The organism is Modestobacter marinus, assembly GCF_019799945.1.
Lineage (GTDB): Bacteria > Actinomycetota > Actinomycetes > Mycobacteriales > Geodermatophilaceae > Modestobacter > Modestobacter marinus_B.
On sequence record NZ_JABGCH010000015.1, the window covers coordinates 57,672 to 114,857 of the forward strand.

52 protein-coding genes and 2 pseudogenes (1 of these 54 cut by a window edge) are annotated in these 57,186 nt (G+C 73.9%); 27 read left to right on the forward strand and 27 right to left on the reverse strand.

Annotation, left to right across the window (positions count from 1 at the left end; all coding sequences use genetic code 11):
- Together HK417_RS13645 and HK417_RS13650 are read left to right on the forward strand one after the other, a co-directional pair.
- Positions 1-63, forward strand: the 3' portion of a protein-coding gene (locus HK417_RS13645; protein WP_222267321.1) for a methyltransferase domain-containing protein. It extends 579 nt beyond the left edge of the window; 63 of the gene's 642 nt are visible here — the last part of the coding sequence; the start codon falls outside the window, past its left edge; it ends in the stop codon at positions 61-63.
- Between the two features lie 149 nt (positions 64-212).
- Positions 213-509, forward strand: a pseudogene (locus HK417_RS13650) (class I SAM-dependent methyltransferase); the annotation flags it as partial.
- A 174-nt stretch (positions 510-683) separates the two neighbouring features.
- Here HK417_RS13650 and ald read toward each other — a convergent pair.
- The 3 genes from ald to HK417_RS13665 form a co-directional block, all read right to left on the reverse strand.
- Positions 684-1,814 (reverse strand): alanine dehydrogenase, encoded by a 1,131-nt coding sequence (gene ald / locus HK417_RS13655; RefSeq protein WP_222267323.1) that lies wholly within the window; start codon positions 1,812-1,814, stop codon positions 684-686.
- A 103-nt stretch (positions 1,815-1,917) separates the two neighbouring features.
- Positions 1,918-3,312, reverse strand: coding sequence for an aspartate aminotransferase family protein (locus HK417_RS13660; protein ID WP_222267325.1), 1,395 nt, complete (start codon positions 3,310-3,312; stop codon positions 1,918-1,920).
- A gap of 10 nt (positions 3,313-3,322) precedes the next feature.
- Positions 3,323-3,808 (reverse strand): aldehyde dehydrogenase family protein, encoded by a 486-nt coding sequence (locus HK417_RS13665; RefSeq protein ID WP_222267326.1) that lies wholly within the window; start codon positions 3,806-3,808, stop codon positions 3,323-3,325.
- 7 nt (positions 3,809-3,815) lie between these two features.
- Between HK417_RS13665 and HK417_RS25420 the strand changes: the two are divergent.
- Both HK417_RS25420 and HK417_RS25425 read left to right on the forward strand, forming a co-directional pair.
- A pseudogene (locus HK417_RS25420) lies at positions 3,816-4,004 on the forward strand (hypothetical protein); the annotation flags it as partial.
- 64 nt (positions 4,005-4,068) lie between these two features.
- Entirely contained in the window at positions 4,069-4,275 is a 207-nt protein-coding gene (locus tag HK417_RS25425; RefSeq protein ID WP_261326677.1) for a hypothetical protein, read from the forward strand.
- A 599-nt stretch (positions 4,276-4,874) separates the two neighbouring features.
- Here the strand turns inward: HK417_RS25425 and HK417_RS13675 are convergent.
- Positions 4,875-6,401, reverse strand: a complete 1,527-nt coding sequence (locus HK417_RS13675) for an amino acid permease (RefSeq protein WP_222267328.1) — start codon at positions 6,399-6,401, stop codon at positions 4,875-4,877.
- A 1,568-nt stretch (positions 6,402-7,969) separates the two neighbouring features.
- Here HK417_RS13675 and gabT point away from each other — a divergent pair.
- The 10 genes from gabT to HK417_RS13725 all read left to right on the forward strand — a co-directional run bounded on the left by gabT (position 7,970) and on the right by HK417_RS13725 (position 18,555).
- Complete coding sequence (gene gabT / locus HK417_RS13680) at positions 7,970-9,340, forward strand: 4-aminobutyrate--2-oxoglutarate transaminase (RefSeq protein ID WP_222267330.1); 1,371 nt, start codon at positions 7,970-7,972, stop codon at positions 9,338-9,340.
- 107 nt (positions 9,341-9,447) lie between these two features.
- Entirely contained in the window at positions 9,448-10,104 is a 657-nt protein-coding gene (locus tag HK417_RS13685) for a hypothetical protein (protein WP_222267332.1), read from the forward strand.
- A gap of 124 nt (positions 10,105-10,228) precedes the next feature.
- Positions 10,229-10,723, forward strand: coding sequence for a Chromate resistance protein ChrB (locus tag HK417_RS13690; protein ID WP_308123571.1), 495 nt, complete (start codon positions 10,229-10,231; stop codon positions 10,721-10,723).
- The gene (locus HK417_RS13695; protein ID WP_222267334.1) at positions 10,720-11,151 is read left to right on the forward strand and encodes a chromate resistance protein ChrB domain-containing protein; all 432 of its coding nucleotides are present in this window, start codon (positions 10,720-10,722) and stop codon (positions 11,149-11,151) included. The genes HK417_RS13690 and HK417_RS13695 overlap by 4 nt, the downstream gene beginning before the upstream one ends.
- Before the next feature lie 237 nt (positions 11,152-11,388).
- On the forward strand, positions 11,389-12,858 hold the full coding sequence (gene chrA, locus HK417_RS13700) for a chromate efflux transporter (protein WP_222267336.1): 1,470 nt from the start codon (positions 11,389-11,391) through the stop codon (positions 12,856-12,858).
- Between the two features lie 27 nt (positions 12,859-12,885).
- Positions 12,886-13,854, forward strand: a complete 969-nt coding sequence (locus HK417_RS13705; RefSeq protein WP_222267338.1) for a phosphotransferase family protein — start codon at positions 12,886-12,888, stop codon at positions 13,852-13,854.
- Positions 13,855-13,881: 27 nt separating this feature from the next.
- On the forward strand, positions 13,882-15,822 hold the full coding sequence (locus tag HK417_RS13710; protein WP_222267340.1) for an ABC transporter ATP-binding protein: 1,941 nt from the start codon (positions 13,882-13,884) through the stop codon (positions 15,820-15,822).
- Entirely contained in the window at positions 15,819-17,723 is a 1,905-nt protein-coding gene (locus tag HK417_RS13715; protein WP_222267341.1) for an ABC transporter ATP-binding protein, read from the forward strand. The genes HK417_RS13710 and HK417_RS13715 overlap by 4 nt, the downstream gene beginning before the upstream one ends.
- Positions 17,724-17,756: 33 nt before the next feature.
- Positions 17,757-17,969, forward strand: a complete 213-nt coding sequence (locus HK417_RS13720; protein ID WP_222267343.1) for a hypothetical protein — start codon at positions 17,757-17,759, stop codon at positions 17,967-17,969.
- A gap of 25 nt (positions 17,970-17,994) precedes the next feature.
- The gene (locus HK417_RS13725; protein WP_222267345.1) at positions 17,995-18,555 is read left to right on the forward strand and encodes a dihydrofolate reductase family protein; all 561 of its coding nucleotides are present in this window, start codon (positions 17,995-17,997) and stop codon (positions 18,553-18,555) included.
- Positions 18,556-18,623: 68 nt separating this feature from the next.
- On the opposite strand, the gene HK417_RS13730 is transcribed toward HK417_RS13725, so the two are convergent.
- The 6 genes from HK417_RS13730 to HK417_RS13755 all read right to left on the reverse strand — a co-directional run bounded on the left by HK417_RS13730 (position 18,624) and on the right by HK417_RS13755 (position 24,598).
- Positions 18,624-19,778, reverse strand: coding sequence for an acyl-CoA dehydrogenase family protein (locus HK417_RS13730; protein ID WP_222267347.1), 1,155 nt, complete (start codon positions 19,776-19,778; stop codon positions 18,624-18,626).
- Between the two features lie 62 nt (positions 19,779-19,840).
- Entirely contained in the window at positions 19,841-20,356 is a 516-nt protein-coding gene (gene purE / locus HK417_RS13735) for a 5-(carboxyamino)imidazole ribonucleotide mutase (protein ID WP_308123572.1), read from the reverse strand.
- 11 nt (positions 20,357-20,367) lie between these two features.
- A complete protein-coding gene (locus HK417_RS13740; RefSeq protein ID WP_222267349.1) occupies positions 20,368-21,573 on the reverse strand; it encodes a 5-(carboxyamino)imidazole ribonucleotide synthase in 1,206 nt (401 codons plus the stop codon).
- Between the two features lie 44 nt (positions 21,574-21,617).
- Positions 21,618-22,340, reverse strand: coding sequence for an SGNH/GDSL hydrolase family protein (locus tag HK417_RS13745; protein ID WP_222267351.1), 723 nt, complete (start codon positions 22,338-22,340; stop codon positions 21,618-21,620).
- Positions 22,341-22,379: 39 nt separating this feature from the next.
- Positions 22,380-23,822 (reverse strand): hypothetical protein, encoded by a 1,443-nt coding sequence (locus tag HK417_RS13750; RefSeq protein WP_222267353.1) that lies wholly within the window; start codon positions 23,820-23,822, stop codon positions 22,380-22,382.
- Entirely contained in the window at positions 23,819-24,598 is a 780-nt protein-coding gene (locus HK417_RS13755; RefSeq protein WP_222267355.1) for a polyprenol monophosphomannose synthase, read from the reverse strand. Before HK417_RS13755 ends, HK417_RS13750 begins: the two co-directional genes overlap by 4 nt.
- A 172-nt stretch (positions 24,599-24,770) precedes the next feature.
- Between HK417_RS13755 and HK417_RS13760 the strand changes: the two genes are divergently transcribed.
- Positions 24,771-25,295: a GtrA family protein gene (locus tag HK417_RS13760; protein WP_308123573.1), complete on the forward strand. Its 525-nt coding sequence runs from the start codon at positions 24,771-24,773 to the stop codon at positions 25,293-25,295.
- Positions 25,296-25,393: 98 nt separating this feature from the next.
- On the opposite strand, the gene HK417_RS13765 is transcribed toward HK417_RS13760, so the two are convergent.
- From HK417_RS13765 to HK417_RS13785, 5 genes are all read right to left on the reverse strand, one after another.
- Positions 25,394-28,354: an AAA family ATPase gene (locus tag HK417_RS13765; RefSeq protein ID WP_222267357.1), complete on the reverse strand. Its 2,961-nt coding sequence runs from the start codon at positions 28,352-28,354 to the stop codon at positions 25,394-25,396.
- Positions 28,351-29,499, reverse strand: a complete 1,149-nt coding sequence (locus tag HK417_RS13770) for an exonuclease SbcCD subunit D (protein WP_222267359.1) — start codon at positions 29,497-29,499, stop codon at positions 28,351-28,353. The genes HK417_RS13765 and HK417_RS13770 overlap by 4 nt, the downstream gene beginning before the upstream one ends.
- 77 nt (positions 29,500-29,576) lie before the next feature.
- Positions 29,577-30,146, reverse strand: coding sequence for a PH domain-containing protein (locus HK417_RS25430; RefSeq protein WP_222267361.1), 570 nt, complete (start codon positions 30,144-30,146; stop codon positions 29,577-29,579).
- Positions 30,147-30,177: 31 nt separating this feature from the next.
- Positions 30,178-31,557 carry an acyltransferase family protein gene (locus HK417_RS13780; RefSeq protein WP_222267363.1) on the reverse strand — a complete coding sequence of 460 codons (1,380 nt, stop codon included), beginning with the start codon at positions 31,555-31,557 and terminating at the stop codon, positions 30,178-30,180.
- A gap of 88 nt (positions 31,558-31,645) precedes the next feature.
- Positions 31,646-32,497 carry a biotin--[acetyl-CoA-carboxylase] ligase gene (locus HK417_RS13785; protein ID WP_222267365.1) on the reverse strand — a complete coding sequence of 284 codons (852 nt, stop codon included), beginning with the start codon at positions 32,495-32,497 and terminating at the stop codon, positions 31,646-31,648.
- A 169-nt stretch (positions 32,498-32,666) separates the two neighbouring features.
- Here HK417_RS13785 and HK417_RS13790 point away from each other — a divergent pair, with 169 nt between their 5' ends.
- The 5 genes from HK417_RS13790 (at position 32,667) to HK417_RS13810 (ending at position 37,897) form a co-directional block, all read left to right on the forward strand.
- Positions 32,667-34,289 (forward strand): acyl-CoA carboxylase subunit beta, encoded by a 1,623-nt coding sequence (locus HK417_RS13790; protein WP_222267367.1) that lies wholly within the window; start codon positions 32,667-32,669, stop codon positions 34,287-34,289.
- Positions 34,289-34,510, forward strand: coding sequence for an acyl-CoA carboxylase subunit epsilon (locus tag HK417_RS13795; RefSeq protein WP_222267369.1), 222 nt, complete (start codon positions 34,289-34,291; stop codon positions 34,508-34,510). The genes HK417_RS13790 and HK417_RS13795 overlap by 1 nt, the downstream gene beginning before the upstream one ends.
- On the forward strand, positions 34,507-35,115 hold the full coding sequence (locus HK417_RS13800; protein ID WP_222267371.1) for a Maf family protein: 609 nt from the start codon (positions 34,507-34,509) through the stop codon (positions 35,113-35,115). The genes HK417_RS13795 and HK417_RS13800 overlap by 4 nt, the downstream gene beginning before the upstream one ends.
- 76 nt (positions 35,116-35,191) lie before the next feature.
- Positions 35,192-36,070 carry an FkbM family methyltransferase gene (locus tag HK417_RS13805; protein ID WP_222267373.1) on the forward strand — a complete coding sequence of 293 codons (879 nt, stop codon included), beginning with the start codon at positions 35,192-35,194 and terminating at the stop codon, positions 36,068-36,070.
- Between the two features lie 57 nt (positions 36,071-36,127).
- A complete protein-coding gene (locus HK417_RS13810) occupies positions 36,128-37,897 on the forward strand; it encodes an acetyl/propionyl/methylcrotonyl-CoA carboxylase subunit alpha (RefSeq protein WP_222267375.1) in 1,770 nt (589 codons plus the stop codon).
- A 1-nt stretch (position 37,898) separates the two neighbouring features.
- Here the strand turns inward: HK417_RS13810 and HK417_RS13815 are convergent, their stop codons facing one another.
- The 6 genes from HK417_RS13815 to HK417_RS13840 form a co-directional block, all read right to left on the reverse strand.
- Positions 37,899-39,308, reverse strand: coding sequence for an NAD(P)H-quinone dehydrogenase (locus tag HK417_RS13815; RefSeq protein WP_222267377.1), 1,410 nt, complete (start codon positions 39,306-39,308; stop codon positions 37,899-37,901).
- Positions 39,309-39,559: 251 nt separating this feature from the next.
- Positions 39,560-40,579 (reverse strand): methylmalonyl Co-A mutase-associated GTPase MeaB, encoded by a 1,020-nt coding sequence (meaB, locus tag HK417_RS13820; RefSeq protein ID WP_308123574.1) that lies wholly within the window; start codon positions 40,577-40,579, stop codon positions 39,560-39,562.
- A gap of 7 nt (positions 40,580-40,586) precedes the next feature.
- Positions 40,587-42,794 carry a methylmalonyl-CoA mutase gene (scpA, locus tag HK417_RS13825; RefSeq protein ID WP_222267378.1) on the reverse strand — a complete coding sequence of 736 codons (2,208 nt, stop codon included), beginning with the start codon at positions 42,792-42,794 and terminating at the stop codon, positions 40,587-40,589.
- Entirely contained in the window at positions 42,791-44,683 is a 1,893-nt protein-coding gene (locus tag HK417_RS13830; protein WP_222267380.1) for a methylmalonyl-CoA mutase subunit beta, read from the reverse strand. Before HK417_RS13830 ends, scpA begins: the two co-directional genes overlap by 4 nt.
- 47 nt (positions 44,684-44,730) lie before the next feature.
- Entirely contained in the window at positions 44,731-45,981 is a 1,251-nt protein-coding gene (locus HK417_RS13835) for an amidohydrolase (RefSeq protein ID WP_222267382.1), read from the reverse strand.
- 20 nt (positions 45,982-46,001) lie between these two features.
- Positions 46,002-47,144 (reverse strand): glutamate--cysteine ligase, encoded by a 1,143-nt coding sequence (locus HK417_RS13840; protein WP_222267384.1) that lies wholly within the window; start codon positions 47,142-47,144, stop codon positions 46,002-46,004.
- 122 nt (positions 47,145-47,266) lie between these two features.
- On the opposite strand from HK417_RS13840, the gene HK417_RS13845 reads away from it, so the two are divergent.
- The 3 genes from HK417_RS13845 to HK417_RS13855 all read left to right on the forward strand — a co-directional run bounded on the left by HK417_RS13845 (position 47,267) and on the right by HK417_RS13855 (position 50,671).
- Positions 47,267-48,115: a purine-nucleoside phosphorylase gene (locus HK417_RS13845; protein WP_308123575.1), complete on the forward strand. Its 849-nt coding sequence runs from the start codon at positions 47,267-47,269 to the stop codon at positions 48,113-48,115.
- 76 nt (positions 48,116-48,191) lie between these two features.
- Positions 48,192-49,034, forward strand: coding sequence for an NAD-dependent epimerase/dehydratase family protein (locus HK417_RS13850; RefSeq protein ID WP_222267388.1), 843 nt, complete (start codon positions 48,192-48,194; stop codon positions 49,032-49,034).
- Positions 49,031-50,671 (forward strand): phospho-sugar mutase, encoded by a 1,641-nt coding sequence (locus tag HK417_RS13855; RefSeq protein ID WP_222267390.1) that lies wholly within the window; start codon positions 49,031-49,033, stop codon positions 50,669-50,671. The genes HK417_RS13850 and HK417_RS13855 overlap by 4 nt, the downstream gene beginning before the upstream one ends.
- Before the next feature lie 45 nt (positions 50,672-50,716).
- Here HK417_RS13855 and HK417_RS13860 read toward each other — a convergent pair whose 3' ends face one another.
- The 5 genes from HK417_RS13860 to HK417_RS13880 form a co-directional block, all read right to left on the reverse strand.
- Complete coding sequence (locus HK417_RS13860) at positions 50,717-51,142, reverse strand: DUF805 domain-containing protein (protein ID WP_222267392.1); 426 nt, start codon at positions 51,140-51,142, stop codon at positions 50,717-50,719.
- Between the two features lie 120 nt (positions 51,143-51,262).
- Entirely contained in the window at positions 51,263-51,685 is a 423-nt protein-coding gene (locus HK417_RS13865) for a DUF805 domain-containing protein (protein ID WP_222267394.1), read from the reverse strand.
- A 112-nt stretch (positions 51,686-51,797) separates the two neighbouring features.
- Positions 51,798-52,688, reverse strand: a complete 891-nt coding sequence (locus HK417_RS13870) for a Gfo/Idh/MocA family protein (protein WP_222267396.1) — start codon at positions 52,686-52,688, stop codon at positions 51,798-51,800.
- Positions 52,688-53,311: a uracil phosphoribosyltransferase gene (upp, locus tag HK417_RS13875; RefSeq protein WP_222267398.1), complete on the reverse strand. Its 624-nt coding sequence runs from the start codon at positions 53,309-53,311 to the stop codon at positions 52,688-52,690. Before upp ends, HK417_RS13870 begins: the two co-directional genes overlap by 1 nt.
- Before the next feature lie 67 nt (positions 53,312-53,378).
- On the reverse strand, positions 53,379-53,789 hold the full coding sequence (locus HK417_RS13880) for a rhodanese-like domain-containing protein (RefSeq protein ID WP_222267401.1): 411 nt from the start codon (positions 53,787-53,789) through the stop codon (positions 53,379-53,381).
- 36 nt (positions 53,790-53,825) lie between these two features.
- Here HK417_RS13880 and HK417_RS13885 point away from each other — a divergent pair, with 36 nt between their 5' ends.
- On the forward strand, positions 53,826-54,209 hold the full coding sequence (locus HK417_RS13885; RefSeq protein ID WP_222267403.1) for a VOC family protein: 384 nt from the start codon (positions 53,826-53,828) through the stop codon (positions 54,207-54,209).
- Between the two features lie 350 nt (positions 54,210-54,559).
- Here the strand turns inward: HK417_RS13885 and HK417_RS13890 are convergent, their stop codons facing one another.
- Positions 54,560-54,700, reverse strand: a complete 141-nt coding sequence (locus HK417_RS13890) for a hypothetical protein (protein WP_222267441.1) — start codon at positions 54,698-54,700, stop codon at positions 54,560-54,562.
- A 104-nt stretch (positions 54,701-54,804) separates the two neighbouring features.
- Here HK417_RS13890 and HK417_RS13895 point away from each other — a divergent pair, with 104 nt between their 5' ends.
- The 3 genes from HK417_RS13895 (at position 54,805) to HK417_RS13905 (ending at position 57,112) form a co-directional block, all read left to right on the forward strand.
- Positions 54,805-56,187, forward strand: a complete 1,383-nt coding sequence (locus HK417_RS13895) for a recombinase family protein (RefSeq protein ID WP_222267405.1) — start codon at positions 54,805-54,807, stop codon at positions 56,185-56,187.
- A gap of 308 nt (positions 56,188-56,495) precedes the next feature.
- Positions 56,496-56,888, forward strand: coding sequence for a hypothetical protein (locus HK417_RS13900; protein WP_222267407.1), 393 nt, complete (start codon positions 56,496-56,498; stop codon positions 56,886-56,888).
- Positions 56,888-57,112, forward strand: coding sequence for a hypothetical protein (locus HK417_RS13905; protein ID WP_222267409.1), 225 nt, complete (start codon positions 56,888-56,890; stop codon positions 57,110-57,112). The genes HK417_RS13900 and HK417_RS13905 overlap by 1 nt, the downstream gene beginning before the upstream one ends.
- Positions 57,113-57,186: the final 74 nt, after the last annotated feature.

The window sequence follows — 57,186 nt, forward strand, 5'->3', positions numbered from 1 at the left end:
GGACTGCACCCCACACTCGCCCACCGCGGCCGGGTCTGGCAGATCGCCACGGCCACCCGCTGACCGGTCGCGCCGCATCATGACCTCGCCCCAGCAACCCGCGGCCGACCGGCCACGGCCGGTGTTCAGCCGCTTCTACGCCGCGATCAGCAACCGGACGGACGACGAGGGCCTGGGCGCGTTGCGCAGCGAGCTACTCCCGAACCCCGGCTGCGAGCCCTCGCGCGGCGGCGGCCGCAGCCGCCGCGGTGCCGGTGACCGTCGTGCCCGGCACCGCCGAGGCGCTGCCGCTGATCGATGCCAGCTGCGACGCAGCGGTGCTGTGCCTGGTGATGTGCTCGCTTCCCGACCGCACCCCCGCGCTGGCCGAGGTCGCCCGGGTGCCCTGCCCCGGCGGGGTGCTCGCCTTCCTCGAGCACACCCGCGCCCGGACGCCGGCGCGGCCTGGGGCAACACCGCTGGCGCCGCCGTCGCCACCACCGTCTTCCCCTTCATCCTGCGTGCCGTGAACCTGCTGGGCGTCGACTCGGTCCAGCCATGCTCTCGGTGAGGGGCCGAGCGCACCCGTGGCTCCGACCAGGAGGATCTTCATGATATCCTCCTTCACCTCTCGACCACGATGACGACGTCGGCTCCTGCGATGTGCGTGATCCCGCCGGGTGCACCGGCCACCAGCACCGACCTCACCGCGCCGCGAGCAGCTCCGCGGGGTCGGTGAAGGGCAGTCCGTGTGCCTCGGCGACCGGCTGGGTGACCAGGTGGCCGTCCAGCGTGCTCAGGCCGAACCGGAGGGCGGGGTCGGCTGCGGCGGCGGCGACGACGCCGTGCCGGGCGACCCGGACGAGGTAGGGCAGCGTGGCCGAGGTCAGGGCCAACGTCGAGGTACGGGCCACCGCTCCGGGGATGTTCGCCACGCAGTAGTGGGTGACGCCCTCCTCGACGTAGGTGGGGTCGGAGTGGGTCGTCGCCCGACTGGTCTCGAAGCACCCGCCCTGGTCGATGGCGATGTCCACGACCACACTGCCCGGCCGCATCGCCGCGATCATCTCCCGGCTGACCAGCTTGGGAGCCTTCGCCCCGGGCACCAGGACCGCGCCGATCACCACGTCGGCCTCGGCGACGTACGCGGCGGTCCGGGCACGGTTGGGCGTCACCAGATCCAGCCGCCCGCCGAAGATGTCGGACAGGTAGGCCAGCCGGCTCGGGTTGGTGTCGAGAACCCGGACGATGGCGCGCATCCCGAGCGCGATCTTCGCCGCCTCGGTGCCGGCCACCCCGCCGCCGATGATCAGGACCTTCGCCGCCGGGGTGCCGGGGACGCCGCCGAGCAGGATGCCGGCTCCCCCGGCGGGACTCTCCAGGTGGTGCGCGGCGGCCTGCACGGCCATCCGCCCGGCGACCTCGCTCATCGGGGTGAGCAGCGGGAGCTTGCGGTCGGCGGTCTGCACGGTCTCGTAGGCGATCGAGTCGATCCGGCGCTCGAGCAGGAACTCGGTCAGACCGCGGTCCGCGGCCAGGTGCAGGTAGGTGAACAGCTGCTGGCCCGGGCGGAACCGCTCGTACTCCGCGGGTACCGGCTCCTTGACCTTGACGATCAGATCGGCTGAGGCGAACACCTCATCCGCCGTCGGCAGGATCTCGGCGCCGACGGCGGCGTAGTCGTCGTCGGCGAACCGGGAACCGACACCGGCACCGGCCTGCACGACGACCTGATGACCGTTGTGCACCAGCTCCACCACGCCGTCCGGGGTGAGCGCCACCCGCCTCTCGTTGTCCTTGATCTCGCTCGGTACTCCGACGACGAGCGCGCTCATGGCGGGTTCCCTCCGGTCGAGGCCCGGCGCGGTCGCACCGGAGCGGTTGTCGGAGCCATGCCGCCGGTGCGGTCACGGCTCGATGAACGGGCTGATCCCCGCGTCAGAGCAGCTCCTGGGCCTCGGTCAAAGTGTGCCGCAGGATCTGCTCCATCTCGTCGAACTCCGCCTGGCCGCAGATCAGCGGCGGTGCCACCTGGACGACCACGTCACCGCGGTCGTCGGGCCGGCAGTACAGGCCGTTGTCGAACAGCGCGCCGGGCAGGAAGCCGCGGACGAGCCGCTCCCGCTCGGCGGCGTCGAAGGTCTGCCGGGTCGCCTTGTCCTTGACCAGCTCGACGGCCCAGAAGTAGCCGTCGCCGCGGACGTCGCCGACGATCGGCAGGTCCAGCAGCTTGCTCAGGGTCGCGCCCAACGCCGCCTCGTTGTCCAGCACGCGCTGGTTGAGCCCCTCGTTCTCCAAGATGTCGAGGTTGGCCAGCGACACCGCCGCCGCCACCGGGTGGCCGCCGAACGTGTAGCCGTGCGGGAACGCCACGCCTGGGCGAAGGAACGGCTCCATGACCTTCTCCGAGGCGATCATCGCGCCGATCGGGCCGTAGCCGGAGCTCATCCCCTTGGCGCAGGTGATCAGGTCAGGGGTGTAGCCGAACTTCACACACGCGAACGTCGCGCCGTGCCGGCCGAACGCGCAGATCACCTCGTCCGAGACCAGCAGCACGTCGTGCCGGTCGCAGATCTCGCGGACCCGCTCGAAGTAGCCCGGGGGCGGGGTGAGGCAGCCACCGGAGTTCTGCACCGGCTCCAGGAAGACCGCGGCGACGGTGTCCGCGCCCTCGAACAGGATCGCCTCCTCGATCCGGTCGGCGGCCCAGCGACCGAAGGCCTTGGGGTCATCGGCGAACTCGGGATGCCGGTAGAGATTGGTGTTGGGCACCCGGAACCCGCCGGGAGCCAGCGGCTCGAAGTCCTTCTTCATGGCGGGCAGACCGGTGATCGCCAGGGCGCCGTGCGGGGTGCCGTGATAGGCAACCGCACGGCTGATCACCTTGTGCTTCTGCGGCTTGCCGATCAGCTTGAAGTACTGCTTCGCGGCCTTCCACGCCGACTCCACCGCCTCACCACCGCCGGTGGTGAAGAAGACGCGGTTCAGGTCGCCCGGCGCGAGCCCGGCGACCCGCTCGGCCAGCTCGGCCTGAACCGGGGTGGTGTAGCCCCACACCGGGAAGTACGCCAGCTCGGCCGCCTGCTTCCCTGCCACCTCCGCCAGCTCCCGCCGACCGTGCCCGACCTGGACCACGAAGAGCCCGGACAGGCCGTCGAGGATCTTCCGGCCGCGGTTGTCCCAGATGTAGGCGCCCTCCCCACGCGTGACGACCGGGATGGGCCTCTCCGGGTGGAGGCCCTGGCGGGCGAAGTGCATCCAGAGGTGATCCGCCGCGCGGGCCGCCGTCGCGTCGGGTACGCCGGCCGGAGGGTGCTCGATCGAGGTGGTCATCCCAGGCTCCTCATGACTTCGGTTGGGAAGGGCGTCCGACATTCTGGGGATGTTGTGGACGTCGCCGAACAGCGAGCCCGGGCACTCGCCGAACGAGCTGAAGACGTCGGTACAGGCCGGGGGTGGTGGCCAGTTCGATCACGCTGCCCTCGACCTCGACCTCGACCTGAGCGGTTGAGGACGCCGCCGTCGTGATGGGGTCGGCGAGTTCGGCGGCCCGGGCGTCGAGCGGCTCGCGGAGCCGGAACACCACCTCCGTGCGCCTCCCGAGAGACCTGTCCCGCCAGCGGGGAAACGCCGCCTCTGCGACGGTGACGGCTGCATCGACATCCGCCGCAGACACGAGCGCCAGACGAGCCGCGACCTCCCCCGTCTCGGGATTCGCCACGCTGGAGAAGCGGTCACCCGAGCCCTTGTGATGGGCACCTGCCACCCAGTGATGCAGGGTGCGAGCGCCGGAGTTGGCCGAGACGTTCGCGGCGGTGGTCGTCGGCACAACTCGAGTGTGCGCACGCCTCCGGCGGGCAGTCACGACACACTTTGTACCGCCCTCGCTCGGCGCAGTCATCGACCAGCGGTCCTTCGACCGGCTGTGCGGTGTCCTGGAGCGGGTCCGGGGCGGGTCCGGCGTGGAGATCCTCGCGGGCGGCACCGCCCATGACAGCGAGGGCTTCTTCATCCGTCCCACCGTGGTGCAGGCCGACAACCCGGCCCACGAGATCTTCAGCACCGAGTACTTCGGGCCGTTCCTAGGAGGTGCTGCGGTTCTCGGCCGGCAACTTCTACATCAACGACAAACCCACCGGGGCCGTCGTCGGCCAGCAGCCCTTCGGGGAGGCCCGGGCCAGCGGCACCAACGACAAGGCCGGGTCGATCCTCAACCTGCTGCGCTGGGTGTCCCCACGGTCGATCAAGGAGAGCTTCGTGCCGCCCACCGACTACCGCTACCGGCACATGGGATGACGTGCAGGCACCATAGCCGGACTTCCTCGTGATGCTTCGGCAGGGCAGCCCGCACGGCGGCCGTTCCGCCTGTCGCTCCTGCGAGACCCACACACAGGGCTGGATCTGCGAGCGAGCCGGCGGGGCCCGATACCCGATCTCCTGTCGGACCTGGTCTGAGCCGGCTGGGGGTCGAGCACGACGCCGCCTCCGTCGACAAGACGGGCGTGGCCCTCCACAACGGCGGCATGAGAGCGTCGCTCCGCGATCTGGGCCGCTTCGGACGGGTACTGCTCGGCGAAGGCATGTCGCCGACCGGCGAGCGCGTACTCCCGGCGGAATGGATCCGGGACACCTTCGTCGGGGACGCGGGCTCACGGAAGGCCTTCGCCGTCAGCCCCACGGATACCCGCATGACCGGGCGGGATGCATCGCACCACTTCAGACGATCTACGTGGACCCGCTGGCCAAGGTCGTCGGCGTCAAGCCCTCGCGCTGGCCCGTGCCACAGTCCCCGGCCATGCTGGCTGCCCCTCTGCGACTGTTCGACGCATGCGCGGCCACCTGGCGCCGGACGCCGCCCGGTGGTGGGCGCCCGGCGCGTCGGCGATCCGGTCTTCTCACGGAGCCTCGTTGGGATACCCCTCCTCGGCCATCCGCTTGACGTAGGCGGGGTCGAGCGGCCCCTCGCCGACGGCGGCGTCGACCTCGACGGCTGTGGCGGCGCCGTGCTCGTGCATCCACTTGTCCGCGCGGGACTCCGCGCCGACTCCCTCTTCGGTCAGGTGGGCGTCACCGATCGCCTTCCGCTGTGCGAAGTAGGCGACGAGCACGAGAGCCCAGGCCAGCAGGCTCAGCAGGAGCTGCGACCGGGTCCCCTCGCGGACGAACATCTGCACGAGGACACCGACGATGGCGAGGGCCGTGAGGATCGTCAGCACGGGGTAGAACCACATCTTCACCTTGAGCCGCTCCGGCGGGATCGTCGGCCGCATCCGAAGCTGCGACAGACAGATCAGCAGGTAGACGAAGAGGATGATCGCGCCGGAGGAGTTCAGCAGGAAGAGGAAGACCTGGTCCGGGGATATGTAGGCGGCGATCACGCAGAGGAAGCCGATCACGCTGGACGCCAGGATCGCCCACATGGGGACGCCACGCTTGCTGATGGACAGCATCCGGGCGGGCGCTTCCCGCCGGGCGGCCAGCACGAACAGCATGCGGGACGCCGTGTAGAGGCCGGAGTTCAGGCAGGACAGCACCGCGGTCAGCACGACGAAGTTCATGATGTCGGCGGCTGCGGGGATGCCCATCTCCTCCATCGCCGCCACGTAGGGCGACCCACCGAGCTCGGTGGAGTTCCAGGGCAGGATCGTGGCCAGCAGGAAGATGGATCCGACGAAGAAGATCGAGATCCGGAAGACCACGGAGTTCGTCGCCTTGACGATCCCCCGCTCGGGCTCCGCCGATTCAGCCGCGGCGATGGTGGCGATCTCCGCCCCGACCATCGAGAAGATCACGATGACGATGCCCGAGAAGAGCGCCCCGACCCCGTTGGGGAACAGGCCACCGTGCTCGGTGAGGTTCGAGAAGTCGAGGTCCCGGCCCGGCCACAGCCCCAGTACGAAGAACGCACCGAGCGCGATGAAGACCATGATGGTCACGACCTTGACCCCGGCGAACCAGTACTCGAACTCACCGTAGGAGGACACCGAGAACAGGTTCGTTGCGGTCATCAGCACCATGAGGACCAAAGCCATGATCCACAACGGGATGTCGGGGAGCCAGCGTTGCAGGATTCCCGCCCCTGCCACGGCCTCGAAGCCGACGACGATGACCCAGAAGTACCAGTACAACCAGCCGACGCTGAATCCCGCCCAGCCGCCGAGCGACTGTCGGGCATAGTCCGCGAACGACCCGGTCGACGGGTTGGCGACCGCCATCTCCCCGAGCATCCGCATGACCATGACGATGAGGACGCCGGTGATGGCGTACGTCAGGAACGCCGCCGGACCCACTTCGCCGATGATCGCGGCCGAGCCGACGAACAGACCGGCGCCGATCACACCCCCGATCGCGATCATCGTGAGGTGACGCTGCTTCAGACCCTTCTGCAGGTCTCCGGACTCACCAGCGGGACCGTGTGCCATGTCCGCTCCCCTCATGGGGTACGCGATGGTCAGAATCAGGTTGAGCGCACAAAGGATCCTGCGGCCATGCCGGGCCCGCCAGCCCAAAGGGCCGATTCGTTCCGTTCCGGTACAGATCCGATCGCAGTCCCGCCGCTCAACGTCCAGGTCAGGGGCGGAATCTTCTGCCGGTTGAGCTGGTCGCCCTCTCGAAAATGTGAGACGGGACAGGCGACGCGCCGGTGCTGATGCAGGGTCTCCCGCCGCCTCCGTACCAGCGCGTTCACGCTGGAGAACTGGCAGTTGACCCCCTACGACAGCTGGTCCTTCCACCGCGTGCGCGAGGTCGTGCCGACGGCCCGGGTGACCCGGGGGGCTGGCCCGCCGCACGTTCCCCTGACCGCCGTGAGGACGTCACTCTCCTGCCGGTCACCAGGGCCGACGGCTTCTCCACGACGGTGGGAGCGATCATGGCGTCCACGTCCACGGACGGGTGGATGGCCCTGCGCAACGGCCACGTGGTGGCCGAGGACCCCGGGGGAATGCCGCCTGACTCCATGCCGCCTGACTCCACGCACCCGGCGTCACTGCGACCGGGATGACTCGCGCGCGATCCGCGTGCGCCGGTCGAGTTGCTGTGAAACGGCGCAGCGGCACCCACGTCGTGGCCACCCCGGAGCCGACCCCGGGACGGCGTGAGCGCGGCCCCCTGACCCGGGGCTCCTTGCCCGCCGGCCATCTGGTCCGGGGCGACGCAGGGGCTCTTCCGCGTGATCACCCTCGGCAGGCCGGCAGCAGCGCGCGGGGGGAGCGACCACCGGCAGGTCGCAAGTGACTGCGCATGCCGCTGGTCAGACCTGCCAGGGCGTCGTCTCGTCAAGGGCCAGCAGGGCAGCGGCCTGGGGGCCGGTGATGGCGCCGGAGCGGGTCCACTCGGCTCGCACGTAGCTCCGTGTGGCGGGCAGTGAACTCAGGCGGTAGCTGGACTCGGACCAGGAATCGAGGAGCACCAGGCTGTGCATCAGGCGCCGGGGCCAGGTTCGTGCGGCTGGGGTCTGGGATGTCCGAGCCGACGCCGGTACAGCTCCGTCCTGCCCTGCGCCGAAGGCGGTGTCACTGGTCATGTCGGAGTCTTCGGGTTCGCGCGACACGGTCGTTCGTCCGCTTTCTTGTCGATCTCAGCGGGCGCCGAACGCAGATCGGCGCCCCGCACGTCATTTCCACCGTACGACCATGCTGGCGCTCCGGTCGCACCTCAGGGGTGACGGTCCGCACGCTCCCATCGACGGTGCCCCGCGTGTCTCGACGCGTCCGGCGTCCGCAGCGGTCACGTCAGTCGGGGCCATCGATGTCGTCGCTACGCAGAGGTCGAGCGACGAATCGGAGAGAAGCGAGGCGATGGTGACGGACACGTGTGCCCCCGGAGCGGCGTCAGGAACCGCCCAGTCCGGTGCCCGACCTGCCGGACTCAACACCCGGCCCGACGCGAAGCGCCACTCCGGACATCCCCGTCGATGGAGCTGCGGCTCACACTGGCGGTCGAGCCCCGAAGGGGGAGTCCGACCCACGTTCTGCCCGAGGAGTCCTCCGTGACCGATCTGCTCGCCTCGACCCCGTCCCTGGTGCAGGAGCGCCGCCTGGTCACCGAGATCCCCGGGCCACGCTCCCGTGAGCTCATGGAGCGGCGCGCAGCCACCGTCTCGAGCGGTGTCGGCACGACTCTGCCGGTGTTCGTGGAGCGGGCTGGTGGCGGTGTCATCCGCGACGTCGACGGCAACTCACTGATCGACCTGGGCGCCGGGATTGCGGTGGTGAACGTCGGCAACTCCGCGCCGAAGGTGGTTCGCGCCGTGCAGGAGCAGGTTGCGACCTTCACGCACACCTGCTTCATGGTCACGCCGTACGAGGGCTACGTCGCCGTCTGCGAGGAACTGGCCCGGGTGACCCCTGGCGACCACGAGAAGCGCACGGCGCTGTTCAACTCGGGGTCCGAAGCAGTCGAGAATGCGGTGAAGATCGCCCGCCACGCAACCGGACGCCAGGCCATCGTCGTCTTCGACCACGCCTACCACGGCCGCACGAACCTGACGATGGCGTTGACGGCGAAGAACATGCCCTACAAGCACCGCTTCGGACCGTTCGCTTCCGAGGTCTACCGCGTACCGATGTCCTATCCCTTCCGCGATGCACCGGGCATGTCCGGCGCCGAAGCGGCCGACCGGGCGATCCGGCAGATCGAGACCCAGATCGGTGCCGCGAACGTCGCCGCGGTCCTCATCGAGCCGATCCAGGGCGAGGGTGGTTTCGTCGTCCCGGCGACGGGTTTCCTCCCGGCCGTGGCGCAGTGGTGTCGGGAAGCGGGTGCCGTCTTCATCGCCGATGAGGTGCAGACGGGTTTCTGCCGCACCGGCGACTGGTTCGCCTCCGACGCCGAGGACGTCGTTCCCGACCTGATGACCCTGGCCAAGGGCATGGCCGGCGGCCTGCCGCTGGCCGCCGTGACCGGTCGCGCGGCCCTGATGGACGCAGTGCACACCGGCGGGCTGGGCGGGACGTACGGAGGGAACCCGGTCGCGTGCGCGGCAGCCCTCGCCTCGATCGAGACGATGCGAGAGCAGGACCTCGCCGGCGCCGCGCGAGCCATCGAGGACACCATGGTCCCGCGGCTCCACGCGCTAGGGGAACACACGCCGGCGATCGGCGACGTGCGAGGCCGCGGCGCCATGATCGCGGTCGAGATCGTGCGACAGGGGACGACGGAGCCGGACGCGGCGCTGACAGCCCAGGTCGCCCGGCTGTGCCACGCGGAGGGCGTCGTCGTGCTCACCGCCGGCACCTACGGCAACGTGCTGCGATTCCTCCCGCCGCTGGTCATCGGTCAGGATCTGCTCAACGAGGCGCTCGACGTCCTGGAGGCCGCCTTTGCCGCGGCGACCACGCCCGTCCAGTCAGCCGGGTGACCGCCGATCCGGGCCACCGGACAGTGCGACGGGCAGCGATCTGCCCGGTGGGTCCGGCCGAAGGGACGCGTACCACCGCTGTGGCGGAGTGACCGGGGCACCGACCGATGCTGGCCGACGCCGCACCCGTCGTCGAGCGGCTCGGTGTCCGAGTCGCCGACACGGTCTCGCTGCCGGGCAGCGGGCCGGGCCCTCCAACTCTGCACCGCCGCCACGACCCGGTCGGCGGCACCGCCTGCGACGGGGTCACCCGGACGCAGTGGTGGCAGGACGGACCGGGCCGGGCCGGTGACAGTGCCGGCCTGTTCGCCACCCTGGGCCTGCTGGACACGGTGGGGCTGGTGGCCGTGCTGTACGTCGTCGCGACGGCGCTGTCCGGGCGGATCTCCGGCACCACGGGCGGCCCCGCCCGGTACGCCCACTCGCTGATCCCGATCGCCGCCGGCTACGCCGTCGCCCACTACTTCTCGCTGCTCCTCCTGGACGGGCAGCGGACCTGGAGGCTCGCGAGCGACCCGTTCCAGACCGGGCTCGATCTGTTCGGCACCGCCGGCGACCTGATCGACTACACCGCTGTCTCGCCCCGCATGATCAGCCTCGTCCAGGTCGGCGCGATCGTGCTCGGCCACGTGCTCGGCGTCGTGCTCGCACACGACCGGGCCGTCCGGGTGGCAGCTCCCCGCCGAGCCCTCGTCGCGCAGTACCCCCTGCTCCTGGTGATGGTCGCCTTCACCGTCGGCGGGCTCGGACTCCTGCTCGGGTGATGGCCTCGGCCTGGACCAACAGCATGCCGCCCGACTGACGGCCCGGGGCACGCCCCGGACATGGCTGACGGGGTGCGCCACCCAGCTCTGGACGTCGGGACGCAACCGTGGTTGCATCATCGCTGTGAGCGGTGCGTCGCCTGGCGAGTGGGTGCTGCTGTGCTACCGGCTGCCCCGGGAGCCGTCCGGCCCCCGGACCACGCTGTGGCGACGGCTCAAGCGGCTGGGTGTAGCCCAGCTGGCCGACGGACTCGTGGCGCTGCCCGCCGACGCGCGGACCCGGGAGTCGCTGGAGTGGCTGGCTGACGACGTCGTCGCCGCCAGCGGGACGGCGGGGCTGTGGGTGGCCCGGCCGACGACCGTGGCGCAGGAGCGCGAGCTGGCCGCCGGGATGGCCACCGCGCGAGCCGAGGAGTACCGCTCGCTGGCCGGGCAGTGCCAGGAGGCCCTTGGAGCGGACCCCGCGGAGCGGAGCCGTGCGCTGCGCCGCCTGCGGGGCGAGTGGCGGGCCGTGAACCGGCGCGACTTCTTCCCCCCGGCGGAGCGCGAGCGGGCCGCCGCGGCGCTGCGGGAGCTGGCCGCGGCCGTCGACCGGGACGCCACGGGGGCCCCGGTATGAAGTGGGCGACCCGGGCCGGAGTGCACATCGACCGGGCGGCCTGCGCCTGGCTGATCCGCCGGTTCCTCGATCCGGCGGCGGAGTTCGTCTTCGTCGCCGACCCGGCCGAGGTGCCCGCGGACGCCACCCCGTTCGACATGCGCGGCGTCGAGCTGGGCCACTCCGGCGGGGACTGCACGTTCGAGACCGTGCTGCGCCGGTACGAGCTCACCGATCCGGTGCTGTGGCGGATCGCCGAGATCGTGCACGAGGCCGACCTGGACGACGAGCGGTTCGACGCCCCCGAGGCGCCGGGGCTGGACGTCGTGCTGCGCGGCCTGTCGATGACCGGGACCGACGAGCAGACCCTGGCGGTCTCCGCCGCGGTCTTCGACGGCCTCTACGAGTTCCACCGCCGCCGGCTGCTGCTCGGCCGCGAACCGGCCTGATCCCTTCGCCCGGAGGTCCGCCATGCCCCCCGACCGACCCTGGTTCCTCGGTCACGCTCTGTCTGGGCCCACTGCTGCCCGAGGACCCCGACGCTCCGGCAGACCCACAGGAGCGCAGCTGTCCACTCCGCCGCTGAGCCCCCGGCGTACCCGCACTGCGCGCAACGGTGCCTCCGCGCGCATGCCGGGCGTCTGAGCCCATTCCCCTTCCCCGCAGACCCAGACCACGAGGACGCCATGACCCGCGAGACCCCATCTGAGCAGGACACCGCACCGCTCACCCCGGGACTGGCCCCGGACCCTGACCCCGTCCCCAGCCAGGCACCCGTCCCGACGTCGATCCGGCCGTCCGAGCAAACGGCGGTTGCCTTCGGCACGGCGGTGCGGGCGTGGTTCCTCATCTCGCTGCAGACCTTCGGCGGCCCCGCCGGCCAGATCGCCGTCATGCAGCGCACCCTGGTCGACGAGAAGCGCTGGATCGGCCAGCGCCGGTTCCTGCACGCTCTCAACTACTGCACGCTGCTGCCTGGCCCGGAGGCCCAGCAGCTGGCCACCTACGTCGGCTGGCTGCTGCACGGCACCCGCGGCGGCCTGGTCGCCGGCGGCCTGTTCGTCCTGCCCGGCGTGGTCGCCCTGCTGGCCCTCTCGGCGGTCTACGTCGCCTTCGGCGACACCACCGCGATCACCGCGGTGTTCGCCGGGCTCGCCGCGGCGGTGCTGGCGATCGTCGTGCAGGCGGTCATCCGGGTGGCCAGGAAGGCGCTGGACAGCCGCGCCCTCATCGCGATCGCGGTGGCGTCGTTCGCCGCGCTGGCCCTGTTCGGCGTGCCGTTCCCGATCGTGGTCGCGCTCGCCGGGCTGACCGGCTGGGCTCTCGGCCGCTGGCGACCCTCCGCGCTCCCGCGCAAGAAGGCGGCCGACGGCCCCGACGCGGGCTCGGCCCCGGTGATCTCCGACGACGTGCTCCACCACGAGACCCCCACCACGCGCCGCACCCTGAAGGTGCTCCTGGTCGGGCTGCTCGTCTGGGGGGTGCCGGTCGCCGTGGTCGCCCTGCTCACCGGCGCGGGCAGCGTCTTCACCGAGCAGGGCCTGTTCTTCTCCGGCGCCGCGGTGGTCACCTTCGGCGGCGCCTACGCGGTGCTTGCCTACGTCGCCCAGCAGGCCGTCGAGGTCTACGGCTGGCTGGGCCCGCGGGAGATGGTCCGCGGCCTGGCCCTGGCCGAGACGACACCCGGCCCGCTGATCATGGTCGTGCAGTTCGTCGCGTTCCTCGGCGCGTACCGCAACCCCGGCGCCCTGGACCCGTGGGTGGCCGCGGTGCTGGCCTCCCTGCTGGTCACCTGGGTGACGTTCGTGCCCAGCTTCCTGTTTGTGTTCCTCGGGGCGCCCTACATGGAGCGTCTGCGCGGCAACCGGTCGCTGTCCGCGGCGCTGAGCGGCATCACCGCCGCCGTCGTCGGCGTGATCGCCAACCTCGGCGTCTACTTCGCCGTCCACACGTTGTTCAACGAGACCCGGCACGTGGCCAGCGGCCCGCTGGCGTTCGAGCTGCCCGACCCCGCCACGCTGCGGCCGGTGCCCCTCGTCATCGCGCTGGTGGCCGCGGTCCTGCTCTTCCGCGTCAAGTGGTCGGTCCTGCGCACCCTCGGCGTCTGCGCCCTGCTGGGCCTGGCCGCCGGGCTGGCCGGCCTGCCCGTCTCCTGACCTGCCACCGATCGCGAGGAGGAGCGCATGGGACGGGCGGACGTGTACAGCCAGCCCGACGCGCCTGACCCGGTCCTCCCGGAGGGGCTCGTCCGGGAGCTGGCTGCACCACACATCCCGTCCGGCGTGCGGCTGGCGCCGGGCATGGAGGTGGACGAGACCGGCGGCGAGGCACGGGTCTACCTGTTCGACTGCACCCACACGGCCGGCGGAGTGGCCGTGAAGACGCAGCGACCGCACCGGCTCCGTCCCCGCACCAGCCTCAGCAAGGAGGCCGCGCTGCTCGACGCGCTGGCGGAACCCCTCGCCGGGCGGATCCCCGACCTGTACGGCTACGACCGGGGCGACACCGACGCCGGCCCCGTCGAGTTCCTCGTGCTGAGCCGGGTACCAGGCCGCGCCGTCGTCGCCGCTGGCGGCGTACCGGAACCCGCACGGGCTGCGCTGTTCCGGGGGGTCGCCGACGTGCTGCGAACCGTGCACAGCCTGGACGCCGGCGAGCTGCGGTCCGCCGGCACGCTGCCCACCGTGGACGGGGCAGCCGCCCTTCGGGCCCGGCTGGAGCCGAACTTCGCCGACCTGGTGGACCAGCTGGCGACCCATCCCAGCCGGTGGCCGCTGGAGGTGCCGCCCGACCGGGTCGCCGAGCGGGCGCTGGCCGCGCTGCCCGCGCGGCTCGACCACCCGCCGATGCCCCTGCACTCCAACCCAGGGCCGACCCACGTCTTCACCAACGCCGACGGCGGGTTCACCGGGCTCATCGACTTCGGGGACGCCTACGCCGCCCACCCGGCCCTCGACCTGCGGTCCTGGCCCGATCCGACGGACCGGCTGCTCCTCCGCGAGGGCTACCTCGACGGGCGGAGCCCGGGCGCGGAGTGGGACGCCGTCTGGACCACCGCGATGGTCTACGCCGACATGGGCGCACTGACCGGGCCGACCCTCCACGCCACCCCAGCCGCCGCCGACCTCGTCGACCGGCTCGGACAGCTCTGACCCACGGCTGCGCCGGTGCCCGGTTCGATGCCCACCCGACGGTCCCGCCCCGAGGTCCCGTCGCGGACGGGCATGTGGACGGCGATGCGGCCCTACGCCAGGCAGGTCGCCGGGCTGCTCACCGTCGGCTCGCTGTGCGGCGTGCTGATGAACACCGCCGTCGTCCTGCCCCCGATCCTGCTCGGCCGCGCCGTGGACACCGTGCTCGCGCACGACCAGGGGCAGGCCGACGACGACGCGGTCACCCGGGCGGTCCTGCTGCTCGTCGCCGGCACCCTGGCGACCGAACTGCCGCGGATCGGCAAGCGCTACTGGCTCGGCGTGGCCCGCAACCGGATCCAGGCCAACGTGCGCGCCGACGCCTTCGCCGGCGTGCTGGCCTGGCCGGCCGAGCGGCTGCACCGCACCCCGGTCGGGGAGGTGATGGCCCGCATCGTCGGAGATGTGGCGGTGCTCGGCCGCGGCGTCGGCGAGGTGATCGTGGAGACCTGGGACACCCTGCTGTTCTCCCTCGCGCTCGCCGTGGCGATGCTGCTCTACGACCCCACGCTCGGGCTGCTCGCGCTGGCGCCCGTCCCCGTGGCTCTGGCCCTCGCCCAGGCGGTCGGCGCCCGCGTGGCCGACCGCACGCTGCGAGCCCGCCAGGCCAGCGCGGCGGTCACCTCCTTCGCGCAGGAGGGCCTGACCGGGCTGCGGGTGCTCAAGGCCTCCGGCCGCGGCGCGGCTCATGCGGCCCGGCTGCGCCGCCTCGCCGACACCCAGGCCGATGCCGAACTCGCCGCCGCCCGCCTGCAGGCGGGACTTGCCCCCGTCTACACCGTGCTGGTCACCGCCGGCGTCCTCGCGATCGTCTGGCTCGGCGGGCATCGGGTCGTCAGCGGCGCCCTCAGCATCGGCGACCTCGTGGCGCTGCTCGCCCTGTTCGGGCGGTTCACCGGGAGGGCGTTCCGGATCCCGCAGATGGCGAACCGGGTGCAGGCCGCCGCGGCCGCGTACGGCCGGCTGGCGCCTCTGCTCGCCATGCCGCCGGCCCTCGAGCCGGAGCCACCGCGGGCCGGCTGGCGCGCCGACCGGATCGCCGGCCTGCCCGACGGCCCCGAGCGTCCGCTCGTACTCCCGGCCCGGCCGGCGGCGCCGACCGCCGTCTGGCTGCGCGATGTCACCTTCACCTACCCCGGCGCCGGCGAGCCGGCCTTGCGCCGGGTGACCCTGGACGTGCCACCCGGCGCCGTGCTGGCGGTCACCGGACCGGTCGGCTCGGGGAAGTCCGCACTCGCCCGCCTGGTCGCCGGGCTGTACCAGCCCGACAGCGGGGAGGTCCGCGTCGACGGCGCGGACCCCCACAGGTGGCAGTCCGGCGACCGAGCCGTGCTCGGGTACCTCCCGCAGGGGCACCCGGTGTTCTCCGGCACCGTCGCCGAGAACGTGCTGCTCTGCAACCGTTCCCAGGGGCAGGCCGACGACGACCGGCTGCGGACGGCGGTGACGGTCGCCGCGCTGGACCGGGACGTCGCGCTCATGCCCGAGGGCCTCCACACCGCAGTCGGCGAGCTGGGGGTGCAGGTCTCCGGCGGACAGCGCCAGCGGATCGCCCTCGCCCGCGGCCTCGCCGCCCCCGCCGTCCCCCCGCGGCTGCTGGTGCTCGACGACCCGTTCTCCGGCCTGGACGTCGAGACCGAGGCCCGGGTCGTCGCGGCGCTGTGCGACGCCGTCGGGCGCGGAGCTGCACCGGAGCGCCGCGCCACGGTGCTGCTCTTCTCCACGCGGCTGGCCAGCTTCCCGCGGGCCGACCGGATCGCGGTCCTGGACCACGGAGGGATCATCGAGACCGGCGACCACGCAGAGCTGCTGGCAGCGGGTGGCGTCTACGCGCGGATCTTCCGGGCGCAGCGCGACCTGGCGCGCCGGCCGCAGGAGCCCGGGCTGCCCACCGCCACAGGACCCGCCGTCCCGGGAGCCGCACGGTGAGCGCCTCCCCGGCCGTCACCGACGTCCCCACACCGACCGCCGGGCCGCAGGACGCCCCGGTCACCGCCCCCTCGGCGGGTCTGGCGCGTCACCTGCGCGAGCTCGTGCGCCCGTACCGCGTCCGGCTGGCCGTGGTCGGCGTCCTGGTGCTGGTCGCGGCCGTCCTCGAGGTGGTCCCGCCGCTGGTCGTGCGGCACGTGATCGACTCCGACCTGACCCACGGCGACACCGGCGGGCTGGGTGTCGCGGCGGTGCTGTACCTGGCCGCGGCCACCGGCGTCGCCGCGGCATCCGCGGCGTACGGCTACCTCGCCGCCACGGTGGCGCAGCGCAGCCTGGCCGTCCTGCGCACCCGGCTGTTCGCCCACCTGGTGGCCCTGCCGACGAGCTACCACGACCGCACCCCGCGTGGGGAGTCCATCTCCCGGACGACGTCGGACGTGGACGCCATCGACGACCTGTTCTCCTCCTCGGTGGCCACCCTCCTGGGCGAGGTCGTGCGGCTGGCCACCGTCACGGTGGCCATGATCGTGCTCAGCCCCGTCCTCGCCGCCGCCGCGGCCCTCGTCGTCCCGCCACTGGTCCTGCTCACCAGCCTCCTGCGCCGCCGCGTCCGGGACGCCGAACGAGACACCCGCGCCGCGGTCGGGACGGTCAATGCCGAGCTCGCCGAGGACCTCGCCGGCGTGGAGGTGATCCGGGCCTTCGGCCGGCAACGTCAGTTCGACGACCGGTTCCGGCGCGCCTTGCGGAACTGGCTGCGGGCCGGTAACCGCTCGGTCCTGTTCAACGCCTTCTACGCCCCGGTGCTGGGCGTCCTGTCGGCCGCCGTCACCGCCCTGCTCCTGTGGCTCGGGGGCCGGGACGCCTTCGCGGTGATCGGGGTGAGCATCGGCACCCTCACAGCCTTCGTGCTGCTGTTCGCCCGCTTCTTCACCCCGCTCACCAACCTCGGCGACGAGTGGCAGACCGTCCAAGCCGCACTCGCCGGCGCCGAACGGGTCTTCGCCGTCCTCGAGCTGCCCGCCCCGGCTCCGTCCAACGGGGCGGCGACGCCGGAGCTCCATGCAGCGGGCGCCCGGCGTCCCCGGTCGACGGAGGCACCGGCCGTCCTCCTGCGGGAGGTCACCTTCGGCTACGAGCCCGGCCGACCGGTCCTGCACCGGGTGGACCTCACCGTCCCGGCCGGACGGCACGTGGCCATCGTCGGCCGCACCGGCGCCGGCAAGTCCACCATCTTGTCCCTGGTGGCCGGGCTGTACGCCCCCTGGAACGGGTCGGTCCGGCTGGCCGGGACCGACCCCTCCCGACTCGACGACCACAGCCGTCGGGTCCTGATCGGCTACGTCCCCCAGACCGTCGACCTGTTCAGCGGCACGGTCGCCGACAACATCACCGTCGGCGACCCGAGCGTGGACGGGGCGCAGGTGCGGCGGGCCGCGCAGATCGCGGGCGCGGACACGTTCATCACCGCGCTGCCGGACGGCTACGACACCGAACTGGCCGACACGGGCCGCGGACACGGTGTCCAGCTCTCCGCCGGACAGCGTCAGCTGCTCGCCCTGGCCCGGGCGCTGGTCGCCGCTCCGCCCGTCCTGCTGCTGGACGAGGCCACCTCGGTCGTGGACGGCGCCAGCGACGGCGCCTTCCGCCGGGCACTGCACGAGCACGTCCTGCCCGGCGGCACCGCCGTCCTCACCGTCGCCCACCGCCTCGCCACCGCCCGACAGGCCGACCTCGTCCTCGTCGTCGACGACGGCCGCGTCGTCGAGCAGGGCGAACCTCACGTCCTGCTGAGCACGACGAGCCGATTCGCCGACCTCGTCGCCCTCGAAGAGGCAGGCTGGGACTGGCCGGCGCCGGGCGGGAGGCAGCACCTCGACGCCGGTCCGCGGGGGTGAAGGGCGGCGATCTCCGCGGGCAGCCCGCCGGGCGTGCGCTCGCCGAGCAGGCTGCGGCGGGTCTGCCGGAGCAGCTTCACCGTCGGCACGTGGGTTCGGCTGCGGGCCTGCCGGTGCGCCCGCACGTTGCCGTCGACGGTGGAGAAGGTGCTGCGCAACCCGGCGCTGCGCCGGGTCACCGACGAGCCGATCGATGAGTTCCCGGTCGTGCGGCGGTCACAGCCCGCAGGACCGCTGGCGCACTGACGCGCTCGTACCCCGGAGGAGATGCATGGCCAAGCTCATCTACTCGATGATCACCTCGCTCGACGGCTACGCCGAGGCGGCCGAGGGCGACCTCGGCTCCGGGGCCGCCGACGACGAGGAGGTGCACACCTTCATCGGGGACGTCTTCCGCCCGGTCGGCACGTTCCTCTACGGCCGACGGATGTACGAGACGATGGTCTTCTGGGAGACCGCGCACACCCTCCCCGACGTGCCGCCGCACATCCTGCAGTACGCGCGCGACTGGCAGGCCGCGGAGAAGATCGTGTACTCCACGACGCTGGAGTCGGTGTCCAGCGCGAGGACCAGGATCGAGCGGACCTTCGACCCGGACGCGGTGCGCACGCTCAAGGCCGAGGCTGATCACGACCTCACCGTCGACGGCCCTAACCTCGCGGCGCAGGCGATCGCGGCCGGCCTGGTGGACGAGTACCACCTGTTCATCACCACGAGCGTGGTCGGCGGCGGCAAGCGGTTCTTCCCCGACGGCGTGCGCCTCGATCTCGAGCTGGTCGAGGAGCGCGCCTTCGACAGCGGACTCATCTACGCGCGCTACCGGACCCGCTGAGCCGCACCGGTCGGGAACGCAACCGGCGGCCGAGCCGGGGCCTCACCTGCAGGAACGCAGGTCGCGTCCTACTTCAGGAGACTCCGGGCGATCACCATGCGCTGCACCTGGTTGGTGCCCTCGTAGATCTGGGTGATCTTGGCGTCGCGCATCATGCGCTCGACCGGGAAGTCCTGCGTGTAGCCGGCGCCGCCGAACAGCTGCACGGCGTCGGTGGTCACCTGCATGGCCACGTCGGAGGCGAAGGCCTTGGCCGAGGCGGAGAGCATCGTCAGGTCGGAGCCACCCTGGTCGCCGCGGGCCGCGGCCACGTAGACCAGGTGCCGGGCGGCCTCGATCTTCATGGCCATGTCGGCGAGCATGAACTGCACGCCCTGGAAGTCGGCGACCGCCGAGCCGAACTGGCGGCGGTCCTTGGTGTAGGCGATGGCCGCGTCCAGCGCGCCCTGCGCAACACCGACGGCCTGCGCGCCGATGGTCGGCCGGGTGAGGTCCAGCGTGCGCAGCGCCGTCCTGAAGCCGGTGCCGGGCTCGCCGACGATCCGGTCCGCGGGGACCGTGCAGTCGGTGAGGTAGAGCTCGCAGGTCGGCGAGCCCTTGATCCCCATCTTCTTCTCCTTCGGCCCCACCGCGAAGCCCGGGTCGTCGCGGTGGACGACGAACGCGGAGACCCCGTTCGCCCCCTGCTCCGGGTCGGTGACCGCCATGACGGTGAACCACTCGGAGACGCTGGCGTTGGTGATCCACGCCTTGGTGCCGTTGAGCACCCAGCTGTCGCCGTCCCGCCGGGCGCGGGTGCGCATGGCCGCTGCGTCCGAACCGGCCTCCCGCTCGGACAGGCCGTAGCTGATCATCGCGTCGCCGGCGGCGATGGAGGGCAGCACCTGCTGCTTGAGCTCCTCCGACGCGGACAGGATGAGCGGCACCGAGCCCAGCTTGTTGACCGCGGGGATCAGCGAGGCGCTGACGTCGACCCGGGCCACCTCCTCGATCACGATGCAGGTGGCGACGGCGTCGGCCCCCTCGCCGCCGTACTGCTCGGGGATGTGGGTGGCGTGGAACCCCGCCGCGGTGAGCGCCTTCTGCGCTTCGACCGGGTACCGCGACTCGGCGTCGACCTCGGCGGCGAACGGCGCGATCTCCTGCTCGGCGATCTCGCGGACCGCCTCGCGGATCGCCTCGTGCTCCTCGGTGAGCGCGTACAGCTTAACGTTGTTACTCACGAGTAGATCGTAGGCCCGGCCGGGCCGCGCCGGAAGCGTCCTCACCCCTGGGCGGGGGCGGGTCAGTCCGCGCTGAGCCGCTCCTGCAGGGCGGCGTCCCGGGCGAGCACGGACTCGGCGAGGTCGGCCTGGAACCGGGCCACCGCGGCCCGCAGCTCGGGGTCGCCGGCGGCGAGGATCCGCACCGCGAGCAGGCCGGCGTTGCGGCCGCCGCCGATCGACACGGTGGCCACCGGCACGCCGGCGGGCATCTGCACGATCGACAGCAGGCTGTCCAGGCCGTCGAGCCGGTCCAGCGGGCGCGGGACGCCGATGACCGGCAGCGGCGTCGCGGCGGCGACCATGCCGGGCAGGTGCGCCGCTCCCCCGGCGCCGGCGATGACCACGCGCAGCCCGCGGTCGGCGGCCGTCTCGGCGTACTCGAGCATCCGCCGCGGTGTGCGGTGCGCGGACACGACGTGCGCCTCGAACGGGACGTCGAACTCCTGCAGCGCCGAGGCTGCGGGCTCCATCATCGGCCAGTCGGAGTCGCTGCCCATGACGATGCCGACGACGGGGTCGGTGTCGGACTCGGTCACGGTGCGGCTCCTCAGTGCTCGTCGGCGAAGGCGAAGGCGGGGTCGACCACGCCGTCGGCGAGGTAGCGGGCGGCGCCCACCGCCCGGGCACGCACCTCGGCCAGGTCGTCGCCCAGCACGGTGACGTGCCCCAGCTTCCGGCCACGCCGCTGGCCCTTGCCGTACCAGTGCAGCTTCACGTCCGGCCAGTGGGCCATGAGGTGGTGCACCCGCTCGTCGAGGGCCGGGCCGGTCCAGTCCGCGGCCGAGGCGGCGCCGCCGAGCACGTTGGCCATCACGACCACCGGCGCGGTCATCGCCGTCGACCCGAGCGGATAGTCCAGGACGGCGCGCAGGTGCTGCTCGAACTGGCTGGTGCGGGCGCCCTCGATCGTCCAGTGCCCGGAGTTGTGCGGACGCATCGCCAGCTCGTTGACCAGCACGCCGTCGGCGGTCTCGAACAGCTCGACGGCGAGCATGCCGACCACCCCGAGCCGGTCGGCGATGCGGACGGCGAGCTCCTGCGCCGCGGTGGCCTTCTCCTCGCTCAGCCCCGGCGCCGGGGCGTACACCTCGTTGCAGACGCCGTCCCGCTGGACGGTCTCGACCACCGGCCAGACCGACACCTGCCCGAACGGCGAGCGGGCCACCTGCGCGGACAGCTCCCGGACCATCTCGACCCGCTGCTCGGCGAGCAGCGTGCCGTGCGCGGCGAGCAGCTCGGCCGCGAACTCCTCGTCGGAGACGACGAAGACGCCCTTGCCGTCGTAGCCGCCGCGCGGGGTCTTGAGCACCACCGGCCAGCCGGCGGTGGCGGCGAAGCGGGCCACGTCGGCGCCGGTGTGCACCTCGGCCCAGGCCGGCTGGGGCTCCCCCGCATCGGTGAGGGCGCGGCGGAGCACCAGCTTGTCCTGGGCGTGCACCAGCGCCGCCGGACCCGGAGCGACCCGGTGGCCGTCGTCCTCCAGCGCCCGCAGGTGCTCGGTGGGCACGTGCTCGTGGTCGAAGGTCAGCACGGTCGCGCCGTCGGCCACCCGGCGCAGCGCCCCGAGGTCGCGGTGGTCGCCGAGGACGACGTCGGCCGCGACGAGCGCCGCGGACTCGGCCGGGTCGGTGGCGAGGACCCGCAGCGACTGCCCGAGGGCGATCGCCGCCTGGTGCGTCATGCGGGACAGCTGACCGCCGCCCACCATCGCCACGACGGGCAGGCCGGTACGGGGGTGCAGAGGGGTGGTCATCGCGGACCACGGTAGCGAGCGGCCGTGTCCGGCCCGCGGCTGCGTCAGGTCAGGACGGCGGCGCGGATGACCGCGCCGGCCTGCCCGGCCACCTCGGGGGTCGGGTGGATGCCGTCCGGGCTGGTGCCCGGAACGAAGGCCCCGCCCTGGGACACCGCCACCCAGGGGTCGACGAACTCCCACCCCTGCTGCTGCGCCAGCGCGGCCAGCTGGGCGTTGAAGTCCAGCACGCGGGCCGGGAAGAAGTCCGAGGGCGGGATCGCGGACAGCACGACGTGGCCTTCGCCGACCGCGGCGACGACCCCCAGGAGGTGCTCCTGGCTCGCTGGCCAGCCGACCCCGGTGGCGAGGTCGTTGGTGCCGCCCAGCAGCACGAGGACGTCCGCGGCGAGGCCCGCGGCGCCGGCCTGCATCTGCTCGGTCGTCGCCCCCGGGACCGCCCATCCGCCGCGGAACTCCAGCGGCGCGCCCCAAAAACCGTGCTGCCAGGACTGCGGTCCCGGGGTGTCGGCCCGGTCGTTCGGCCCGGTGCCGGCGGTGATCGAGTCACCCACGACGACGACGGTGACGACGTCGGTCTCGGCCGCGGGCGGGAGGGGGAGCGGAGGCGCGGACGGCGAGCCGGCCGCGGGGGCCGTCGTGGCGAAGGGCGCGGAGGGAGCGGAGGCGTTCCCGGCGACCGCCGTCCCGGCGAGCGCGCACCCGCTCAGCAGCAGGAGGACCGCGAACGGGCCCAGTTGTCGGAGGGCGGAGAGGACGCGTCGCATCCGCCCATCGTCGCACCGCCCGCGCCTCCCGAACGCTGGTCAGGGCCGGCCCGGCACCGGGCGGCAGTCGCGGGGGCAGCGCGGCCCCTCGCGCGCCAGCTCCGCGATCTGCGCCGGGGTGGCGAGGCCGGTCAGGTCCCGGCCGTTCCGCTCGGCGAGGAACCAGACCATCGCCAGCGCCCGTTCCCCCTCGCGCTCGGCGGCGACCTGCTCGTACGTGGCCCGGCCCGAGTTGAGCCGGTCGGTCAGGGCCGCGACCTCCTCGACCATGGTGCGACCCTCCGCGAGGCCGAACGCGAAGTCCCGCGGCAACTGGTACCGGCCAGTCAGCCAGGCCTCCCGCTCCTCGAGGTGGTGCAGGCCGACGGGGACGAGCGCGGCCGCGGCGACCGCGGCGACCCCGAGCGCGCGCACGACGGCGGGCCGGCGCCGGACCAGGTGGTCGACGGCCACCGCCAGCGCCAGCCCGGCGACGATGGGGATGGCGATGGTCCGCCGTACGCCGAGCACGCCGCCGCTCACCGCGTAGAGGACGACCGTCAGGACCAGGGTCCCCGTCCACGGCCACAGCCGGGGCCGCCACGCGGTGGCCAGGACCAGGCACATCGCGAGCGCGACGGCGAGCCACAGCGAGCCCAACGCGGGGGCCGCGGTGAAGAAGTAGTAGGAGTCCCCGCGCTCCGTCAGCTCCCGCAGCAGCTCGTCCAGGGCGTCCACCGGGTCGGCCGACTCGACCGAGCCGCCGCCGATGACGATCCTCCCGCCGCCCTCCCACCACACCAGCGGGAAGCAGACGACAGCCGCGCCGACCACGGTCGCGCCGAGGACGCCGAGGGTCTCGCCCAGCCGCCGCGGCGAGCGGACGAGCCGGACCAGCGCGACGACGCCGGCCGCCCCGGCCCAGGCGAGACCGGCGCCGTAGGTGGACACGCTGATGCCCGCGGTGACGGGGGCGAGCACCCACCAGCGCCGGTGGGAGGTGACCAGGAGCAGCGTGGCCATCCCCCACAGCGCCTCCAGGCCGTTCTCGGTGGCCAGCCAGGCCAGCGCGCTGACGCCGGGCAGCAGCACGACGACGGCCGCGCCGAGCGCGGAGGTGGCTCGACCGCAGGACAGCCGGCGCCGCAGCACCAGGTAGGCGAGCGGCGCGAGCAGGGCCATCGCGCCGGCCTTCCAGTCCCGGCCGTAGAACAGGTCCGGCGACGGGTCCAGGAGGGAGAAGACCCAGAAGTGCACGTGCCCGCCGAAGTTGGTCGCGTACTCGGTCGGCTGGAACCGGGCCGGGACGGCGACGACGTCGAGGATGCTGACCGAGACCTCCTCCCCGGACAGCCACTGCTGGACGTCCACGGCGGCGGCCGCGGCGAGGTTCATGGCGGCGGCGAGGGCGAACAGGACCGCAGCGACGGCTGCGTCGATCCACACCCGGGTGCCGGCCGGCGCATCGCGCACCGGGACCGCGGTCGACCCGGTGGCGCTCAACCCCGCGCCTTGCGCCGGAGTCTCGGGACCAGGAGGAGCGCCTCGGCCGCGATCCGGGCGTTCATCTTGGACTGCCCGTGCTCACGGTCCCGGAAGACGATCGGCACCTCGACGACCCGGAACCCGGCGCGGACCGCCCGGTTGGTGACCTCGATCTGGAAGGCGTACCCCTGGGCCTCGATCGTCTCCGGCTCGATCGCCTGGAGCACCGAGGCCCGGAAGCACTTGAAGCCGCCGGTCAGGTCGGCGACGTCCAGCCCGAGCACGAGCCGGGCGTACACGGAGCCGCCGCGGGAGAGCAGCCGCCGCGACAGCCCCCAGTTCGCCACTCCCCCGCCGGGCGTGTACCGGGAGCCGATCGCCATGTCGGCACCGGCGCGCACGGCGGCCACCAGGCGAGGGATGTCGGCGGGGTCGTGGGAGAAGTCGGCGTCCATCTGCAGCAGGACGTCGGCCCCGTGGGAGACCGCGTGGGTGAAGCCGTGGACGTAGGCGCGGCCGAGGCCCTGCCGCTGGGGCCGCACGAGCACCTGGACCTGCGGCAGCTCGGCGCTCAGCGCGCGGGCCCGCTCGGCGGTGCCGTCCGGTGAGGAGTCGTCGACCACCACGATCCAGAACTCCGGGAGGTCGCAGGAGGTCAGCGCCGCGTGGATCGCCCGCAGCGCGGGCTCGATGTTCTCGATCTCCTGGTAGGTGGGCAGCACCAACCACACCGGGCCGATGGCCTGCCGGTCGGTTCCGGACGCAGCCCCCCGCGCCTGCTCGTCCCGAATCATCGACGGCGATGGTAGGTGAGCGCGCGGCCGGACCCGGGCCGAAACCGTGGACGCGGCCGTGTCGGGAGCGCGTCCCCGGGTTGGCAGGACCCGGGCGGGCAGGACCCGGGGCGGGCACGCGGGCGACTCGTCCGCGGCGGCAGCCGGAGGTGGGTCCACCTAGAGTTGGCCCGTGCACGTCATCCCGCGGCTCCTCGACCGCGCCGGAGTCACCTGGCGCATCCTGCTCAAGGAACTCAGCGCGTTCGGCGTCGTGGGTGCCCTGTGCTTCGTCGTGGACCTCGGGCTGTTCCAGCTGCTGTACGCACACGTCGGGGTCGGGGCGGTCACCTCCAAGCTGCTGGCGACCCTCGTGTCGATGACCCTGGCCTACTTCGGGCACCGGTACTGGTCGTTCTCCCACCGGGCCCGCACCGGCCTGCGCCGGGAGTACTCGATCTTCTTCCTGGTCAACGGCGTGACCCTGCTGCTGGGCCTGCTACTGGTCGCGATCGTGCGCTACCCGCTCGGTCAGGAGGGTGCGCTGGCCCTGCAGGTGACCAACGTCGTCTCCATCGGCCTGGGCACGGTCATCCGCTTCCTGGCCTACCGCCGCTGGGTGTTCGTGTCCAGTGACGCGCCGGCCGCCGTGGCGCACCAGCTGGACCGCGAGCGCCGCGAGTCGGCCGCCCAGCAGGACGCGCCCGCCGCCGCCTGAGCCGCCGGCTCGGCCGGCCGGCGGCGAGCCGACCGGCGGGGCCAGCCGACCGGTGGGGCCAGCCGGCCGGCCGGGTCAGCCGGCCGGTGCCGAGCCGGTCAGCCGGCCAGCCGCGAGCCGTCCCGGCCGGCCACGACCTCCAACCGGCTGGGGATCCGGGTGCGCAGCTCCTCGACGTGACTGATCACGCCGACGGTGCGGCCGCCGCGGCGCAGCTCGTCGAGGACGGTCATCACGGCGTCCAGCGCCAGCGGGTCGAGCGTGCCGAAGCCCTCGTCGACGAAGAGCGTCTCGATCTGCACCCCACCGCTCTCCGCGGTGACGACGTCGGCGAGCCCGAGCGCCAGCGCCAGGGAGGCCATGAAGCTCTCCCCGCCGGACAGCGTCTTCGTCGGCCGGCGGGCCCCGGTGTACTCGTCGAGCACGTCCAGGCCCAGCCCGCCGCGGGCGCCGTGCCGGCCCTGGGCATCGCTGTGCAGGAAGGTGTACCGCCCCCCGGACATGTCCCGCAGCCGGCGGCTGGCCACCTCGGCGACCTGCTCCAGCCGCGCGGCGAGCACGAAGGACTGCAACCGCATCTTCAGCGTGTTGGCGCCGCGGCCGTTGACCAGGTCGGCGAGGGCGGTGACCTGCTCGGCCACGGCCCGCCGCTCGTCGAGCTCCACCTCGACCGCGGTGAGGTCGGCGGTCAGCTCGTCCAGGTCCGCGGCGCACCGGCCGGCCTCGGCCAGCGCCGCCACGGCCGCCTCCCGGCGCGCCGTCGCCGAGCGGCAGCCGGTGAGAGCCGCCTCGAGGTCGGGACGGGGGGCCAGGTCGGCGAGTTCCGGCTCGGCGAGCGTGGCCGTGACCACCGACCACTGGTGGTCGTGCTCGGCGACGCGACGGCCGATCTCGGCGGACCATCCGCGCTCGAGCAGCGCGCCGGCAGCGGTCAGCAGGTCGGGGAACCCCGCGTCGGCGACCCGCTCCTCGGCCAGCCGACGCGCCGCGTCGGCCGCGACCCGGGCGCGGACCTCGTCGTCCTCGGCGGCGACGAGCGCCTCGCAGCGTTCCGCCTCCCCGACCAGCCGGCGCACCCGGGCGGGCAGGTCGCAGTCCTCGCCCCGCGCCGCGGTCAGCCGCTCCCGGACCTCGGCGAGCGCCTCCGCGGTGGCGGCGAGCTCGGCCCGGCGGCGGGCGATCTGCTCGCGGGCGGCCACGCGGGCCGCTGCGGCGGTGTCCCGTTCGGCGACCAGCGTGGCGAGCCGGCGGCGGAGCTCGTCCAGTCGCTGGGCCTGCGCCCGCACCGCCCTCTCCTCGGCGGTGGCGGTGGCCACCGCCGAGGCCTGCTCGGCGACCGGCTGCTCCCCGCCCTGCGCCCGCAGGACGGCGATCCGGCGCTCGGTCTCCTCGACCAGGCGGGCCGCCGCGTCGTACCGCACCTCCTGCTCGGCGGCTGCGGCGCGAGCCGCGTCCTCGTCGGCGCGGGTGACCAGTGGCCCCTCGTGCCGGGCCAGCCGGGGGTGCTCGACCGCACCGCAGACCGGGCAGTCCACGCCGTCGGCCAACCCCTCCGCGAGCTCGGCGGCCATGCCGTCGAGCCGGCGGGTGCGCAGGTCGTCCCAGCGCTCCCGGGCGTCCAGCCACGCCTCGCGGGCGGCCGACGCCTGCTCCCGCCGGGCACGCAGGCCCTCGGCGAGGTCCTCGGCGGCCCGGGCCGCCGCGAGCGCCTCCTGGCGGCGGGCCAGGTCGGCGGTGAGCCCCGGCAGGCGGGCGGCGGCGTCGCCGGCGGCCTTCACGGCCGCGTCCGCATCGGCCAGCCGGGCGGACTCGGTGACCGCGGCCGCCTCGTCCCGCTCGGCCGCCGTCTCCAGCCGGCCCAGCTCCCGCTGGCCGCCGGTGACCTGCGCCTGGAGTCGCTCCGCGCGGTCCACCTCGGGCAGCAGGGAGCGCAGGGCCGCGACCTCGTCGCGCAGCGCCCGGGCCAGCAGGTTGTCCGCGGACCGGCCGGCGGCGACCTCGGTCCAGTCCCTGCGGACGGTCGTCAGCCGCGCGAGGGCCGCCTCGTGCGCCACGGCGGCGCGGCCGGCCGCCTCCAGGACGTCCCGCACCGGCTCGGCGCGCTGCCCTGCCTCCAGCACCGCGCGCAGCGGGTGCAGCTCGGCCGCCTCGGCCTGGAGGTGCTCCAGCTGGGCCCGGGCGCGGTCCCGGCGGTCATGCCGGGCGGCCTCCGCGCGGGCGGCCGCCAGGGCAGCGTCCTCGCGGGTGACCTCCGCCGCCGCCGCGGCCGCGGCCTGCTCCCGCTCGGTCAGCCGCGCGGCCACCTCGGCCCGCACCCGCTGGACCCAGACCCCGGCGTGGGCCGCCGCCGCCGCGCCGACGAGCTCGGGCGCGAGCTCCTCGGGCACGTCGACGTCGGCCACCTGGGCGACCCGGGCGAGCAGCGTGCTCGCCCGCAGCTGCGCCTGGTCCAGCTCCTGGCGCGCGGCCGAGCGCTGCTCGGCCAGCCACTCCTCGACCCGGGCGAACCGGCCCACGTCGAACAGGGTGCGCAGCAGCCGCCCCCGGTCCTCCGGCTCGGCCCGCAGGAACCGTGCGAAGTCGCCCTGCGGCAGCAGGACGACCTGGCAGAACTGCTCGGCGGACAGGCCGAGCCGGGTGCGCAGGTGCTCGGACCCCTCGTCGATCCGGGTGCTCACCGGCTCCCAGCCCTGCGCCGTCCACCGCTGGACGGTCAGCCGGGCCTGCTCGGTGGTGACGCCGGTCCCCCGGCGCTTGGGCCGCTGCTGCTCGGGACGGCGGGTGACCAGCAGCCGCTCTCCGCCGAGGGTGACCTCGCACCGGACCTCGGTGCGCACCTGGTCGGCGGCGTGGTCGCTGCGCAGCCGCTTCTCCTCGCCGCGCGCGCCGGGAACGGTGCCGTAGAGCGCGTAGACGACCGCGTCCAGCAGGGTGGTCTTGCCCGCTCCGGTGGGGCCCCAGAGCAGGAACAGCCCGTCGCGGGCCACGTCGTCGAGGTCGACCTCGACCCGGTCGGCGAACGGACCGAAGGCGGCGAGCTCCAGCCGGTGGACCCTCACAGCGCGGCCTCCTCACGGTCCACGGCGGCCAGCGCCCGTCCCAGCAGGGTCCGCTCGGCCTCGGTGGCGGGCACACCCCGCACGTGCGCGACGAACTCGCCGGCCACCTCGAGGTCGCTGCGGCCGGTGAGCCGCTCCTGGTAGCTGCGCCCGTTGGCCCCCGCCCCGGCGCCGGCCCACTCCAGGTGCACGCAGTGCGGGAACCGGGTCTGCAGGTGACGCATCGGGTCGGTCGGGCGCACCGGGTCGGTGAGCTGGACGGAGACGAAGTGCTCCTCGGCCGGGGTGTGGCCGGGGTCGGCCAGCAGGTCGGCCAGCTCGCCGCGCAGCACGGTGAGCTTCCGGGGTACGGGCAGCGGCACCGGCCGGACGTCGGCGAGCCCACCGGCGTCCAGCTCGACGAGCCACGCCTGCTTCTGCTGGCCGGCCTCACCGAAGGAGTAGGCCAGCGGCGAGCCGCTGTACCGCAACCGGGGACTGAGCGTCTGCGGCCGGTGCAGGTGGCCGAGCGCCACGTAGTCGACGCCGTCGAAGACCGAGGCCGGCACCAGGTCCACCCCGCCGACGCAGATGTCGCGCTCGCTCTCGCTGGCCACCCCGCCGCCGACGAACGCGTGCGCGAGCACGACCGAGCGGGTGCCCGGCCGCAGGAACAGGTCGGCGCGCACCCGGTCCATGGCCGCGGCCAGCACCGCCTCGTGACTGCGGGCCTCGGGCAGCCCGAGCTCGTGCCGGGCGACCTCCGGCTCAAGGTAGGGCAGGCCGTAGACCGCGACCTCGCCGTGCTCGTCAGCGACCAGCACGGGCTCGTCGAGCACGGCGGTGGCCGCGCGCACGTGGACGCCCGAGCGGGCCAGCAGCCCGGAGGCGAAGCCGAGCCGCCGCGCCGAGTCGTGGTTGCCGGGGGTCAGCACGACTACGGCGCCCGCAGCCCGCAGCCGGGTCAACGCGCGGTCGAGCACGGCGGTCGCGTCCGCGGAGGGGACGGCGCGGTCGTACACGTCCCCGGCGACCACGACGACGTCGACCTGCTCCTCGGCCACCACCTCGGCGAGCCGGCGCAGCACCGCGTCCTGTTCAGCGAGCAGGTCGGTGCCGTGCAGGGACCTGCCCACGTGCCAGTCCGAGGTGTGCAGCAACCGCATGGACCGACCGTAGGTCCGGGCACCGACAGAACGGCCCGGCACCCCGGGACGGAGGGGACCGGTGGGACGGACCGGGGTCAGAGGTACTGCCGGGTCGCCCCGCCGCCCCAGGGCCGGCCCCATCCGTCGAGGGGGGCCACCGGCTCGCCGGCCCGGCGGTCGGCGTCCTCCTCGACCAGCTGGGCGAGCAGCTGCTGGACCTCGTCGCTGTCGGGGATGGCGCTGAAGACCGTGGGGCCGCCGTCCCCCGCCGTCTCGATGGTGAGCGTCCCCGAGTTGACCAGCCGGTCCCAGAGGCTCTGCCGGTAGGACACGTCGGTCATGCGCGACAGGCCGATGTCCCGGCCGTGCCGGGCGAGGACCCCGGTGCGGAACAGCAGCCGGTGCGTGGTGATCACGTAGTGGGTGGTCCGCCAGCGCAGCAGCGGGACGACGACGAGCACCAGCGCCAGGGCGGCGGCGGCCCCGCTCACGACCAGCCGCCACAGCGCCTGCTGGTCACCGGCCGGCACGAGCGCCGCGCCGAACGAGGTGGCACCGACGATCACCAGGAGCAGGACGACGGGCCAGAAGACCGTGGTCCAGTGCGGGTGGAGGTGCCGGACGACCTCCTCGTCCTCCGTGAGGACCTTCTCCGGATACGCCACGGGTCCAGGATCGCCGACAAGTCGGCCCGGGTCACGCACTCCGGCGGCGGTCCCCGTCCCGTGTCCGGTGCGTCAGGAGCTCGTCGGCGACCGCGCCGTCCCCGGCCAGGGTCTGCTGGACCGCCCGCGGACGCTGCGGATCGGCCTCCGGCGACACCGGGGCACCGACCACGCCCGTCCCCTCCTGGGGGACCCCGTCGCGCGTGCCGTCGGCGAGGACCTGGGCCGGGAGCGGCCGGCGGCTGACCCAGCGGCCCGGGCCGCGGCGGCGCAGCGCCTTGCGGGCCGGCTCCTCGATGCAGGTGTAGGCCAGGTGGGCGAGCAGCACCACGAAGAGCAGCACCTGCGGGACGAGGAAGGAGCCCAGCGCGCTGCCCGGGCCGATCCGCGGCTCCCAGAGCATGTAGGACCAGAAGATCTCGAACACCGGCACGTGGACCAGGTAGAGGCTGTAGGAGATCCGCCCGCCGTGGACCATCGGCCCGGCCGACAGCGCCTTGCTCAGCCCCCGCTGGGACAGCGCCAGCGCGCCGATCAGCACCGGGAAGAAGACGACGACGACCCCGCCGTACTCGGCGCCGCCCTGACCGCGCCAGAAGCCCCACCAGATGCCCGCGAGGATCTCGATGAGCGCGATCACGGCGACGACAGCGGCGATCTGGTCCACCCGCCGGGTGGCCCGGACCTTGCGGACGGCGAGGCAGGTGAAGGCGCCGGCGAGGAAGCCGCCCGCGATCCGGAGCAGCCAGCTGTGGTCGAAGTACGGGTCGCCGGTGCGGTAGCAGGCGTAGGCGAACGGCACCATGCAGGCCACCGCGAGGACGGCGAGCACCCAGGCGGGCGCCTTGCGCAGCCGGTACAGCACCAGCACGACGACGGGGAAGCAGAGGTAGGCCAGCCACTCCGCGCTGATCGACCACGCCGCGCCCACCCAGGACGAGCCCGCGAACGAGGCCTTGTCCCAGAGCTGGATCATCAGCATCTGCTGCACCCAGTGCCACCAGGTCACCGTGGGCTGCACGGTCTGCCACACGACGAAGTCGTCGGGGATGCGCGAGGCCCGGTACAGCATCCAGAGGCCGAACAGCGAGATGACCGTGGCGTACACCGGCCAGATCCGGCAGATGCGCGCCCACAGGAAGCCCACCGTGCCCCGGACCGAGGGCCGCGAGCCCAGCTTGTCCAGGTACGTCAGCGTGATGACGAAGCCGCTGAGGACGTAGAAGAGGTCGACCCCCAGTGCCCCGGTGTGGACCAGCGGGCGCAGCGGCTCCCAGTAGCGCGTGTAGGCGTCCCCCGGGGTGAAGGAGAAGTGGAAGCAGACGACCCAGAGCGCAGCGACGATGCGCAGCCCGGTCAGCGACCGGACCTCGCCCTTCAGGGCGACCGGCGTCTCACTGGCAGAGGTCACAGGTATCCCCCGGGGTGCAGCGACCTGGGCCGCTCTGGCGCAACCACTCGAAGTTACCTGCCGCGGGCCCGCACGCCGACTCCTGGCGTCACAGCCGCCCCTGCGCTCCCGTGGGCCTCGGGCGCACGTGCCGGACGTCGCCGGAGGCGAGCTCGAGGACGCCGGAGGACGTGTGCACCACGAGCCGGCCGTCCCAGTCGACGGCCTCGGCGACCCCCTCCAGCGTGGAGCCGTCGGGCATCGTCACCGCGACCTCCGTGCCGACCGTGCTGCACCAGGCGAGGTAGTCCCGGGCGAGACCGGAGGCGACCGGGTCCCCGAGTGCACCCACCCAGGCCCGGTAGCGGCGCTCGAACGCGCGGAGGAAGCCGAGCAGCAGTGCGCCCCGGTCGACCGGCCCGCCCCGCACCAGCTCCAGCGAGGTGCCGGTGCCGGGCAGCTCCTCGGCGCGGGTGGACACGTTGAGCCCGACGCCGAGGACGACGGCGCCCGCGCCGGCCTCGGCGAGGATGCCGGCGAGCTTCGTGCCGTCGGGCGCGAGCAGGTCGTTAGGCCACTTCAGCGAGGTGCGGACGCCGGCGACCTCGGACACCGACTCGGCGAGCGCCACCCCGGCCAGCGGCGACAGCCAGGCGCGGCGGGCGGCGGGGACGTCGGGCCGCAGCAGCACCGACACCGTGAGCCCGGCCCGCGGAGGCGAGGTCCAGCTGCGGTCCAGCCGCCCCCGGCCGGCGTCCTGGTGCTCCGCGACCAGGACCGCGCCCTCGGGCTCGTCCTCGGCCGCCCGGGCCGCCAGCGCGGCGTTCGTGGACCCGATCCGCTCGACCACCTCGAGGGACCGCCACAGCCCCCCGCCGGCGGTGAGCTCGGCGGCCAGCGCCCGCTGGTCCAGCGCCGGCCGGACGGGGGCTGCTGCTCCGGGCGGGTCCGTGTCGGTCACGTCACCTACGCTACGGCTCCGTGAGTGAGCATCGCAGCGAGCGCCGGCGAGCGAGGAGCGGAGCGAACGGCCTCGCGCAGCGAGGAGTCGACGCCGTGAGTGAGCATCGCAGCGAGCGCCAGCGAGCGAGGAGCGGAGCGCGCGGCTCCGCGGAGCGGGGGACGACGTCGTGAGTGCTGCCGAACAGGAGAGCGCCGGGGACCACGTCCCCGGCGACCTGCACACGACCGCGGGCAAGCTCGCCGACCTCGAACAGCGAGTGCAGGAGGCCGCGCACGCCGGCTCCGCGCGCGCCGTGGAGAAGCAGCACGCCGCCGGGAAGATGACCGCCCGCGAGCGGATCGAGGCGCTGCTGGACCCGGGCTCGTTCACCGAGCTCGACGAGTTCGCCCGGCACCGGTCCACCAACTTCGGGATGGACGCCAACCGCCCGTTCGGCGACGGCGTGGTGACCGGGCACGGCACGGTCGACGGCCGCCCGGTGTGCGTCTTCTCCCAGGACGTGACGGTCTTCGGCGGCAGCCTCGGCGAGGTCTACGGCGAGAAGATCGTCAAGGTGCTCGACCTGGCCATGCGCACCGGCTGCCCGATCATCGGGATCAACGAGGGCGGCGGCGCACGCATCCAGGAGGGCGTGGTCTCCCTCGGCCTGTACGCCGAGATCTTCCGGCGCAACGTGCACGCCTCGGGCGTCGTCCCCCAGATCTCCCTGGTGATGGGCCCGGCCGCCGGGGGGCACGTCTACTCCCCCGCGCTCACCGACTTCATCGTGATGGTCGACAAGACCAGCCAGATGTTCATCACCGGACCCGACGTGGTGAGGACGGTGACCGGCGAGGAGGTCACCCTCGAGGAGCTGGGTGGCGCCCGGACGCACAACACCAAGTCCGGCGTCGCGCACCACCTGGCCGAGGACGAGGCCGACGCGCTGGACTACGTCAAGGCGCTGTTGTCCTACCTGCCCAGCAACAACCTCGACCCGCTGCCGGTCGCCGAGACCGACCCGGTGGACGTGGCGCTGCCCGAGTCGCTCACCGAGACCGACCTCGAGCTGGACACCTTCGTCCCCGACTCGGCGAACACCCCGTACGACATGCACACGGTCATCACGCACGTGGTCGACGACGGCGAGTTCCTCGAGGTGCAGGCGTTGTGGGGGCCGAACATCCTGACCGGCTTCGGCCGGGTGGAGGGCCGTCCGGTGGGCGTCGTCGCGAACCAGCCCACCCAGTTCGCGGGCACGCTGGACATCGACGCCAGCGAGAAGGCCGCGCGGTTCGTCCGCACCTGCGACGCCTTCAACATCCCGGTGCTCACGTTCGTCGACGTCCCCGGGTTCCTCCCGGGGACGTCGCAGGAGTGGGACGGCATCATCCGCCGCGGGGCGAAGCTGATCTACGCCTACGCCGAGGCCACCGTCCCGCTGATCACCGTGATCACCCGCAAGGCCTACGGCGGCGCTTACGACGTCATGGGGTCCAAGCACCTCGGCGCGGACGTGAACCTGGCCTGGCCGACCGCGCAGATCGCGGTCATGGGCGCCCAGGGCGCGGTCGGCATCCTGTACCGCAAGGAGCTGGCGGCCGCCGAGGACCCGGAGACCCGCCGCGCCGAGCTGATCACCGAGTACGAGGACGCCCTGCTGTCGCCCTACCTCGCGGCCGACCGCGGGTACGTCGACGCGGTGATCCCCCCGTCACACACCCGGGTCCACGTGGTGCGCGCGCTGCGCCTGCTGGCCAACAAGCGACAGACCCTCCCACCGAAGAAGCACGGGAACATCCCCCTCTGATGACCGAGATCTCGAGTCCCCGCCCGCTGCTGCGGGTGGTCAAGGGCGAGCCGTCCGCCGAGGAGCTCGCCGCGCTGACCGTCGTCCTGACGGCGCTGTCCCGGCGGGGGCCGCGCCGCCGCCGCACCCCGGTCGGCGCGTGGGGGTCCCCGGCGGCGCAGCTGCGCGCGCCCCTGCGGCCGGGTCCCGGCGGCTGGGCCGCGTCCGGGCGGACGGCGTGACCGCCGCCCGCCGGCTGGTGCTGGCCTCCCAGTCCCCGGCCCGCCTGCAGCTGATGCGCCAGGCCGGGCTGAACCCCGTGGTGGTGGTCAGCGGTGTCGACGAGGACGCCGTCACGGCTCCGCGGGTGGGTGAGCTGGTCGCGCTGCTCGCCGCCGCCAAGGCCGCGGCGGTGGCCAAGCAGGAGACCGACGCGCTGGTCGTCGCCGCCGACTCGCTCCTGGAGTTCCGCGGCCGGCCGCTGGGCAAGCCGGCCGACGTCGACGACGCCCGGCTGCGCTGGCAGCGGATGAGCGGGCGCAGCGGCGTGCTGCACACCGGTCAGGCGGTGTTCGACGTCCGGGACGGCGCGGTCGCCCGCCGCGACGTCGGCGTCTCCTCCACGGTCGTGCACTTCGCCGAGCCCACGCCCGAGGAGATCGAGGCCTACCTGGCCACCGGAGAGCCGCTCGCGGTCGCCGGCGCCTTCACCCTCGACGGACTGGGCGCCCCGTTCGTCCGCCGGGTGGAGGGGGACCCGTCGGCGGTCATCGGGCTGTCCCTGCCGTTGCTGCGCACCCAGCTGGCCAAGCTCGGAGTCCCGCTCACCGAGCTGTGGCGACGCTGACGGGCACCGTCGGGGGCGCGAGTGGAATACGCGCACAAGCTCTACAAGGCACATTCGCGCAGCTAGAGTGTGGGCGATGCTGGCGGTGCACCGGTTCCTCCTCGTCCGGACGCCCGGGTTGTACTTCCACCTACGCAACGTCGGCAGGAAGGTCGTCGGCACGCGGCGCCACCAGCGCACGCTGTTCTCGGAGCTGATCGATCCGGAAGACCTCGTGTTCGACGTCGGCGCGAACATCGGGGAGTTCACGGGGGCATTCAGGGATCTCGGCGCCCGGGTCGTCGCAATGGAGCCCCAGCCACGCCTCGGAGCTCACCTGCGCCGTCGTTTCCGTTCGGATCCGCAGGTCACGGTCGTCACCACGGCCGTGTCGGATCACGCCGGCGAGGCAAGCCTGCACTGCACGACAGCCGACGCGCTGGCCACGCTTGAGGAGGAACGCGCGACAGGCATCAGCGGTCCCGGTGCCGAGCTCGAATGGGGCACGACGATCACCGTGCCGCTGCAGACGCTGGACAGTCTGGTGGCCGCACACGGAGAACCGGCGCTGGTGAAGATCGACGTCGAGGGTCACGAGCTAGGCGTCGTGAACGGACTCACCGCGGCACGACCCACGCTCTTCTTCGAGGTCAACCGACCCGGCGTCCACGACGTGCTCGACACGCTGCACGAACGCGGATACACCGCGTTCTTCGTCCGTCTCGACGAGCGACCCGACTGGGTCGCTCGGCGCGCGATGTCCGCGGCCGAGATGCACGACTACATCGCCGCGTCGTCGGACAACTGCGACTGCCTCGCCATCTCACCGGAAAGAGGGACGCGGCAGCCGTCGGGGTCTCCCAGCTCACCGGAGGCGCCGGCGCACTTCCGCGGTCTATCACTCACCCACGTGGGCGGTCGCTGGCCGACCAGCCGGATCAACGGCCGCCGCCCGCGGACAGCGGCCCGCCCGTAAGTGGACCTGTACAGCTGGTTAGAGTCCCAGCGGTCCACGCGGAGGAGGAGAACCCCGGTGCAGAAGGTCCTGATCGCCAACCGCGGGGAGATCGCGGTGCGGGTGGCACGCGCCTGCCGGGACGCCGGGTTGACCAGCGTCGCCGTGTACGCCGAGCCCGACCGGGACGCTCTCCACGTGCGGATCGCCGACGAGGCCTTCGCGCTGGGCGGCACCACCCCCGGGGACTCGTACCTGGTGGTCGAGAAGGTCATCGACGCCGCGCGCCGGTCCGGTGCCGACGCGGTGCACCCCGGCTACGGCTTCCTCTCCGAGAACTCCCACTTCGCCCAGGCCGTCCTCGACGCCGGGCTCACCTGGATCGGCCCCTCGCCCCAGTCGATCATCGACCTCGGCGACAAGGTCGCCGCCCGGCACATCGCGACCCGGGCGGGCGCGCCGCTGGTCCCGGGCACCACGGACCCGGTCGCCGACGCCGACGAGGTGGTCGCGTTCGCCCGGGAGCACGGGCTGCCGGTGGCCATCAAGGCCGCGTTCGGCGGGGGCGGTCGCGGGCTCAAGGTGGCCCGCACGCTGGAGGAGATCCCGGAGCTGTTCGACTCCGCCGTCCGCGAGGCGGTCTCCGCCTTCGGCCGCGGCGAGTGCTTCGTCGAGCGGTTCCTCGACGAGCCCCGGCACGTCGAGGCGCAGGTGCTGGCCGACACGCACGGCAACGTCGTCGTCGTCGGCACCCGGGACTGCTCGCTGCAGCGCCGCAACCAGAAGCTGGTAGAGGAGGCGCCCGCGCCGTTCCTCACCGACGAGCAGCGGGCCCGGATCCACGAGTCGGCCAAGGCCATCTGCCGGGAGGCCGGCTACCACGGGGCGGGGACCGTCGAGTACCTGGTCGGCACCGACGGGTCGATCTCCTTCCTCGAGGTCAACACCCGGCTGCAGGTCGAGCACCCGGTGACCGAGGAGACCAGCGGCATCGACCTGGTGCGGCAGCAGTTCCGGATCGCCGACGGGCTGGCCCTGGACATCACCGAGGACCCCGCCCCGCGCGGGCACAGCATCGAGTTCCGGATCAACGCCGAGGACGCCGGACGCAACTTCATGCCCGCCCCCGGCCCGGTCACCCGGCTGGAGATCCCGCAGGGCCCCGGCGTGCGCTGGGACTCCGGGGTCGAGGCCGGCGGGGCGGTCGCCGGCGCCTTCGACTCGATGCTGGCGAAGCTGATCGTCACCGGGGCCACCCGCGAGGAGGCCCTGCAGCGCGCCCGGCGGGCGCTGGACGAGCTGGTCGTCGAAGGCATGCCGACGGTGGTCCCGTTCCACCGGGCGGTCGTCCGCGACGCGGCGTTCACCACCGAGCCGTTCACGGTGCACACCCGGTGGATCGAGACCGGGTGGGACAACCAGGTGCCGCCCTACGCCGCGGCGGCCCCGTCCGGCGAGGAGGAGCCGCCGCGCCAGACCGTCGTCGTCGAGGTCGGCGGCCGGCGGCTGGAGGTGTCCCTGCCCGCCGGTCTCGCCGTCGGTGGCGGTGCCCCGGCGCCCGCCGGCGGGTCGAAGCCGCGCCGGCGGAGCGGTGGCCACGGCGGCGCGGCGGTATCCGGGGACGCGCTCACCTCGCCGATGCAGGGCACCATCGTCAAGGTGGCGGTCTCCGACGGCGCGACCGTCGCCGCCGGTGACCTCGTCGTCGTGCTCGAGGCGATGAAGATGGAGCAGCCGATCGTCGCCCACAAGGCGGGCACGGTCTCCGGGCTGTCCGCCGAGGTGGGGGCCTCGATCTCCAGCGGCGCGACGATCTGCACCATCAGCGACGCGGAGCAGGCCGCCTGACTCAGCTGTGCTCGTCCTCGATGCCCATGAGCCGCCGGCCGGCCTCGGTGATCGAGCCGGACAGCGACGGGTAGATCGCGAAGGTGTTGGCCAGGTCGCCGGCGGTGAGCCCCTTGGTGACCGCGAGGGTGATCGGCAGGATGAGCTCCGACGCCATGGGGGCCACGACGACACCGCCGATGACGACGTCGGTGGAGCGCCGGCAGTACAGCTTCACGAACCCGTCGTGCAGGTCGCCCATCTTGGCCCGCGCGTTGGTGGCCAGCGGCAGCCACACGACCTCGACGTCGGCGCCCTCGGTGAGCGCCTTCTCCTGCACGCCGACCGTGGCGATCTCCGGGTGGGTGAAGACGTTCGCCGACACCGTCTTGAGCCGGATCGGGGCGACCGCCTCACCCAGCGCGTGCCACATCGCGATCCGGCCCTGCATGGCCGCGACCGAGGCGAGCTGGAAGACGCCGGTGACGTCGCCGGCGGCGTAGATGCCCGGCGTGGTGGTGCGGGAGACCCGGTCGACGACGACGTGGCCGGACTTGCTGACCTCCACGCCGCACGCGTCCAGGTTGAGCCCGGCGGTGTTGGGCACCGTGCCGACGGTCATCAGCGCGTGCGACCCCTCGACGACCCGGCCGTCGGTGAGCTCGACCCGGACGCCCTTCTCGGTGCGCACCACCTTCTCCGCGCGGCTGCGCTCGGCGATCCGCCCGCCGCGGGACTGGAACACCTTCTCCACGACGGCGGCGGCGTCGGCGTCCTCGCCGGGCAGCACCTGGTCGCGGGAGGAGACCAGGGTGACCGGGACGCCGGCCTCCAGGTACCCCGAGGCGAACTCCGCGCCGGTGACCCCGGACCCGACGACGACGAGGTGCTCGGGCATCTCCTCGAGCTCGTAGACGTCCCGCCAAGAGAGGATCCGCTCGCCGTCGGGCTCGGCACCGGGCAGCACGCGGGGGTCGGCGCCGGTGGCGATGAGGACGACGTCGCCCTCCAGCTCCTCGGTGACCCCGCCGTCGCCGTCCAGCACCTCGACCCGGTGCGTGGCGAGCCCGCGGGCGTCGTCGGCCAGCCGGGCCTGCCCGCGGATGATCCGCACGCCCTCGTTCTCCAACCGGGCGTGGATGTCCGAGGACTGGGCGACGGCCAGGCCCTTGATCCGCTGGTTCACCGCGGCCAGGTCGAGGCACACGGTCTCGGGGTCGGTGCCGCGCAGGCCCAGGACCTGGGAGTCGCGGACCGAGGTCATCGCGCCGGCCGAGGCGATGAAGGTCTTGGAGGGCACGCAGTCGGTGAGCACGCTGGCGCCACCGATCCCGTCGCGCTCGACCACGGCGACGTCGGCCCCGAGCTGGGCGGCAACCAGCGCGGCCTCGTAGCCAGCGGGACCGCCCCCGATGATGACGATGCGGGTCATGACTCCGGCTCTCCCACTGCTGTGACGACGATGCCGCTCCAGTGTCCCTGGTCCCGGCCGCGGCCGAGCAACCGACTCGGCGCGCCCACTGCCGTGATCATGGAGTTCGGGGACCGACACGCCGCCCCGGCCCAGCGTGTCGGTCCCGGGAGTTCATGATCGCCACGAGCCCGTCTCCTCCGTCCGGTCCGGACGCCGCTGTGCGCTGTGGACCCGCCGGACAGGCAAGGCAGACAGCGAGGGACCGGAGGTCAGTCCCCGGCGGTGAAGAAGGCGTCCAGCAGCTGGCGGGCGGCGAGCGCCGGGGTGAGCTCGCCGGCCAGCACGTCGCGCTCGAGCTCGGGCGTGGCCGCCCGGACGGCGGGGTGATCACGCAGCCGGTGCTCCAGCTCGTCGCGCACCAGCTGCCAGACCCAGCGGACCTGCTGCTCGCGCCGCCGCGCCTCCAGTGCCCCCGACGCCCGCATCCGGTCCTGGTGCTCGACGACCGCCGCCCACACCTGCTCCAGCCCCTGCCCGGTCAGCCCCGCGCAGGTGAGCACCGGGACGTCCCACGCGGACGAGTGGCCGCGCAGCATCCGGATCGCCCCGGCCAGCTCCCGGGCCGCCCGGCGGGCGTCGACCTCCCCGGGCCCGTCGGCCTTGTTCACCGCGATGACGTCGACGATCTCCAGGATCCCGCGTTTGATCCCCTGCAGCTGGTCCCCGGTGCGAGCCAGGGTGAGGAACAGGAACGAGTCGACCATCGCCGCGACGGCCACCTCGGACTGGCCGACGCCGACGGTCTCCACCAGGACGACGTCGTAGCCGGCCGCCTCCACCACGACCATCGACTCCCGGGTCGCCTGGGCCACCCCGCCGAGGGTCCCGGCCGTCGGGGCCGGGCGGATGAACGCGTCCGGGTCCACCGCCAGCCGGGCCATCCGCGTCTTGTCACCGAGGATCGACCCGCCGGAGCGGGTGGACGACGGGTCGACGGCGAGCACCGCGACGCGTGACCCGGCCGCGGTGAGCGAGGTGCCGAGCGAGTCGATGAAGGTGGACTTCCCGACCCCGGGCACCCCGCTGATCCCGACCCGGCGGGCGTTACCGGCGTGCGGCAGCAGCGCCACCAGCAGGTCCTGCGCACGCTCCCGGTGGTCGGCCCGGCGCGACTCGACCAGCGTGATCGCCCGCGCCACTGCCCGCCGGTTGCCGTCGAGCACCCCGTCCGCCAGCGCCGCGACGTCGACGTCCCGTCTCGTGCCCTCGACAGGGGCAGAAATGGCCACTTCTGCCCTAGTGGCCGAGGCGGTCGGACAGCGTCCGCAGCAGCCCCTGCGCGGCCTCGGCGATGACCGTCCCGGGCAGGAAGACCGCGGCAGCCCCCATCTCCTTCAGGGTCGGCACGTCGTCGGGCGGGATGACCCCGCCGACCACGACCACCACGTCGTCGGCACCCAGCTCGGCCAGGGCGTCGCGCAGCGCCGGCACCAGGGTGAGGTGGCCGGCGGCGAGCGAGGAGACCCCGACGACGTGCACGTCGGCCTCCACCGCCTGCCGGGCGACCTCCTCCGGGGTCTGGAACAGCGGGCCCACGTCGACGTCGAAGCCGAGGTCGGCGAAGGCCGTGGCGATCACCTTCTGGCCGCGGTCGTGCCCGTCCTGGCCCATCTTGGCGACCAGGATCCGCGGCCGGCGGCCCTCGGCCTCCTCGAACGCCGCCGCCATCCGGCGGGTCTCCTCCACCGGCCCGGAGTCGCCTGCCTCGTCGCGGTACACACCGGCAATGGTGCGCACCTGGCCGGCGTGCCGCCCCCACACCGTCTCCAGCGCGTCGGAGATCTCCCCGACGGTGGCCTTCGCCCGGGCCGCGTCGATGGCGAGCTTGAGCAGGTTGGCGTCCAGGTCGCTCCCCCGCCGCCCGTCGGCCGCGGCACGCGCGGCGCCGGTGAGCCGGCGCAGGGCGTCCTCCACCGCGCGGGCGTCCCGCGAGGCCCGCAGCTCGGCGAGCTTGGCCTTCTGCTGGGCCAGCACGTCGGCGTTGTCGACCCGCAGCACGTCCACCGCCTCGTCGGCGGCGACCCGGTACTTGTTCACCCCGATGACCGGTTGGCGGCCGGAGTCGATCCGGGCCTGGGTGCGGGCCGCGGCCTCCTCGATGCGCAGCTTCGGGATCCCGTCGTCGATCGCCTGCGCCATGCCGCCGTGCTCGGCGACCTCCTCGATGTGCGCCCACGCCCGGCGGGCCAGGTCATAGGTCAGCTTCTCCACGTAGGCCGAGCCGCCCCACGGGTCGATGACCCGCGTCGTCCCCGACTCCTGCTGCAGCAGCAGCTGGGTGTTGCGGGCGATCCGCGCGGAGAAGTCCGTCGGCAGCGCCAACGCCTCGTCCAGGGCGTTGGTGTGCAGCGACTGGGTGTGCCCCTGGGTGGCGGCCATCGCCTCCAGGCAGGTGCGGACGACGTTGTTGTAGACGTCCTGCGCGGTCAACGACCACCCGGAGGTCTGGCAGTGGGTGCGCAGCGACAGCGACTTCGGGTCCTTCGCCCCCTCGGCCTTCACCAGCCGGGCCCACAGCAGCCGCCCGGCCCGCAGCTTCGCGACCTCCATGAAGAAGTTCATGCCGATGCCCCAGAAGAACGACAGCCGGGGCGCGAAGGTGTCGACGTCCATCCCCGCCGCGGTGCCGGCCTTCAGGTACTCCACCCCGTCGGCCAGGGTGTAGGCCAGCTCCAGGTCGGCGGTCGCCCCGGCCTCCTGGATGTGGTACCCGGAGATGGAGATCGAGTTGAACCGCGGCATCTCGCGCGAGGTGAACGCGAAGATGTCGCTGATGATCTGCATCGAGGGCTTTGGCGGGTAGATGTAGGTGTTGCGGACCATGAACTCCTTGAGGATGTCGTTCTGGATGGTCCCGGTCAGCCGCGCGGGCGCGACTCCCTGCTCCTCCGCGGCGACGACGTAGAGCGCCAGCACCGGCAGCACGGCGCCGTTCATGGTCATCGAGACGCTCATCCGGTCCAGCGGGATGCCGTCGAACAGCTGGCGCATGTCCAGGATCGAGTCGATCGCCACGCCGGCCATGCCCACGTCGCCGACCACCCGCGGGTGGTCGGAGTCGTAGCCCCGGTGGGTGGGCAGGTCGAAGGCGACCGACAGGCCCTTCTGCCCGGCGGCGAGGTTCCGCCGGTAGAACGCGTTGGACGCCGCGGCGGTGGAGAACCCGGCGTACTGCCGCACCGTCCACGGCTGTGTGGTGTACATCGTCGGATAGGGCCCGCGCAGGTACGGCACGATGCCCGGGTAGGTGGCCAGGAAGTCGACGTCGGCCAGGTCGGCCGGCGTGTACAGCGGGGGGACGGCGATGCCCTCCGGCGTCTCCCAGGCGGCCTCGGCGACGCCGCGACCGGTCGTGGCCTCGTAGGCCTTCGCCCAGTCGTCCGCGGTGGCCGCAGCCGCCGGGGGGCCGAGCTCCAGGCCGCCGAAGTCGGGGATCGTGCTCATGCCTGCACTCCCAGCTGCTCGTGCACCGTCCGCAGGACCGCGAGGGCGTCACATCCGGCGTACACGTGACCGTCGACGCCGTCCACCCCCAGCGACGGTTTCCCGGCGAGCCACACCCGGGTGGCACCGGCCGCCCGGAGCTCCGCCACGACCTCGGCCGCGGACTCGGCGTAGTCGGCGTCGGTGCCGCACAGGCACGCGACCGTGGTGCCGGCGCCGGCCAGGCCGCCGGCCCGGTCGCCGGTGGGGGTCAGCAGCCCCCCGGCCTGGAACAGGGCGGCGGCGAAGCCGGCCCGGGCGGTGTGCCGGGCCACCGGTCCGAGCGTGGCCAGGTAGACGGCCGGGCGCGGGGAGGCGGCCTCGGCCCGGCCGCGGAGCTCCTCGAAGCCGGCCGCGGCGCGCACCCGGGGCAGCCCCCCGGACGGCGGCGGTGCCGCGGGGCGCCGCTCGGGCAGCACCTCGGCGGGATTGGGGAACTCGCTGACGCCGGTCACCGCCTCGGTGCGGCGGGCGATCCGCTCGGCCCGCTCGGCCCAGGCCGCGCCGATCCGGCTGCCCACCAGACCGGAGGAGAGCGCGGCGGCCAGCCCGCCGGCCCGCTCGATCTCGGTGAACCAGGACCAGGCGGCCTGGGCCAGCGACTCGGTGAGCGACTCCGCGTACCAGGACCCGCCGGCGGGGTCGATGACGCGGGCGAGGTGCGCCTCCTCCAGCAGCAGGCTCTGGGTGTTGCGGGCGATCCGCCGGGCGAAGGCGTCGGGCAGCCCGAGCGCGGCGTCGAACGGCTGCACGGTGACGACGTCGGCCCCGCCCACGCCCGCGGCGAAACAGGCGACCGTCGTCCGCAGCAGGTTCACCCACGGGTCGTGCCGGGTGGTCATCACCGAGGACGTGACCGCGTGCTGCCGTTGCGCCCGCGCCGCGGGCGCGGCGCCGCTGGCATCCCCCACCCGGTCCCAGAGCCGGCGCGCTGCCCGCAGCGTCGCGATCGTCGTGAACTGGTCGTCGCCGGCGGCGAAGCGGAACTCCAGCTGGCCGAACGCCTCGTCCACGCTCAGGCCGCCCGCGGTGAGCGCCCGCAGGTAGGCGACCCCGGCGGCCAGCGCGCAGCCGAGCTCCTCCACCGCCGTGGCGCCCGCGTCGGCGAAGACGGTGGCGTCGACGACGACGGCACGCATCCCCGGATGGGCCGCCGCACGCCGGGCGAACCCGGCCAGATCGGAAAGGTCCTGGTCCTCCCCCGTCGCCGCCTGCAGCCCCAGCGGGTCCAGCCCCAGGCAGCTGCCCGGGGCGAGGTCGGTACGCCCCTCGACCAGGGCCAGGAACGCCTCCGCGGCCGGCGTGCCGCCCTCCAGCGTCACCGGGGCGAGGTCCAGGTAGACGTCGGCGAGCACCTCGCCGAGCGCGTCCACCGGCAACGCGCCGTCGCCGAGCACCAGCCACAGCGAGGAGACGCCGTTGTCCAGGTCCGCGGCGATCGCCTCCCGGGTGACCGCGACGTCCGGGTCGGCGTGCCGCTGCCGGACGTCCCAGCCGCCGGGCACGTCGGTGTCCGCCCCACCGGCCGCGGTCGTCCCCGCCGCGCCGGCCCGCGCGCCGCGGACGAACGGCGGCAGCCCGGGCACGCCGACCGCCGTCGGCAGGTTCCCGGCGTCCTCGGCGGTGTAGAGCGGCGCGACCGTCACCCCCGTGGCGACCGTGCGGCGCAGCACCTCCTCGACCGGGTCGGGCAGCTCCGTGCGGCCGGCCTTGCGCAGCACGGCGGCCACCAGCTGCCGCCACTCGTCGCGGGTCGCCGGCGGGAACTCCGCGGCGAGCGAGAGCTCGGCGGGGGCCTCCGGCTCGGCCGGGGGTGGCCCCTCGGGGTGACCGATCTCGGTGGAAGGCATCGTCGGGTTTCCGCCTCTCAGGTGCTGATGAGCGCGTCAGGACAGGTCTACATGCTCCTACCGACCGGCGGGCCGGCGGGGAGCACGGCATCGGCGGCAAGCGCGTGCAGCGCGGTGCGGGCCAGCAGCCGCAGCCCGACGCCGATCGCCCGCTCGTCGACGTCGAAGGTCCCCCGGTGCAGGTCCAACAGCTCGCCCGAGCCGTGCGTGCCCAGCCGGGCCAGCGCGATGGGCATCACCTCGGCGAACCAGCCGAAGTCCTCCCCGCCCATGCTCTGCGGCGAGAGCTCGACGCCCTCGCTGCCGACCGTCTCCAGCGCGGCCGAACGCATGAGTGCGACGCTCCGCGGGTCGTTGACCACCGGCGGCACCCCGCGCACGTACTCGATGTCGACCTCGGCGCCCGACGTCCGCGCCACCTCGGTGACCAGCCGGCGGACGAGCTCCTCCGCGTCGCTCCACACCGACCGGTCCAGCACCCGCAGCGTGCCGCGCAGCGTGCCGGTCTCCGGGATCGCGTTCGGGGCGACGCCCGCGCTCACCGAACCCCACACCAGGGACACGCCGGAGCGGGGGTCCACGACCCGGGACAGCAGGCCGGGCACCTCGGTGACCACCCGGCCCAGCGCGTGCACGAGGTCGACGGTCAGCTGGGGCCGCGCGGTGTGCCCGCCCGGGCCGGTGAGGGTCACCTCGACCCGGTCGCACGCGGCGGTGATCGCGCCGGTCCGCAGCCCCACCTTGCCGACGTGCACCGACGGGTCGCAGTGCAGCGCGAACGCCCGCGAGGCGCCGGCCAGCACGCCCTCCTCGAGGACCAGCAGCCCACCGCCGGGCACCCGCTCCTCGGCGGGCTGGAAGACGCAGCGGACCGTGCCGGGCAGGTCCGCCAGCGACGCGAGGGCCAGGGCCACGCCCAGCAGCACGGTGGTGTGCACGTCGTGACCGCAGGCGTGGCAGAGGCCCTCGCGGATGGAGGCGTAGGGGACGTCCTTGAGGTCGGCCAGCGGCAGGGCGTCGATGTCGGCCCTCAGCACCACGACCGGGCCCCCGTCCAGCCCGCTGCCGCCGACGTCGCACACCAGGCCGGTGCCGGCCGTCAGTCGGCGTGGCCGCAGCCCGGCGGCGGTGAGCCGCTGCTCGAGGTAGGCGGTCGTCTCGTGCTCGGCGAAGCCGAGCTCCGGGTGCGCGTGCAGGTGCCGGCGGACGGCGACCAGCTCCGGCTGGTGCGCCCGCGACCAGGCGTCGACCGCCCGGCCGGCCACCTCCACGGCCGGGACCGGCTCCTCCCGCGTCATCCCGCCACTCCTGTCGTCGATCATGCGCGGCGTGGCAGCCCGTCGCGCATCTCCGCGACCAGGCTGTCGACCACCGGCCGCAGGTCGCCGCCGTGCGCCGCGGCGACCGCCCGCTGCCGCTGGTAGCTGGCTCCCACGGTGAGCACCCGGTCGACGTCGGCCAGCTCGGCCTCGCAGCCCAGTTTGCGCGCGAACGGGGCGAGCTCCTCGGCCAGGTCCGCGATCGCCTGCCGCACCGGCCGCACGGTGCCCTTGTCGTCGACGACGATGTCGGCGTCCAGCCCGTGGCGGGTGGCCCGCCACTTGTTCTCCCGCAGCACCCAGCTCGCCGGGGTGGGCAGCGTGTACCCGCGGTCGATCTCCTGGTCGAGCTTCTCCACCAGGCACTGCGCGATCGCGGCCACCACCCCGATCTCGTCCAGCGTGGGCAACCCGTCGCAGATCCGCAGCTCGACGGTCCCGAAGTTCGGGTGCGGCCGGATGTCCCACCACACCTCGCGGACGCTCTCGATGGCGCCGGTGGTGATCAGGGTCTCCATGTACTGCTCAAACGCCGGCCAGTCGGCCAGCTGGTAGGGCAGCCCGGCGGTGGGCAGGCCCTCGAAGACCTTGGTCCGGGCCGACGCCAGGCCGGTGTCGCAGCCGGACCAGTAGGGGGAGGACGCCGACAGCGCGAGGAAGTGCGGGATGTACTGGGTGAGCGCGTTGACGATCGGGAAGGCCTTGTCCCCCGACCGGACGCCGACGTGCACGTGGACGCCGAAGATCTGCATGCGGCGGGCCATCCACTGCATCCGCTCCATGAGCTGGACGTACCGCTCCTTGGGCGAGACCTCCTGCGAGCGCCAGTGGGTGAACGGGTGGGTGCCCGCGCACATCAGGTCGAGCCCGCGCGCGTCCGCCGCGGCGGCGACCTCGGCGATGGTGCCGGCGAGGTCGGCCTTCGCCTCGGCGACGGTCGAGCAGATGCCGGTGATCACCTCGATGGTCGACTGGAGCAGCTCGTGCTTGGCCTTCGGGTGCTCGTGCAGCCCCTCGGGCGTGATGGCGGCGAGCACCTCGACGGCACCGGCGGTGAGCTCGCGGGTGTCCCGGTCGACCAGCTGCAGCTCCCACTCCACGCCGAGGCTCGCCCGCTCGGAGGAGTGGAACGGGATCTTCATCCCGGGGAGTCTAGGGACGCCGGAGCCCCCTCGCCCGGTCGATGACCAGCGCCGTCGCCGGCTGCCGCCCGGGAGTACCTTGCCTGCCCTCCCGGGACGCGCCGCTGGGCTACGTTCGCCGCGTGGACCACCTGAACGCCGCCGTCCCCACCGATCACCATCCCCACCCGGCGCTGGTGACCGATCCCGCCGCCCTCGCCACCCGGGCGGCGGAGGACCTGGTCACCGCCCTGGGCACCGGACACGACGTCGCGGTCGTCATGGGCTCCGGCTGGGCGCCGGCCGCCGAGGCCTTCGGCGAGACGCTCGCCAGCGTGGGGATCGGTGACCTCCCCGGGTTCGCCGCGCCGAGCGTGGTCGGGCACGGCGGCGAGATCCGCTCCGTGCGGGTGGGGCCGCGCAAGGTGCTGCTGTTCCTCGGCCGCACGCACCTCTACGAGGGCCGCGGGGTCGAGCCGGTGGTGCACGGCATCCGGACCGCGGCCGCCGCGGGGGTGCGCACCGTCGTCCTCACCAACGCCGCCGGCGGCCTGGCCGCCGACCACCGGGTGGGCCAGGCGGTGCTGATCAGCGACCACCTCAACCTGACCGCCCGGTCGCCGCTCGTGGGCGGCACCTTCGTCGACCTGACCGACCTCTACTCCGCGCGGCTGCGCGGCCTCGCGAGGGAGATCAACCCGGAGCTGACCGAGGGCGTCTACGCCGCGCTGCCGGGGCCGCACTTCGAGACGCCGGCGGAGATCCGCATGCTCCGCACGCTGGGCGCGGACCTGGTGGGCATGTCGACGGCGCTCGAGGCGATCGCCGCCCGCGCCGCGGGCATGGAGGTGTTCGGGCTGTCGATGGTCACCAACGCGGCGGCCGGGATCACCGGCGAGGCGCTGGACCACCAGGAGGTGCTCGAGGCGGGCCGGGCGGCGGCGGGCCGGCTGGGCGCGTTCCTGGTCGAGCTGATCGGGCGGATGCCGTGAGCGGACCGGGCCGTGGGCATCGCAGCGGGGAACGAGCGAGGCGCGGAGCGCCCCGCGGGAGCGAGCAGGTGATCCCGTGAGCGGCGGGCCCGTGCTGATCACCGGCGCGGCCGGCGGGGTCGGCACCGTGCTGCGGGGCGGCCTGCCGGAGAAGGGGTGGGCGCTGCGCAGCCTGGACGTCGTGGAGCTGCAGGAAACGCGCCCCGGCGAGGAGCACCGGGTGGCCGACGCGGCCGACCTGGCGGCGATGGTGGACGCGGCCACGGGCGCCTCCGCCGTCGTCCAGTTGGCCGGGCACCGCGGCGAGGCGACCTGGCCGGTGATCGCGCACTCGCACATCGAGACGACCCGGACGGCGCTGGAGGCCGCCCGCCGGGCCGGCGTGCAGCGGGTGGTGCTGGCCAGCAGCAACCACGCCACCGGCTTCACCCCGCGGCCGGCCGGGGGCCTGCTGCGGGAGGCGGACGCCCCGCACCGGCCGGACACCTACTACGGCGTCGCGAAGGTGACGATGGAGGCGCTCGGCTCGCTCTACGTCGACCGGTACGGGATGGACGTCGTCTGCCTGCGGATCGGCAGCGCCTTCCCCGAGCCGACGACGGTGCGCCAGCTGGCCACCTGGCTGTCCCCCGGCGACACCGTCCGGCTGGTGGACGCGGCGCTGCGGGCGCCCTCCCCGGGCTACGCCGTCGTCTGGGGCATCTCGGCCAACACCCGGGCCTGGTGGGACCTCTCCGCCGCCCGCGCCCTCGGGTACGACCCTCAGGACGACGCCGAGCCGTACGCCGAGGCGCTGATCGAGGCCTACGGCGAGCCGGACCCCGACGACCCGGTGCACGCCCGGGTGGGCGGTGAGTACACGCTGCCCGACCTGGACGCCGACGAGGTCGAGGCGCGGATGGGCGAGGAGGGCCGGTGACGGTCCTGCAGGTCGCCCGGGACTGGGCGGACGACGACCCGCACGAGGGTGACCGGGCCGAGATCGAGGCGCTCGTGCGGGCCTCGGGCCAGAGCCCCGACGCCCTGGCCGAGCTGACCCGCCGGTTCGCCGGGCCGTTGACCTTCGGCACGGCCGGCCTGCGCGGTCCGCTGCGGGCCGGGCCGGCCGGGATGAACGCCGCGGTGGTCACCCGGGCGGCGGCCGGGCTGGGCGCCTGGCTCACCGGGGCGGGACACGGCGGTGGCGGGGTGGTCATCGGCTACGACGCGCGGCGCCGGTCCGACGAGTTCGCCCAGCTGACGGCCGAGGTGCTCAGCGGCGCGGGGTTCGCCGTCCAGGTGCTGCCCCGGCCACTCCCCACGCCGGTGCTCTCCTTCGCGGTGCGCTCCCTCGGCGCGGTCGCCGGGATCATGGTGACCGCCAGCCACAACCCCCCGCAGGACAACGGCTACAAGGTCTACCTGGCCGACGGCGCCCAGCTGGTGCCGCCGGCCGACCGGGAGATCGAGGCGGCGATCGCCGCGGTCGGCCCGCTGCGCGACCTGCCGCGCGGCGAGGACTGGACGACGCTCGGGGACGACGTCGAGACCGACTACGTCGCCGCCGTGGTCGACGCGCTGGAGCCGGGCCGCGTGCCGCTGGCCGACCGGCAGGCGCTGGTGGTCGCTTACACGGCGATGCACGGGGTCGGCTCCCCCACCACGCGGCGGGTGTTCGACGCCGCCGGGTTCGGCCCGCTGCACGCCGTTCCGCAGCAGGACCGCCCTGATCCGGACTTCCCGACGGTGAGCTTCCCCAACCCGGAGGAGCCGGGCGCGGTCGACCTGCTGACCGCGCTGGCCGAGCGGGTCGGCGCGGACCTGGCGATCGCCCAGGACCCCGACGCGGACCGCTGCTCGGTGGTCTGCGGCGGCCGGCAGCTGACCGGCGACGAGGTCGGTGTGCTGCTCGCCGACTGGCTGCTGCGCCGCGGGGTCACCGGCACCTACGCGGCGTCGCTGGTGAGCGGCTCGCTGCTGCGCGAGCTGGCGCGGTCGCACGGCGTGCCGTTCGCGGAGACCCCGACCGGGTTCAAGTGGATCATCCGGGCCGGCTCGGCCGCTGCGCCGCTGGTGTTCGGCTACGAGGAGGCGCTCGGCTACGCCGTGACCCCGTCGGTGGCCCGGGACAAGGACGGCGTCTCCGCGTCGCTGGCGGTCGCGCTGCTCGCGGCCGAGCTGAAGGCCGAGGGCCGCACGCTCCCCGACCGTCTCGACGAGCTCGCGGTGGAGCACGGCCTGTTCGTCACCGGCCAGCTGTCCGCGCGGGTGGAGGACCTGTCGCTGATCACCGGGGCGATGCAGCGGCTGCGGGCGCGGCCGCCGGCGCAGCTGCTCGGGCGGGACGTCACGGCGACCGACCTGCGGGAGACCGACCCGCCGGTGGACGGGGTGCGGCTGCAGGGCGACGGTGTGCGGGTCACGGTCCGGCCCAGCGGGACCGAGCCGAAGCTCAAGGCGTACCTGGAGACCGTCGTCCCGGTCGCCGGGCGGGACGCGGTGCCCGCCGCCCGCGGGCGCGCGGCGGACGAGCTGGACCGGCTGTGCGCGGAGATGGCGACCGCACTCGGCCTGTAGACCGGCGCGGGCGGCGCACGCTGCGGTGCGCCGCCCGCTCGCCGGTCAGCTGTAGGACGTCGGGTAGCCGGGCTCCTGGACCCGGTCCCCGACCGGGGGCGGGCCGTACTTGTTGTGACCCGGGGTGCCGGGGATGAAGCCGGCCAGCACGAGCAGGACGAGCCAGCCGATCATCGGGAGCAGCAGGAAGAGCAGCCAGACGGCCGACTTGTCCTGGTCGTGCAGCCGGGTGACCGTCGAGGAGATCGACGGGACCAGCGTGAGCACGGTGACCGCGATGGAGATGGGCCCCATGCTGTACCACGCGCTGGCACTGCTCGCGGTGGTCGTCGTCTCGAGCTCGGCGAAGCCCATCGCCAGGTCGGCGACCGAGGCCAGGATGCCGAGCAGCGCCAGCGGCAGGACGTAGTACAGCCAGAAGGTGCGGCGGGTGATGCGGCCGCGGGAGACGTACCACTGCGCGATGTTCACGTGGACCTCACTGTGGGAGCGGTGCCGCCGGGCTGGGGCGGTGGCTCATCCTGGCGGTCACGCTGCGGGATGTCTTTGCCCCTTGAGGGTGACACGCCGCCGGCCGGTGCGGTGGTCTCGTCAGCTCCAGGACGGCGGCGGGTACAGCGGCTCCGCGGCCGGCTGCGGACCCGGCGCGGAGGGCGGCGGCCCGTACCGGTTCACCCCGCGGTGGCCGGGCACGAAGCCGGTCAGCACGAGGAGCCCGAGCTGCCCGACGACGGGGACGAGGGCCAGCAGCAGCAGCCACGCCGGCAGGCCGCGGTCGTGCAGCCGGGTCACGTTCGAGGAGATCGAGGCCGGCGCGGAGAGCAGGCCCACGACGGTGAACAGCGGCCCGTAGGTGAGGTCCGGCTGTGCCGCGGTGGGCAGGCTCCCGGCGCCGGTGGTCAGGTCGGCGAGGAAGGCGAGCAGCGCCAGCCCAGTCAGCGGCAGCGTGTAGTGCAGCCACCAGGTCCGGCGGTCGATCCGCCCGCGGCGGACGTACCAGTGCCAGAAGCTCACGGGTTCCTCCCTGCCGTTCGTACGTGACCATCCTCCCCGCCGGTCGGGGCGCCGCGCCGGGCGGTCGGCCGGACACGCCGCGCACCGGGTGGGAGCGGGCCCGCCCGGCGGTTCATCCGCCGACGGTCTCCCGGCAGCCGCTGGCCAGCGCGCGCTGGGCGGCCTCGATCACCTGGACGACGTCCCGGCCGAACGTCACGTCACAGGGGTGCGACCCGCCGGTCAGCGCGGCCGCGGACAGCTCGTCGACGGCGACGCGGTGCGCCTCGACCGCGGTGCCGGTCTCCGGCAGCAGGACCAGGCGCCCGGCGTCCCCGTGCACCCAGACGTCGATCCCGGCGGCGAGCTCGGAGCTGGTGTGGGACAGCGTCACCGTGCTGGCGCGCCCCTCCGGGTGGCTCAGCACCAGGTGCACGGTGTCGCCCTGACCGGATCCGGCCTGCACCGCCGTGACCGGGCCGAGGGTGGGGACGAGCAGCGCGAGGGCGTGCGGACCGATGTCCCACAGCGCCCCGTGCTCGCGGCGCCAGGGCGAGTGCCCGAACGGAGTGCCGGCCAGGGACCCGATCCAGGTGAGCGCGCCACCGGCGAGGGTGGTCCGGGCGGCCTGCTGCAGCCAGGTGGAGGTCGCCGTCCGGAACCGGGCGGTGAAGAAGACGACCGACGCGACGCCGGCGGCCTGCGTCGCGTCGACCACCCGGTCGGCGCCGGCCAGGTCGAGGGCGATCGGCTTCTCCAGCAGGAGGTGCCGGCCCGCCTGGGCGGCGGCAACGGCGAGCGGCACCTGCACGTCCGGGGGGACGGCGATGCTGACCGCGTCGACGTCGGCGAGGAGCTCGTCGAGGTCGGTGGTGCCCGGGACGTCGAACTGCGCCCCGGCCGCCTTCGCCTTGGCCAGGTCGCGGCCCCAGACGCCGACCAGCTCGGCGTCGGGGTGACCGGCGAGGGAGGCGGCGTGCACCTCGCGCGCCCAGAAGCCGGTGCCGAGCACCGCGAAGCGCATCAGACGGCGCCGAACTGGCGGTCTCCGGCGTCGCCGAGGCCGGGGACGATGTAGGCGTTGTCATTGAGCCGCTCGTCGACGCTGGCGGTGAACACGCGCAGCGGCAGGCCGCTGCCCGCCAGCCGCTCCAGGCCCTCGGGGGCGGCGAGGACGCAGAGCACGGTGATGTCGGTGGCGCCGCGCTCGGTGAGCAGGGTGCAGCAGTGCACGAGCGAGCCGCCGGTGGCCAGCATGGGGTCGAGGACGAAGACGGCCCGGTCGACCAGCGACTCGGGCAGCGAGGCCATGTAGGCCTCGGGCTGGAAGGTGACCTCGTTGCGGGCCAGCCCGACGAAGCCCATCTGCGACTCGGGGAGCATGCCGTGCGCGGTGTCCGCCATGCCGAGGCCGGCGCGGAGCACCGGGACGATGAGCGGCGGGGACGCCAACCGGTAGCCGGTGGTCTCGGTGACCGGCGTGGTGATCGGCTCCTCGGCGACGGCGAGGTCGCGGGTGGCCTCGTAGACCAGCATCTGGGTCAGCTCGCGCAGCGCGGCCCGGAAGGCGGCGTTGTCGGTGCGCTCGTCGCGCATCCGCGAGAGGCGGGCGCGGGCGATCGGGTGGTCCACGACGGTCAGCTGCACGGCGGACACCGTATCGGCCGGGCCGGTGCGCGGGCCCGGCCAGCCGGTCACCGGCGCTGGCCCCGCATCACTCACGCACGTCGGCGGGACCGGCGACGGTCGGGAGCCCGGCGGCGAGCCAGGCCTCGACGCCGCCGGCCAGGTCGGTCGCGCGGGTCAGGCCGAGCGCCCGCAGGGAGGCGGCGGCCAGGCTGGAGCTGTAGCCCTGCCGGCAGACCACGACGACGTGGAGGTCCGCGCCGGTGGCCTCGGGGATGCGGGCGGCCGATGTCGGGTCGAGCCGCCACTCCAGGACCGTGCGGTCGATGACGAGCACGCCGGGCAGCAGGTCGGGTGGGAGTTCGCCCTGGCGACGGCGCTGGGCCTCGGTCCGGGTGTCGACGACGAGGGCACCGCGCCGGGCCGCGGCGGCGGTCTCCTCGGGGGTCAGCCGCCGGACGCCACGGCGGCTGGCGGCCAGCAGGTCGTCGACGGTCACCCGGTCGAGCCTGCCAGGACGGGCGAGGATGGCCGCATGGAGGTGCTGAGCAGCCGGGTGCTCGTCCGTCCCGCGGACCCGGCGCGGAGCAGGGCCTTCTACCGGGACGTCCTCGGCCTCGCCGTGTACCGGGAGTTCGGCCCGCCCGACGAGCCGGGGCTGGTGTTCTTCACCGGGAACGGGCTGCTGGAGGTGTCCGGTCGGGCGGACGGCCCGGTGGGCGGCGTGGCGCTGTGGCTGCAGGTCCGCGACGTCGCCGCCGAGGTGGACCGGCTGGCCGCCGCAGGCGTGCCGGTGCTCCGGGTGCCGCAGCAGGAGCCGTGGGGGCTGGTCGAGGCCTGGGTCGCCGATCCGGACGGCATCCGGATCGTGCTCGTCGAGGTGCCCGCGGACCACCCCCTGCGCCGCGACCAGCGCTGACGTGAGTTGCCGCCGAATCGGGCTCATGAGCGCCCTCGCCTGTGGAACAGCAGCTGGGCACAGACCGAGGACGTTGCGAGAACGATTTCGAAGTCGCGAGTCCCCGCGCTGTCCGTGGTGATCGCAGCCGTGACGAGCACGCCCACGAGCACGATCAGTCGCCAGCCGGTCCCACGGACCCTGACGTCTGCCACGCGTCGGATCCGATCCGATGCCCATGTACGTCCCCAGGATCGTGGACAAGAGTCAGCGATGGAGGCGATCGACGGATCCTGCCCTGCGCAAGGCACTGCCCCGGTGAGGATCTTGCAACGGCTTCGAACGACTGGGCAGCCTGCAGTCGGATCCCGCTACGCAGCGTCGGACAGCAGCGGGCCGATGAGGATCTCGGTGCCGTCGGGGCGGTAGGTGCGCCATCGGCTGCCCGGTGGTGCGGTGTCGTCGCGGTCGACCCGGAAGCCGTGGTGGACCTTGGTGTGCAGAAGGACCACCCCCTCCCCACGACTCGCAGGCTCGCCGCGGGCCCCTGGGGGTGGCCGGGTGGTGGACGTCGCACCAGTGCGTCGCATATAGACATTGACTACCGTACTTAGCCATGGGCATCTCGATCGGCACCAACCGGGCCGCCATCTACCTGCGCCAGTCCCGCGACGCGGCCGGCGACGGGCTGGCCGTCGAGCGCCAGCGGCAGGACTGCGAGCGACTGGCCGCCGAGCGGGGCTGGACGGTGATCCCCGGCGGGGTGCTCACCGACAACGACATGAGCGCCAGCACCGGGCGCCGCCGCCCCGGCTACGAGCGGCTGCTGGAGCTGATCGACGCCCGGGCCGTCGACGTGGTGATCGTCTGGCACCTGGATCGGCTGACCCGGCGGCTGGCCGACCTGGTGGACGTCATCGACCGGACCGAGCAGGCGTCCGTGCGGATCGCCACCGTCGCCGGTGACCTGGACCTGTCCACCGACGCGGGCCGGCTGGTCGCCCGCATCCTCGGCTCGGTGGCCCAGGGGGAGGTCGAGCGGAAGTCCGCGCGGCAGAAGCGGGCCGGTCGCCAGGCAGCCGAGGCCGGCCGCCCCCCGGCGCGGCGCGCGTTCGGCTTCACCAACGGCGCGCAGCACCCGGCCGAGGCCGAGGCGGTGTGCGAGCTGTACCGGCTGGTGCTGGCCGGCATGACCATGGTCGCGGCCACCCGCTGGCTCAACGAGCGTGGCTTCACCACCACCACCGGCAAGCGGTGGGACCGCTCCAGCGCGCGAACGATGCTGCTCAACCCGCGCAACGCCGGCCTGCGCGCCTACCACGGCGAGGTGATCGGGCCGGGCACCTGGGAGCCGATCGTGGACGAGGCCACCTGGCGGGCGGCGCGTGAGCTGATCGCCGACCCGGCCCGCTACCGGGGCCAGGGTGCGCTGCGCTGGCTGGGCGGTGGACTGTTCCGCTGCCACTGCGGCGCGCGGGTTCGGGTCAATTACTCCCAGCACGGCAAGCGGGTGTACCAGTGCCAGGCCCGCTCGCACCTGTCCCGCTCGGCCGAGCCGGTCGACGCCCTGATCGAGCAGACGCTGGTCGACCTGCTCCGCGTGCCAGGGTTGCTGGCCGCACGGGTGGCCGCCGACGAGCAGGACGGCGTGCCCGAGCTGCGCGACCGCGCCGCCGCGCTGCGGCACCGGCTGGATCAGGTGACCACCGACTACGCCGACGGCCTGCTCACCGGCCGGCAGCTCAAGGCGGCCACCGAGAAGATCACCGACGAGCTGGCCGAGGTCGAGGGGCAGCTGGCCGAGGCCGGCCGAGGCTCGCGGCTGGGGTCACTGCTGGCTGCCGCTGACCCCGGCCAGGCGTGGCTGGACGAATCGGACCTGGGTGTGCGCCGCAGCGCGCTGGACGCCCTGGTGACCGTGACGCTGCTGCCGAGCAAGCCCGGCCGGGCGCCGTTCGACCCGGCCACTGTGCGCATCGAGCGACACGCGCGCGGGTGAGCCGCCCTGGCCTCCGGAGGGCAGCGTTCGACCCGACGACTGTGCGGATCGAGCCGTCCCGCAGGTAGGCAGCGTGGCGGCTGGGGCAGGTGTGGCGTGACGCTAGGCACCCACGCTTGCACGCGCTGTGCATCCGCACGTACGGTCCCGGTAGAGACGTAGAAGGGCCTGGTCCGAGCCCACGGAGTCGTCACCCGCCGCACATCGCTGACTAACCGAATAACGAGCTGGTAGGACTACGAAGCCGCATCGGACGGGCGAGCCGTAGCAGAGCCGGCAGCTACCCCCTCTTCCTGGGAGCTGTCGCTGTGTCCTGCCCTTCTTCTGATCGCGCCCTCATCGCTCGTCTGGCTGCCCACGAGTCGTGGGCCAAGGCCGCCAACCGGTCGGCCCGCACCGCGCCCGCGCGCGCCGCCCTGGTGTCCAAGTTCGAGCGCGAGGTCGACCCCAATGGCGTGCTGCCCCCGGCCGAGCGCGCCCGCCGGGCCGAGCACGCCCGCAAGGCCCACTTCACCCGGCTGGCGCTGCGCTCGGCGCAGGCCCGGCGCAAGGTCGCCGAGGAGTCGCGCGGAACGGGCAGTGCGCCCATCGCCACCGTCACCGATCCCTTGGACGAGTACGTGCGCCGGGTCGTCGGCGGGCTGCCGCCGCTGACCGACGAGCAGTGCGCGCGGGTCGCCGACCTGCTGCTCACCGGCTGATGAGCAGCTCACCGACCGCGCCCTATGGCCGCGTGCCGCGGCTGGACGCGCTGGACCCCGCCACCGCCGACCGGATCGCCGCACACGCCGCGCAGCTGGTCGCCGGCTTCCGCCCGCTGGACGAGGCCGAGGTCGACCTGCTGGCGACGTTGCTGCGGCCCAGCGCTCAACGCCAGCTCGCCGACCGCCAGCCGCCCCGCAGGGCCGGCCAGTCCGGCGCGTGAGCGCGGCCGGGGACCAGACGCCCCCGGCCATCGCCACCACTTGACCCCAGAGCCACCTGGAGCCCAGCCCCATG

Coding starts and splice junctions, on each gene's coding strand:
- HK417_RS13835 (WP_222267382.1), bottom strand. CDS start 45,981: ATGACGCGGGAGGAGCCGGTCCCGGCCGTGGAGGTGGCCGGCCGGGCG.
- ald (WP_222267323.1), bottom strand. CDS start 1,814: ATGAGCGCGCTCGTCGTCGGAGTACCGAGCGAGATCAAGGACAACGAG.
- HK417_RS13685 (WP_222267332.1), top strand. CDS start 9,448: ATGCTGGCCGACGCCGCACCCGTCGTCGAGCGGCTCGGTGTCCGAGTC.
- HK417_RS13885 (WP_222267403.1), top strand. CDS start 53,826: ATGGAGGTGCTGAGCAGCCGGGTGCTCGTCCGTCCCGCGGACCCGGCG.
- HK417_RS13905 (WP_222267409.1), top strand. CDS start 56,888: ATGAGCAGCTCACCGACCGCGCCCTATGGCCGCGTGCCGCGGCTGGAC.
- HK417_RS13675 (WP_222267328.1), bottom strand. CDS start 6,401: ATGGCACACGGTCCCGCTGGTGAGTCCGGAGACCTGCAGAAGGGTCTG.
- HK417_RS13695 (WP_222267334.1), top strand. CDS start 10,720: ATGAAGTGGGCGACCCGGGCCGGAGTGCACATCGACCGGGCGGCCTGC.
- HK417_RS13660 (WP_222267325.1), bottom strand. CDS start 3,312: ATGACCACCTCGATCGAGCACCCTCCGGCCGGCGTACCCGACGCGACG.
- HK417_RS13740 (WP_222267349.1), bottom strand. CDS start 21,573: ATGACCACCCCTCTGCACCCCCGTACCGGCCTGCCCGTCGTGGCGATG.
- HK417_RS13755 (WP_222267355.1), bottom strand. CDS start 24,598: ATGATTCGGGACGAGCAGGCGCGGGGGGCTGCGTCCGGAACCGACCGG.
- HK417_RS13725 (WP_222267345.1), top strand. CDS start 17,995: ATGGCCAAGCTCATCTACTCGATGATCACCTCGCTCGACGGCTACGCC.
- HK417_RS13710 (WP_222267340.1), top strand. CDS start 13,882: ATGCCCACCCGACGGTCCCGCCCCGAGGTCCCGTCGCGGACGGGCATG.
- HK417_RS13830 (WP_222267380.1), bottom strand. CDS start 44,683: ATGCCTTCCACCGAGATCGGTCACCCCGAGGGGCCACCCCCGGCCGAG.
- scpA (WP_222267378.1), bottom strand. CDS start 42,794: ATGAGCACGATCCCCGACTTCGGCGGCCTGGAGCTCGGCCCCCCGGCG.
- HK417_RS13770 (WP_222267359.1), bottom strand. CDS start 29,499: ATGCGGTTGCTGCACACCTCGGACTGGCACGTGGGCAGGTCCCTGCAC.
- HK417_RS13795 (WP_222267369.1), top strand. CDS start 34,289: ATGACCGAGATCTCGAGTCCCCGCCCGCTGCTGCGGGTGGTCAAGGGC.
- HK417_RS13745 (WP_222267351.1), bottom strand. CDS start 22,340: ATGCGACGCGTCCTCTCCGCCCTCCGACAACTGGGCCCGTTCGCGGTC.
- HK417_RS13815 (WP_222267377.1), bottom strand. CDS start 39,308: ATGACCCGCATCGTCATCATCGGGGGCGGTCCCGCTGGCTACGAGGCC.
- HK417_RS13705 (WP_222267338.1), top strand. CDS start 12,886: ATGGGACGGGCGGACGTGTACAGCCAGCCCGACGCGCCTGACCCGGTC.
- chrA (WP_222267336.1), top strand. CDS start 11,389: ATGACCCGCGAGACCCCATCTGAGCAGGACACCGCACCGCTCACCCCG.
- HK417_RS13840 (WP_222267384.1), bottom strand. CDS start 47,144: ATGAAGATCCCGTTCCACTCCTCCGAGCGGGCGAGCCTCGGCGTGGAG.
- HK417_RS13805 (WP_222267373.1), top strand. CDS start 35,192: ATGCTGGCGGTGCACCGGTTCCTCCTCGTCCGGACGCCCGGGTTGTAC.
- HK417_RS13870 (WP_222267396.1), bottom strand. CDS start 52,688: ATGCGCTTCGCGGTGCTCGGCACCGGCTTCTGGGCGCGCGAGGTGCAC.
- HK417_RS13895 (WP_222267405.1), top strand. CDS start 54,805: ATGGGCATCTCGATCGGCACCAACCGGGCCGCCATCTACCTGCGCCAG.